General features: G+C 35.4%; 63 protein-coding genes and 2 tRNA genes (1 of these 65 running past the window's edge). 39 read left to right on the top strand and 26 right to left on the bottom strand.

Features of this window, described 5'->3' with window-relative positions; genetic code table 11:
• The 4 genes from J3U18_RS09945 to allC all read right to left on the bottom strand — a co-directional run.
• Positions 1–534, bottom strand: the 5' portion of a protein-coding gene (locus J3U18_RS09945) for a carbamate kinase (RefSeq protein WP_267353894.1). It extends 363 nt beyond the left edge of the window; the window shows 534 of its 897 coding nt (coding positions 1–534); the start codon lies at positions 532–534; the stop codon falls past the left edge of the window.
• A gap of 20 nt (positions 535–554) precedes the next feature.
• Complete coding sequence (gene allE, locus J3U18_RS09940; RefSeq protein ID WP_220225963.1) at positions 555–1,334, bottom strand: (S)-ureidoglycine aminohydrolase; 780 nt, start codon at positions 1,332–1,334, stop codon at positions 555–557.
• Between the two features lie 109 nt (positions 1,335–1,443).
• Entirely contained in the window at positions 1,444–2,664 is a 1,221-nt protein-coding gene (locus tag J3U18_RS09935) for an MFS transporter (protein ID WP_065733976.1), read from the bottom strand.
• A 12-nt stretch (positions 2,665–2,676) separates the two neighbouring features.
• Positions 2,677–3,903: an allantoate deiminase gene (gene allC, locus J3U18_RS09930; protein ID WP_267342781.1), complete on the bottom strand. Its 1,227-nt coding sequence runs from the start codon at positions 3,901–3,903 to the stop codon at positions 2,677–2,679.
• 398 nt (positions 3,904–4,301) lie between these two features.
• Between allC and fdrA the strand changes: the two genes are divergently transcribed.
• The 9 genes from fdrA (at position 4,302) to J3U18_RS09885 (ending at position 14,365) form a co-directional block, all read left to right on the top strand.
• On the top strand, positions 4,302–5,969 hold the full coding sequence (gene fdrA / locus J3U18_RS09925; RefSeq protein ID WP_065562973.1) for an acyl-CoA synthetase FdrA: 1,668 nt from the start codon (positions 4,302–4,304) through the stop codon (positions 5,967–5,969).
• Positions 5,970–5,980: 11 nt separating this feature from the next.
• Positions 5,981–7,240: a DUF1116 domain-containing protein gene (locus tag J3U18_RS09920; protein ID WP_065562974.1), complete on the top strand. Its 1,260-nt coding sequence runs from the start codon at positions 5,981–5,983 to the stop codon at positions 7,238–7,240.
• 3 nt (positions 7,241–7,243) lie between these two features.
• Positions 7,244–8,170 carry a DUF2877 domain-containing protein gene (locus tag J3U18_RS09915; protein ID WP_081299525.1) on the top strand — a complete coding sequence of 309 codons (927 nt, stop codon included), beginning with the start codon at positions 7,244–7,246 and terminating at the stop codon, positions 8,168–8,170.
• A gap of 3 nt (positions 8,171–8,173) precedes the next feature.
• Positions 8,174–9,097 carry an HTH-type transcriptional activator AllS gene (gene allS / locus J3U18_RS09910; RefSeq protein WP_065562976.1) on the top strand — a complete coding sequence of 308 codons (924 nt, stop codon included), beginning with the start codon at positions 8,174–8,176 and terminating at the stop codon, positions 9,095–9,097.
• Positions 9,098–9,147: 50 nt separating this feature from the next.
• Positions 9,148–10,380: a pyridoxal-phosphate-dependent aminotransferase family protein gene (locus tag J3U18_RS09905; protein ID WP_267353893.1), complete on the top strand. Its 1,233-nt coding sequence runs from the start codon at positions 9,148–9,150 to the stop codon at positions 10,378–10,380.
• Positions 10,381–10,572: 192 nt separating this feature from the next.
• On the top strand, positions 10,573–11,844 hold the full coding sequence (locus J3U18_RS09900) for an MFS transporter (protein ID WP_267353892.1): 1,272 nt from the start codon (positions 10,573–10,575) through the stop codon (positions 11,842–11,844).
• A 255-nt stretch (positions 11,845–12,099) separates the two neighbouring features.
• Positions 12,100–12,882: a basic amino acid ABC transporter substrate-binding protein gene (locus tag J3U18_RS09895; RefSeq protein ID WP_065733980.1), complete on the top strand. Its 783-nt coding sequence runs from the start codon at positions 12,100–12,102 to the stop codon at positions 12,880–12,882.
• A 12-nt stretch (positions 12,883–12,894) separates the two neighbouring features.
• Positions 12,895–13,656, top strand: a complete 762-nt coding sequence (locus J3U18_RS09890; RefSeq protein ID WP_065562980.1) for an amino acid ABC transporter permease — start codon at positions 12,895–12,897, stop codon at positions 13,654–13,656.
• The gene (locus J3U18_RS09885; protein ID WP_267353891.1) at positions 13,643–14,365 is read left to right on the top strand and encodes an amino acid ABC transporter ATP-binding protein; all 723 of its coding nucleotides are present in this window, start codon (positions 13,643–13,645) and stop codon (positions 14,363–14,365) included. Before J3U18_RS09890 ends, J3U18_RS09885 begins: the two co-directional genes overlap by 14 nt.
• A 71-nt stretch (positions 14,366–14,436) precedes the next feature.
• Here the strand turns inward: J3U18_RS09885 and fabB are convergent, their stop codons facing one another.
• On the bottom strand, positions 14,437–15,648 hold the full coding sequence (gene fabB, locus J3U18_RS09880; RefSeq protein ID WP_065562982.1) for a beta-ketoacyl-ACP synthase I: 1,212 nt from the start codon (positions 15,646–15,648) through the stop codon (positions 14,437–14,439).
• 310 nt (positions 15,649–15,958) lie between these two features.
• Between fabB and J3U18_RS09875 the strand changes: the two genes are divergently transcribed.
• Both J3U18_RS09875 and J3U18_RS09870 read left to right on the top strand, forming a co-directional pair.
• Positions 15,959–17,224: a putative DNA modification/repair radical SAM protein gene (locus J3U18_RS09875; RefSeq protein ID WP_416380413.1), complete on the top strand. Its 1,266-nt coding sequence runs from the start codon at positions 15,959–15,961 to the stop codon at positions 17,222–17,224.
• A 3-nt stretch (positions 17,225–17,227) separates the two neighbouring features.
• On the top strand, positions 17,228–18,007 hold the full coding sequence (locus J3U18_RS09870) for a TIGR03915 family putative DNA repair protein (RefSeq protein ID WP_065562983.1): 780 nt from the start codon (positions 17,228–17,230) through the stop codon (positions 18,005–18,007).
• A 45-nt stretch (positions 18,008–18,052) separates the two neighbouring features.
• Here J3U18_RS09870 and J3U18_RS09865 read toward each other — a convergent pair whose 3' ends face one another.
• The gene (locus J3U18_RS09865; RefSeq protein WP_220225972.1) at positions 18,053–18,811 is read right to left on the bottom strand and encodes an MlaA family lipoprotein; all 759 of its coding nucleotides are present in this window, start codon (positions 18,809–18,811) and stop codon (positions 18,053–18,055) included.
• Positions 18,812–18,930: 119 nt separating this feature from the next.
• Between J3U18_RS09865 and J3U18_RS09860 the strand changes: the two genes are divergently transcribed.
• Positions 18,931–19,002 (top strand) — tRNA-Arg (locus J3U18_RS09860).
• A 466-nt stretch (positions 19,003–19,468) separates the two neighbouring features.
• On the opposite strand, the gene J3U18_RS09855 is transcribed toward J3U18_RS09860, so the two are convergent.
• Positions 19,469–20,218, bottom strand: coding sequence for a glycosyltransferase family 25 protein (locus J3U18_RS09855; protein ID WP_267353888.1), 750 nt, complete (start codon positions 20,216–20,218; stop codon positions 19,469–19,471).
• A gap of 489 nt (positions 20,219–20,707) precedes the next feature.
• Between J3U18_RS09855 and J3U18_RS09850 the strand changes: the two genes are divergently transcribed.
• Together J3U18_RS09850 and J3U18_RS09845 are read left to right on the top strand one after the other, a co-directional pair.
• Positions 20,708–21,310 (top strand): hypothetical protein, encoded by a 603-nt coding sequence (locus tag J3U18_RS09850; protein WP_267353886.1) that lies wholly within the window; start codon positions 20,708–20,710, stop codon positions 21,308–21,310.
• A 301-nt stretch (positions 21,311–21,611) separates the two neighbouring features.
• Positions 21,612–22,439, top strand: coding sequence for a hypothetical protein (locus J3U18_RS09845; protein ID WP_267353884.1), 828 nt, complete (start codon positions 21,612–21,614; stop codon positions 22,437–22,439).
• Between the two features lie 277 nt (positions 22,440–22,716).
• On the opposite strand, the gene J3U18_RS09840 is transcribed toward J3U18_RS09845, so the two are convergent.
• Positions 22,717–22,793: transfer RNA gene (locus J3U18_RS09840), tRNA-Val, on the bottom strand.
• Positions 22,794–23,093: 300 nt separating this feature from the next.
• Between J3U18_RS09840 and recQ the strand changes: the two genes are divergently transcribed.
• From recQ to ruvB, 5 genes are all read left to right on the top strand, one after another.
• Complete coding sequence (recQ, locus tag J3U18_RS09835; protein WP_267353883.1) at positions 23,094–24,923, top strand: DNA helicase RecQ; 1,830 nt, start codon at positions 23,094–23,096, stop codon at positions 24,921–24,923.
• A 249-nt stretch (positions 24,924–25,172) separates the two neighbouring features.
• The gene (gene dnaX / locus J3U18_RS09830; protein WP_267353882.1) at positions 25,173–27,239 is read left to right on the top strand and encodes a DNA polymerase III subunit gamma/tau; all 2,067 of its coding nucleotides are present in this window, start codon (positions 25,173–25,175) and stop codon (positions 27,237–27,239) included.
• A 33-nt stretch (positions 27,240–27,272) separates the two neighbouring features.
• Complete coding sequence (locus J3U18_RS09825) at positions 27,273–27,611, top strand: YbaB/EbfC family nucleoid-associated protein (protein WP_065563043.1); 339 nt, start codon at positions 27,273–27,275, stop codon at positions 27,609–27,611.
• Positions 27,612–27,857: 246 nt separating this feature from the next.
• Positions 27,858–28,466: a Holliday junction branch migration protein RuvA gene (gene ruvA, locus J3U18_RS09820; RefSeq protein ID WP_267353880.1), complete on the top strand. Its 609-nt coding sequence runs from the start codon at positions 27,858–27,860 to the stop codon at positions 28,464–28,466.
• An 18-nt stretch (positions 28,467–28,484) separates the two neighbouring features.
• Positions 28,485–29,489 carry a Holliday junction branch migration DNA helicase RuvB gene (ruvB, locus tag J3U18_RS09815; protein WP_416380412.1) on the top strand — a complete coding sequence of 335 codons (1,005 nt, stop codon included), beginning with the start codon at positions 28,485–28,487 and terminating at the stop codon, positions 29,487–29,489.
• A 73-nt stretch (positions 29,490–29,562) separates the two neighbouring features.
• Here the strand turns inward: ruvB and cysK are convergent, their stop codons facing one another.
• The 3 genes from cysK to yfbV all read right to left on the bottom strand — a co-directional run bounded on the left by cysK (position 29,563) and on the right by yfbV (position 31,791).
• Entirely contained in the window at positions 29,563–30,528 is a 966-nt protein-coding gene (gene cysK / locus J3U18_RS09810) for a cysteine synthase A (protein ID WP_267353876.1), read from the bottom strand.
• Between the two features lie 296 nt (positions 30,529–30,824).
• Positions 30,825–31,331 (bottom strand): primosomal replication protein PriC, encoded by a 507-nt coding sequence (gene priC, locus J3U18_RS09805; protein ID WP_267353874.1) that lies wholly within the window; start codon positions 31,329–31,331, stop codon positions 30,825–30,827.
• A gap of 10 nt (positions 31,332–31,341) precedes the next feature.
• The gene (gene yfbV, locus J3U18_RS09800; RefSeq protein ID WP_065734032.1) at positions 31,342–31,791 is read right to left on the bottom strand and encodes a terminus macrodomain insulation protein YfbV; all 450 of its coding nucleotides are present in this window, start codon (positions 31,789–31,791) and stop codon (positions 31,342–31,344) included.
• A 185-nt stretch (positions 31,792–31,976) separates the two neighbouring features.
• Between yfbV and J3U18_RS09795 the strand changes: the two genes are divergently transcribed.
• The 4 genes from J3U18_RS09795 (at position 31,977) to J3U18_RS09785 (ending at position 39,472) form a co-directional block, all read left to right on the top strand.
• Entirely contained in the window at positions 31,977–33,182 is a 1,206-nt protein-coding gene (locus J3U18_RS09795) for an acetate kinase (protein ID WP_267353872.1), read from the top strand.
• Between the two features lie 67 nt (positions 33,183–33,249).
• Positions 33,250–35,394, top strand: a complete 2,145-nt coding sequence (gene pta / locus J3U18_RS09790) for a phosphate acetyltransferase (protein WP_267353870.1) — start codon at positions 33,250–33,252, stop codon at positions 35,392–35,394.
• A gap of 366 nt (positions 35,395–35,760) precedes the next feature.
• The gene (locus J3U18_RS11945) at positions 35,761–36,237 is read left to right on the top strand and encodes a toxin-activating lysine-acyltransferase (protein WP_416380407.1); all 477 of its coding nucleotides are present in this window, start codon (positions 35,761–35,763) and stop codon (positions 36,235–36,237) included.
• A 19-nt stretch (positions 36,238–36,256) separates the two neighbouring features.
• Complete coding sequence (locus tag J3U18_RS09785) at positions 36,257–39,472, top strand: autotransporter outer membrane beta-barrel domain-containing protein (protein WP_267353868.1); 3,216 nt, start codon at positions 36,257–36,259, stop codon at positions 39,470–39,472.
• Between the two features lie 315 nt (positions 39,473–39,787).
• Here the strand turns inward: J3U18_RS09785 and J3U18_RS09780 are convergent, their stop codons facing one another.
• Both J3U18_RS09780 and J3U18_RS09775 read right to left on the bottom strand, forming a co-directional pair.
• Positions 39,788–40,252, bottom strand: a complete 465-nt coding sequence (locus tag J3U18_RS09780; protein WP_267353867.1) for a MarR family winged helix-turn-helix transcriptional regulator — start codon at positions 40,250–40,252, stop codon at positions 39,788–39,790.
• Between the two features lie 3 nt (positions 40,253–40,255).
• Positions 40,256–40,687, bottom strand: coding sequence for a hypothetical protein (locus tag J3U18_RS09775; RefSeq protein ID WP_065563054.1), 432 nt, complete (start codon positions 40,685–40,687; stop codon positions 40,256–40,258).
• 327 nt (positions 40,688–41,014) lie between these two features.
• On the opposite strand from J3U18_RS09775, the gene guaA reads away from it, so the two are divergent.
• Entirely contained in the window at positions 41,015–42,598 is a 1,584-nt protein-coding gene (gene guaA / locus J3U18_RS09770) for a glutamine-hydrolyzing GMP synthase (protein ID WP_267353865.1), read from the top strand.
• Positions 42,599–42,798: 200 nt separating this feature from the next.
• The gene (locus J3U18_RS09765) at positions 42,799–44,004 is read left to right on the top strand and encodes a tyrosine-type recombinase/integrase (RefSeq protein WP_267353863.1); all 1,206 of its coding nucleotides are present in this window, start codon (positions 42,799–42,801) and stop codon (positions 44,002–44,004) included.
• Here the strand turns inward: J3U18_RS09765 and J3U18_RS09760 are convergent.
• The 6 genes from J3U18_RS09760 to J3U18_RS09745 all read right to left on the bottom strand — a co-directional run bounded on the left by J3U18_RS09760 (position 43,985) and on the right by J3U18_RS09745 (position 45,505).
• The gene (locus tag J3U18_RS09760; protein ID WP_267353861.1) at positions 43,985–44,188 is read right to left on the bottom strand and encodes a helix-turn-helix transcriptional regulator; all 204 of its coding nucleotides are present in this window, start codon (positions 44,186–44,188) and stop codon (positions 43,985–43,987) included. The two genes, J3U18_RS09765 and J3U18_RS09760, sit on opposite strands and share 20 nt — an antisense overlap.
• Positions 44,185–44,304: a hypothetical protein gene (locus J3U18_RS11940; protein WP_416380411.1), complete on the bottom strand. Its 120-nt coding sequence runs from the start codon at positions 44,302–44,304 to the stop codon at positions 44,185–44,187. Before J3U18_RS11940 ends, J3U18_RS09760 begins: the two co-directional genes overlap by 4 nt.
• Before the next feature lie 99 nt (positions 44,305–44,403).
• A complete protein-coding gene (locus J3U18_RS11935) occupies positions 44,404–44,514 on the bottom strand; it encodes a hypothetical protein (RefSeq protein WP_416380410.1) in 111 nt (36 codons plus the stop codon).
• 137 nt (positions 44,515–44,651) lie between these two features.
• Positions 44,652–44,897, bottom strand: a complete 246-nt coding sequence (locus tag J3U18_RS09755) for a hypothetical protein (RefSeq protein ID WP_267353859.1) — start codon at positions 44,895–44,897, stop codon at positions 44,652–44,654.
• Positions 44,898–44,916: 19 nt separating this feature from the next.
• Entirely contained in the window at positions 44,917–45,291 is a 375-nt protein-coding gene (locus J3U18_RS09750; RefSeq protein WP_267353857.1) for a hypothetical protein, read from the bottom strand.
• Between the two features lie 49 nt (positions 45,292–45,340).
• A complete protein-coding gene (locus J3U18_RS09745) occupies positions 45,341–45,505 on the bottom strand; it encodes a hypothetical protein (RefSeq protein ID WP_267348169.1) in 165 nt (54 codons plus the stop codon).
• Positions 45,506–45,640: 135 nt separating this feature from the next.
• Here J3U18_RS09745 and J3U18_RS09740 point away from each other — a divergent pair, with 135 nt between their 5' ends.
• Complete coding sequence (locus J3U18_RS09740) at positions 45,641–45,976, top strand: hypothetical protein (RefSeq protein ID WP_267353855.1); 336 nt, start codon at positions 45,641–45,643, stop codon at positions 45,974–45,976.
• A 48-nt stretch (positions 45,977–46,024) separates the two neighbouring features.
• On the opposite strand, the gene J3U18_RS09735 is transcribed toward J3U18_RS09740, so the two are convergent.
• The 6 genes from J3U18_RS09735 to J3U18_RS09710 all read right to left on the bottom strand — a co-directional run bounded on the left by J3U18_RS09735 (position 46,025) and on the right by J3U18_RS09710 (position 50,104).
• A complete protein-coding gene (locus tag J3U18_RS09735; RefSeq protein ID WP_267353854.1) occupies positions 46,025–46,423 on the bottom strand; it encodes a single-stranded DNA-binding protein in 399 nt (132 codons plus the stop codon).
• Positions 46,413–47,051 carry a lambda exonuclease family protein gene (locus tag J3U18_RS09730; RefSeq protein ID WP_267353852.1) on the bottom strand — a complete coding sequence of 213 codons (639 nt, stop codon included), beginning with the start codon at positions 47,049–47,051 and terminating at the stop codon, positions 46,413–46,415. The genes J3U18_RS09735 and J3U18_RS09730 overlap by 11 nt, the downstream gene beginning before the upstream one ends.
• Positions 47,032–47,778, bottom strand: a complete 747-nt coding sequence (gene bet / locus J3U18_RS11850; RefSeq protein WP_324169795.1) for a phage recombination protein Bet — start codon at positions 47,776–47,778, stop codon at positions 47,032–47,034. Before bet ends, J3U18_RS09730 begins: the two co-directional genes overlap by 20 nt.
• Position 47,779: 1 nt before the next feature.
• Positions 47,780–48,064 carry a hypothetical protein gene (locus tag J3U18_RS09720; RefSeq protein WP_267353850.1) on the bottom strand — a complete coding sequence of 95 codons (285 nt, stop codon included), beginning with the start codon at positions 48,062–48,064 and terminating at the stop codon, positions 47,780–47,782.
• A gap of 712 nt (positions 48,065–48,776) precedes the next feature.
• Positions 48,777–49,052, bottom strand: a complete 276-nt coding sequence (locus J3U18_RS09715) for a hypothetical protein (RefSeq protein ID WP_267353848.1) — start codon at positions 49,050–49,052, stop codon at positions 48,777–48,779.
• A 419-nt stretch (positions 49,053–49,471) separates the two neighbouring features.
• Positions 49,472–50,104, bottom strand: a complete 633-nt coding sequence (locus J3U18_RS09710; RefSeq protein WP_267353846.1) for an XRE family transcriptional regulator — start codon at positions 50,102–50,104, stop codon at positions 49,472–49,474.
• Between the two features lie 130 nt (positions 50,105–50,234).
• Here J3U18_RS09710 and J3U18_RS09705 point away from each other — a divergent pair, with 130 nt between their 5' ends.
• From J3U18_RS09705 to J3U18_RS09650, 12 genes are all read left to right on the top strand, one after another.
• Entirely contained in the window at positions 50,235–50,471 is a 237-nt protein-coding gene (locus J3U18_RS09705) for a transcriptional regulator (protein WP_267353845.1), read from the top strand.
• 55 nt (positions 50,472–50,526) lie between these two features.
• A complete protein-coding gene (locus tag J3U18_RS09700; RefSeq protein WP_267353843.1) occupies positions 50,527–50,985 on the top strand; it encodes a YmfL family putative regulatory protein in 459 nt (152 codons plus the stop codon).
• A 157-nt stretch (positions 50,986–51,142) separates the two neighbouring features.
• Positions 51,143–52,288: a hypothetical protein gene (locus J3U18_RS09695; protein ID WP_267353841.1), complete on the top strand. Its 1,146-nt coding sequence runs from the start codon at positions 51,143–51,145 to the stop codon at positions 52,286–52,288.
• Positions 52,288–53,634 (top strand): replicative DNA helicase, encoded by a 1,347-nt coding sequence (locus J3U18_RS09690; RefSeq protein WP_267353839.1) that lies wholly within the window; start codon positions 52,288–52,290, stop codon positions 53,632–53,634. The genes J3U18_RS09695 and J3U18_RS09690 overlap by 1 nt, the downstream gene beginning before the upstream one ends.
• A 25-nt stretch (positions 53,635–53,659) precedes the next feature.
• Entirely contained in the window at positions 53,660–53,818 is a 159-nt protein-coding gene (locus J3U18_RS09685; RefSeq protein WP_267353837.1) for a hypothetical protein, read from the top strand.
• The gene (locus J3U18_RS09680; protein WP_267338467.1) at positions 53,803–53,985 is read left to right on the top strand and encodes a hypothetical protein; all 183 of its coding nucleotides are present in this window, start codon (positions 53,803–53,805) and stop codon (positions 53,983–53,985) included. Before J3U18_RS09685 ends, J3U18_RS09680 begins: the two co-directional genes overlap by 16 nt.
• Before the next feature lie 2 nt (positions 53,986–53,987).
• A complete protein-coding gene (locus tag J3U18_RS09675; protein WP_267353836.1) occupies positions 53,988–54,431 on the top strand; it encodes a recombination protein NinB in 444 nt (147 codons plus the stop codon).
• Positions 54,431–54,565, top strand: coding sequence for a hypothetical protein (locus J3U18_RS09670; protein WP_267353835.1), 135 nt, complete (start codon positions 54,431–54,433; stop codon positions 54,563–54,565). Before J3U18_RS09675 ends, J3U18_RS09670 begins: the two co-directional genes overlap by 1 nt.
• Positions 54,549–54,836 (top strand): DUF1364 domain-containing protein, encoded by a 288-nt coding sequence (locus J3U18_RS09665; protein WP_267353833.1) that lies wholly within the window; start codon positions 54,549–54,551, stop codon positions 54,834–54,836. The genes J3U18_RS09670 and J3U18_RS09665 overlap by 17 nt, the downstream gene beginning before the upstream one ends.
• Positions 54,833–55,186: a RusA family crossover junction endodeoxyribonuclease gene (locus J3U18_RS09660; RefSeq protein WP_267353831.1), complete on the top strand. Its 354-nt coding sequence runs from the start codon at positions 54,833–54,835 to the stop codon at positions 55,184–55,186. Before J3U18_RS09665 ends, J3U18_RS09660 begins: the two co-directional genes overlap by 4 nt.
• A complete protein-coding gene (locus tag J3U18_RS09655) occupies positions 55,186–55,539 on the top strand; it encodes an antiterminator Q family protein (RefSeq protein WP_267353829.1) in 354 nt (117 codons plus the stop codon). The genes J3U18_RS09660 and J3U18_RS09655 overlap by 1 nt, the downstream gene beginning before the upstream one ends.
• Before the next feature lie 59 nt (positions 55,540–55,598).
• Positions 55,599–56,096: a hypothetical protein gene (locus tag J3U18_RS09650; protein WP_267353827.1), complete on the top strand. Its 498-nt coding sequence runs from the start codon at positions 55,599–55,601 to the stop codon at positions 56,094–56,096.
• Positions 56,097–56,330: 234 nt separating this feature from the next.
• Here J3U18_RS09650 and J3U18_RS09645 read toward each other — a convergent pair whose 3' ends face one another.
• A complete protein-coding gene (locus J3U18_RS09645; RefSeq protein WP_267348114.1) occupies positions 56,331–56,510 on the bottom strand; it encodes a ribbon-helix-helix protein, CopG family in 180 nt (59 codons plus the stop codon).
• 283 nt (positions 56,511–56,793) lie between these two features.
• Here J3U18_RS09645 and J3U18_RS09640 point away from each other — a divergent pair, with 283 nt between their 5' ends.
• Entirely contained in the window at positions 56,794–57,636 is an 843-nt protein-coding gene (locus J3U18_RS09640) for an endonuclease (RefSeq protein ID WP_267353826.1), read from the top strand.
• The last annotated feature ends 35 nt before the right edge of the window (positions 57,637–57,671 follow it).

The following is a 57,671-nucleotide window of genomic DNA, read 5'->3' as shown; positions in this document are numbered from 1 at the left end:
GATGACGATGGTATCTTGGTTAATTAGCTCTTTGATGGTATTAAGTTCGATAATTTTTTTCGGTTTTGGGGATGCAACAACGCGTCTTAGGTATTTGCCATCTTGTTTAAATTGCCAACCATATTGGGCTTGTAGTTTTAGTTGTTCTTCAGGTTGATATACCGGACCTATAAATTTGGTTGGATCTTTGAATGATGGGTCGTTGCTGTCTACTTCGACTTGTGTTAATACGCAGGTAACTTGGTTGACATATTGCTGTAAGCTTCGCTGTATCATATACCCTAACATGCCTTGTGTTTGAGCAACAAGGACATCGAGCGGGTAGGCGGGTACGCTTGGGTAGCTGGCATTTTGTAGAGCAAGTAATCCAACTTGTGGTCCATTGCCGTGAACAATAACAAGTCGATATTTATTGGCTAATTTGGCAATAAATTGGGTCGTGCTGTTGATGTTTTGGTATTGGTTGTCAATAGAGAGTAATTCATTTCGTTTTGAAATCGCATTACCACCTAATGCAATAACTATTAGTTCCATACGGTGTCCTTTATTTTTGTTTAGATGTCCACATCCCGATGACAATCTTTTGAGTAGATATAACTCAGTGGTTGTTGGCCAACAGCGTAACACGCTTGTAGCGCATAGGCTCCCATGAAGATGTAGTCGTCTTTTTTAACCGGTATCCACTGGTTGTCAAGTAGGTACATACCTTCACCACTAAGTAAGTAGGCGCCGTGTTCTTGTACATGGGTTTCGATATAGCCATGACTTGCACCCGGTAGGAAGGTAAGAATATGGAAGTTCATATCAAAACCGAGTTCTTTGGGGAGAAGGTCTTGAATAAATACGTTATCCATATTTTCATAATTCATGCGTTCTAGTTGTTGAATATGATTAGCAATCACACGTGTTTGATAACCAGAAATAGGGTTGTAGCGACGTTTGTACAGGAATAAGCGTGATGAAGCGGTCATATTTTGTAAATAGAGTTTAACCCCAGCGGGGCAGTAGATGTAGCCACCAGTTTGTAAACGGTGTGATTGGTCATTGGCTTTTGCGTTGACGTCACCTTCTATCACATAGGCAAATACTTCAATATCATCATCCCCAAATCCTTGTAAGTTTTGACCACCTTGGTGCATGGTGACAAGGTAATCGACAAAGGATGCCCCTAGTTTAGGTGTGGCTAAGATAGTGATGTCACAATTTTCAAAGCCGGGAATGATATTTTTAACTAAGCCATCAGGCGGTATTAAGGCAAAATTATGACGTTTGATTATCGCGCGGGACGCTAATAGGTCTTTTGGGTAGCCGATGTTGTTATTGATATATCCCATAATGATCTCCTTGGAACATATGCTTTAGATTTAGGCAAGGTTTGCCGTGAGTACTACTTTTTTCGACTATTTATCAAATATCGATAAATAGTCGATGCTTTTGCGTGAATCAGTTGGTTATGTGTTTACGCAAATTAATTAAAAAGAATAATGCTGTTGCAATAACTAAGATTGCAATAGCCACATAGAACCCCGTAATTTTGGTTCCTGTTATATCCGCTAATAATCCAGTTAATGGTGGTGCTATCACTGATGAGCTCATGCCAAAGAAGTTAAATACACCAAATGCTGTGCCGTAACTGCTTTTTGGGGCAATTTCAGCCACGTGAGATATTAGAATCGGTTCAACAACAAACTTGCCAAATAATCCATAGAGGATTAATCCCATCAGTAATAAGGTGATGGTGGATGATTGGACTGCCATAAATAGTGTTCCGGCTGAAAGCAGTTCTAATACGATAATAAAAAATAGTCGTTTAGCACGAAATTTATCCGAGATTTTACTGATGACAAGTGCGCCAGGAATAGCGGCGAATGCGACTAAAGATGATGCAGAGCCAATGCTTCCGCCAGTAAAGCCTCGTTCAGTTTCAAGAAAGTTGGGTAACCAGCTTACCACCATGTAATAGCCATAGCATGTTGCAAAGTACATTATGTAACAAGCCACCATTGGGCTACTAAAGAAGTTATGTTTTTCTTTCGGCGCCGTTTCCGTTTTCTGTTTTTGAGTGATGACGCTTTTAATCGATGGCTCTTTAATGATAATTGCAAATCCAGCAATTAAGCAGAGTGTTAGAGCCGCAATAATATAGAGCATATATTGCCATGGCATATCCAACGCTTTAACTAAGAAGCTGGTGGATAATAAGCAAACACCCATACCTAACGCCGCGCCAGTATTGATAATGGCAGAGGCGAAGCTACGATTTTCAGCTGGAATATTTTCGGCTGATAGTGACCAAGCCGAACCATAGTAAGAGCCACAACCAAGACCTGCCAGTAAGCTACCAATATAGATCATCATCATTGAGTGTGCATTACCAATCATGATCGCGGCAATGGTAAAGAGTATGAAGCCAGGAATCACCACGGCTTTTTTACCATATTTGTCAACTAAGATCCCAGCTGGAATTTGCATTAAGGTGTAGGAAAAAAAGTAACAGCTAGCAATTAAGCCCAGCTCAGTATTTGATTGTGGTCCTACAGTTTGTTGAATTTCAGGAAAAATCGCTGCTAATACGGGGCGATAAATCCACATCACTAACCAACCGAGGAATAATAAAGCGACGATTTTATGCCAGTACTGTATGCCACCTTTTTTTTCTGTCATTTTAATTCCTTATTATTCTTGATAAGCCAATTGGTAAAGGGCATAAGTTAATGCTTTTATTCCTTCAACTAAGTCTTCGGTTTTAGTATCTTCAGCAGGGTTGTGGCTGATGCCTTTGATGCTTGGTACAAATAACATGGCGGTCGGTACTCGTGGTGCAAAAATTTGTGAGTCGTGACCGGCACCACTATGCATTACGCGATAACTTAGTTTTTCTTGGTTGCAGATGTTTTCGAGCATTTTTATAAGTTTGTCATCCATTGGAATTGGGGCTTCATCCATCCAACGATTTATTTCGATCTCAAGGCCCAGTTCTTTGGCGATGCGGATCATGTCAGCTTCAATCTCTTCGGTAAAGCTTTTAAGTTCTTCTTGGTTAGTGTGACGACAGTCTATTGTGAACATCACTTCCCCCGGAACGACGTTAACCACATTGGGTTTTGGTTCAACATGACCGAAGGTTAATACTAATGGATCACCCACTTTAATTGCTTTGTTAATGGATTCGTTGCAAATTCGGCTAAAAGCGTAGATTGCATCTTTACGGTAACTCATTGGTGTGGTGCCTGCATGATTTGCTTCACCTATTAAGCGGATGTTGTAACGACGTTGTCCAACGATGCTGGTTACAATCCCTATGCTTTTTTCTTCCCGCTCAAGTACGCCTCCTTGTTCAATATGTAGCTCTAAAAAGGCTTTGATATCGGTTCGTGCTTTTTGGGTGTTAAATTTAAATCCGCAGTTGTTCATCGCATCGACAAATTTGATGCCATTGTTGTCTTCGATATCGGCAACATCATCATTGTTGGCGATGGCAAATACGTTTTTGCTTCCCCAAAAGACATAAGGAAAGCGACTGCCTTCTTCTTCTGCCATGGAGATAAGTTCTAAGGTGCGTAATGGTTGGCCGTAGTTCTCTTTTAGGTATTTCATGGCAAGCATAGCTGCAATGATGCCAAGTTGGCCGTCAAGTTTGCCACCATTAACAACGGTATCAACATGCGAGCCAGACATGATGACTTGTTCTTTATATTTACTGCCTTCAAATCGACCATATAAGTTACCAATATCATCAAAATAGGTATTCATGCCAATTTGTGAGAGTTTTTCTTTAATTGCATTTTGGGCAGTAAGCCATTGTTCAGTATAAAGTAATCGAGTTGTTCCGCCTTGTTCTAAACCACCAAAGCTCGATATCCATTTAACTGCATTAGCAACATCATCATATAAAATATTCATAAATATTTACCTGCTATTTAAAACTCCATCATCGTTAACATTTTGCTTTTAATGTTAACCGCACATATCGTGTCGATACTACGGATCATTTTAAATGTTTTTTTTGTTTACCATACTATTAATATCAAATAATAATGTGATCAAACTAGCTTTTTTATATTTGTGAAATTTAATTAAATTAAGTAGTTATTATTATAAAAAATTTTTTAACAATCTTTTATGGTACTGATTTTAAATAATATTATATTTTTGATATCGTTAATGTTTTGTGATGTATAACCTGCTTATTGTTTATTTTTTCCGTAATATATAAATATAATCTAACTATTAGATTTTTTTAATGAGCTTAATGAGGTTTAAAGTTAACAGTATTTATCCTATTTGAGGGGCCTATTCTCATGATTCAATCTTTTATAAAAAAGGGAAGCTTTCAAGATTCTGTTAGTTTGATGTTGATATCAAAAAAACTGAGTAATCTTGATGAGGTTGATGAAGTATCTGTCATGATGGGTACTCCTGCCAATAAATCTTTATTAACCGCAACAGGTTTTTGGAGTGATAGTTTTAATGATGCAACGCCAAATGATATTTGTGTCGCGATTAAAACCAAAGATGACTCTAATGATGTTGTCGAGTTGATTAGTCAACAACTTGAGGATGCACTAAAAAATATCGCTCAAGCTCAGCAAGGTGGTGCAAAACTACTTAAAGCAAGGCGTTTAGCTAGCGCAACGAAAAAATTACCTGATGCTAATTTAGTGTTAATTTCGATTGCTGGGGAGTACGCCGCTGAGTTAGCCGATCAAGCTTTAGATGATAATAAGAATGTGATGATTTTTTCTGATAATGTATCAATCGAAGATGAAATCCGTTTAAAAACTAAAGCGTCTAAAAAAGATTTAATTGTGATGGGCCCCGATTGTGGGACGGCCTTTATCGCGGGTGCACCCTTAGCGTTTTCTAATGTTATTCCTAAAGGGAATATTGGGGTAATTGGGGCGTCTGGTACGGGTATTCAAGAAGTGGTTTCACAAATCGCTCTATTGAATCAAGGTATTACGCAAGCTATCGGTTTGGGTGGGCGTGATTTATCGCTTGAAGTCGGGGGGATTAGTGCGCTTACTGCCTTAAATATGCTCGCTGCCGATGCTGATACACAAGTGATTACCTTTATTTCTAAACCGCCAGCAGACAGTGTGCGGGAAAAAGTGATTTCAGCCATGAAGTTAATCCCTAAACCGGTGGTGGCTTTATTTTTGGGCTCGAAAATCGATAAACCTCAAGACGATAATATCTATTTTGCACGAACATTAGATGAAGCAGCTCGATTAGCCTGTTTATTAAGTCCAGTTGAAGCGATAGCGAATAAGTTGCCTAATTTAGCCAATAAAACGATTACAGGGTTATATACTGGCGGTACCTTAGCTTCAGAAGCGGCGATGTTGCTTGCTCAGGAACTAAATCTCACTACCAGTCATCATCATGATAAAGGGATTATGTTAGATCAACAGGGGCATAAAATTATTGATTTAGGTGATGATTTTTACACTGTAGGTAAACCTCATCCTATGATTGATCCATCTATTCGCGAAGATAAAATTGCTCAGCTTGGTGAAAATCACGACGTAGGTGTATTACTTGTTGATTTGGTTATTGGCTATGGCGCAAATGCCAATCCGGCTGAGTCAGTCATTTCAGGTTATCAAAAAGCCTGTGCTAAACGAGGTGATAATCATCCATTGATAGCTATCGCAACCGTGACTGGTTCAGAGCAAGATCCGCAATGTCGTAGTAAGCAAATTGAGGCGTTAGAATCAGCGAATATTGTTGTAATGAATAATTTACCGGAAGCTATTTTGTTAGCTAAAAAACTGATTACACCGGTTAAATCAAATAATTTCATTAAACCATATCCTTTATTAAGCCATATTAGTGTGATTAATGCTGGTTTAAGAAGTTTTGCTGAAGATCTTCAATCATCGAATATTCCTGTTGTGCATTATCAATGGGCGCCAATAGCCGGCGGTAATAAAAAATTAGCGGCTATTTTGCAAAAATTAAATTAAGAGGTTTTGATATGTTACGTACTGCAATAAATGAAGCAAACCAAAAAATTATTGAACGAATTAAAGCTGCTAGACCTCATTGGGTAGGCGTTATATCCGCTAAAGAAGCTGTACCAACCTTGGCGCAAGGTAAAAAATTACTTCACGCTGGACCACCGATTGTTTGGCATGATATGACTGGGCCAATGCAAGGTGCTTGTATTGGTGCTTGCTTGTTTGAAGGCTGGGCTCAAGATGAGAAGCAAGCTTTGCATTTGTTAGAGTCAGGCCAAGTTGAATTTATCCCTTGTCATTCTGTTAATGCAGTTGGTCCAATGGGGGGGATTACGTCAGCCAATATGCCAATGATTGTGGTTGAAAACATTACCCATGGTAATCGTGCTTACTGCAATTTAAATGAAGGTATTGGTAAAGTGATGCGTTTTGGTGCTTATGGTCAGGAGGTTTTAGACCGTCATCGTTGGATGAAAGAGTCGTTAGGGCCAGCTTTGAATGATGCATTAAAACTGTTTGATAATGGTATCGATTTAACCGCTTTGATGGCACAAGCTATTACAATGGGTGATGAATTCCATCAACGTAATATTGCTGCTTCAGCATTATTATTAAGAACGCTTTCACCAAAATTAATTTTACTTGATCGTAGTAAAGCGGAAATGGAAAAAATCTTTAGCTTTTTAAGCGTGACAGATCAGTTCTTCTTAAATGTTGCTATGGCATTTTGTAAATCAATTATGGATAGCGCAGCGCAAATTAAAGAGGGATCTATTGTTACAGCAATGACGCGTAATGGTAAAGAATTTGGTATTAAAGTCAGTGGTCTTGGCGATCAGTGGTTTACCGCGCCAGTTAATACTCCACAAGGCCTATTCTTTACTGGTTATTCACAAAAAGATGCAAACCCAGATATAGGTGATAGTGCTATTACTGAAACCTTTGGTATAGGCGGGGCGGCTATGGTTGCAGCACCAGGGGTAACTCGATTTGTTGGTGCCGGTGGCACGGATGTTGCATATGAAGTATCTGAAGAGATGAGTGAAATCTATTTAGAACATAATATGTTATTCCAAATTCCTACATGGAATTTCCAAGGATGCTGTTTAGGGTTAGATCTTCGTTTAGTTGTCGAAACCGGGATCACGCCATTAATTAACACGGGTATTGCCCATAAACAAGCAGGAGTGGGCCAAATTGGTGCAGGTACAGTTAGAGCACCGTTAGCTTGTTTTGAAAAAGCACTCGAGGCATTAGCAAAAAAACTAGACGTATAGGCTATGAGTTTGATGTATGTAGATGATGAATGTTTAAATAAGTCGCTAAATAATCAGCGACTTACTATCCCCGCTGTTGATTATTTGCAAGAGCGTGGTTTGTCGCAAGCATCTCATATTATCAAACCACTTTTAGTTAGTGCGGATATTCCGATAAAAGCGGGTGAGTTGTCACTCTTTAGTACTCATCAGCAAACGATTAATTTAATCAATGATGATCAGCAATTAATTACTATACATCGTTATAACAGCGGTTTGTCGCCCATGGGCATAGTACTTAAATCGTCTGATTTTGATTATGTTTTGTCGTTAGGTAGTGATTTATCTATTTATCAATCGGCAACGGGTGATTTGCAAGTTGGGATTTTTTTAATTTCACTTGATACGCATGTTTGTCAATTAAATATAAAAAAACATTCATTAGTTAATAAATCACAAATTGCTAATCTATTGAAAGAGATAGAAAATCCTACCGGCTTATTTGGTAAATTAAGTGACAATTTATCTGGTCAATATCAACTCGAATTATTATGTAATACCATGACTAATTTGATGAATGGTAAAGCAGATGATATTACGTCGTTTATTGGCTTAGGGCCGGGTTTAACGCCAAGTTTTGATGATATTATCGTGGGGATGTTGGCGGTTATCTCAAGCGATTGCCGTTTTGACAATCAAATTCGACAGCTTAAATTCGCCTTTGAGCGTTTGTCATTACATTTGTTAACCACAACTGTTAGTGCTAGTTTTTTGACTTATGCACTTCAAGGTAAATTTTCGTTGTTGGTGCTACAAGTGATTAATTCATTTGCACAACATAAATATCACCATTCATCAATAAAAAATTTATCGAATTATGGTCACACCTCTGGATCCGATCTCTTACTTGGTATATGGTTAGGTATTGATCGTTTTGTTTTAAGGGATTAAATCGTGCTAGATACAGAAACCATGCGGACCTTTATTAAAGTAGTTGAGAGCAATAGCTTTTCAAAAGCGGCTAAGCTACTTTACAAAACACCAGCAGCGATTAGTTATCGTATTAAATCATTGGAAGCCGATCTTAATACTCAACTTTTTGAACGAACCACACGGACTGTGACACTAACGCTGGCAGGGCAACATCTTTATGAGCAATGTAGCCAATGGTTGCTTTGGTTATCAACCATGCCTGATGAGTTACAACAGATTCGTGATGGTGTTGAGCGAAAAATTAATATTACCATCAATAATCTGCTCTATGATGTTGAGGCGGTAGCCGATTTGTTGACGTTTTTAAAAGAAAAATTCCCTTTTACTACTTTCAATATAAATCGACAAGTTTATATGGGAGTGTGGGATTCGTTATTGCATGGTGAGTGCCATTTAGCGATTGGCGCAACAGGCACTGAATCGCTTGATACGATGATTAATATACTACCTCTTGGTGAAGTAAGTTGGGTGTTTGTGGCAGCCAAAAATCATCCGATCACCCAAATTGATGGGGCGTTATCTAATGATACTTTACGTAAGTATCCGGCAATTAATGTTGAAGATACCTCTGTGCATATGAATAAACGAGTGGCTTGGTTATTACCAAGTCAATCTGAGATTATTGTGCCAAATATTACCACTAAGTTGGCTTGCCATTTAAGAGGATTAGGTATTGGTTTTTTACCCAAATCAATCTGCCAATCTTATTTAGATTCAGGTGAATTGATTGCCTGTAAAGTGGTTAATGAACGTAAGCCATCGCCATTGTCATTAGCATGGAAAAAATCGCATATGGGCAAAGTGATGAATGAAATTGTTAATCTGTTTAAGTTTCATCATCCCATTGCCAATAATTTTTTGAAAAATATAGATAAGAGAAGATGAGTTAGTGTAATCTTCAAACAATTAACTCGATATTAATAAAGGAAAAAATAATGTTAGACCTAGATAAATATGACCAAATTAATCCGCCTACGCGACTATTAATGGGACCAGGTCCAATCAATGCTGATCCTCGTGTCACTAGAGCGATGGCGGCACCTTTAATTGGCCAGTTTGACCCAGTTATGACTGATTATATGAATCAGACTATGTCACTTTATCGAGATATTTTTAAAACCAAAAATGAACAAACTTTTGTTATTGATGGTACTGCAAGAGCCGGTATTGAAGCCGTTCTTGTGTCAACAATTAAACCGGGTGACAAAGTATTAGTACCCGTATTTGGTCGTTTTGGTTTATTACTTTGTGAAATTGCCCACCGTTGTCGTGCTGATGTGCATACTATTGAAGTGCCATGGGGTGAAGTTTTTGATCCTAATGTTATTGAAGATGCTATCAAAAAAGTCAAACCCAAACTATTACTTTGCGTGCAAGGTGACACTTCAACCACATTATTGCAACCATTGGATAAAATTGGTGAAATTTGTCGTCGTCATGGTGTGTTGTCTTATGTCGATGCAACTGCTTCGATTGTGGGTAACCCACTTGAAGTTGATAAATGGCAACTTGATGGCGTTTCAGTGAGTTTACAAAAATGTTTAAGTGGACCTCCAGGTGTTGCTCCTCTTACTTTAAGTCCAAAAATGGTCGAGATTATTCAAGCTCGTAAATGTGTTGAGCTGGGTATTCGTGCTGAAAATGATGCGGGTGGTCGAGATGAGATGATCTATTCTAACTATTTTGATATCGATATGATTATCCGTTACTGGAGTTCTGAACGTATCAACCACCACACTGAAGCGACCTCAATGCTTTATGCTGCACGCGAATGTGCTCGAATTGTGTTACAAGAAGGTTTAGATAACGTGATTGAGCGTCATCACGTTAATGGGGCAGCAATGGTTGCTGGTTTACAAGCTATGGAACTTGAGTTGTTTGGCGATCTCGATCATAAAATGAATAATGTCGTTGGTGTGGTTCGTCCGGAACATATTAATGACCTTGAAGTTCGCAATTTAATGTTAAATGATTTTGGTATTGAAATCGGTGCTTCATTCGGTCCGCTTAAAGGTAATGTATGGCGTATTGGTACTATGGGCTATAATGCTAGAAAATCTTGTGTCATGCAAACATTAACCGCGTTTGAAGCTGTGTTAAATCGAGTTGGTTTTAAAACAGTACAAGGGGCTGGTTTACAAGCTGCCTGGAACGTTTATAACAGCTAATAATAAAATAATAATAAAAGTTCACTGAAGTGAGCGGAATTATACCCATTGGATTTTTGAGCTTTTAATTTAGAACGAAGTAATTTGTTGGTCAAATTGTCAACAAATTACTCTAAAAATAGAGTAAATTTAAAATAGTAGCAAAAATGTTAACTTTAAGTTAATTGGGATGATATTATTTAAGGAAATTTTATGAATAAATTGAATACTAAAATTCCTACCTGTGGGTATAATCAAAAAAAATGGAAAGGGCGTTATACCATTTTATTACTATTATGGTCAGGTTGGTTACTTTCGTTTCTTGATCGTATGGTAATGAATGTCTCATTGCCGTTTATTGGCCATGATCTTGGTATCGATAAAACTGTACAAGGTTCAATTATTAGTGCATTTTTTATTGGTTATGCACTGTTCCAAATTCCCGGTGGTTATTTATCAGATAAATTTGGTCCGCGTAAAGTGATGGCTTTTGCCATTATTTGGTGGTCGATGTTTACGCTTTTTACCGGTCTAATTTATGTATTACCATTAATGTTGCTGACTCGCTTTATGTTTGGTGCCGGTGAAGGTTGTTTCCCAGCTTCGTCTTGGAAAACTATCTCTACTTATTTCCCTGCCAAAGAACGAGGACGAGCAACGGCAATTCAATCTTCCGTCAACACATTAGGACCAGCAATATCTGTAATTGTGGCAGTTGCCATTATTGAATGGTTAGGTTGGCGTGATGTATTTATCATCTTAAGTATTCCTGGTTTTATATTAGGCTTTTTTATCTACAAGTTTATTCACAATAATCCATCTGAAAATAGTCTGATTGGTGCCGATGAACTGCAAGAATTAGAAATAATCAACGATAATGTCTCAGTCGAAGAGAGCTCGTCTTCGTTAATAGATGTATTGAAAATGCCAATACTCTGGAAGTTATCGCTAATTTGGTTCTTATTTGATATCACATTCTGGGGATTCACCACTTGGTTACCAAGTTATTTACTTGAAGCAAGAGGATTATCGCTCTCCAAAACCGGTATCTTAGCTGCAATCCCATTCTTATTTGGTGCGTTAGGAACTTTAGTTGGTGGTTATTTTGCTGATAAGTTCGAACAAAAATTAAAATATGTATATGGTTTAACCGCTTTTATCTCTGGGATATTTCTTTTCTTAATGTTCCAAGTCGATAATCTTGAGGCTGCTATAGTCTTCCAATGCGTATCAGCACTCTTTATGTTTATCGCATTTGCTATCTTTTGGGGAATGCTAATGCATATGATTCCGCCGGTAATCATGGGCAAAGCCTCAAGTATCGTCAACTTTGGTGGACAAGTCGCAGGCGTATTATCACCATTCATCATCGGCTTCCTTATAGACAACGCCAACGGAGGCTACAACCACGCCTTCTTATTTATGGTGATCGCGTTAATAAGCTCAGCGGTATTGACCTTTTTCATTAAAAAAATGAATATTTAGTTAATCTACATGATGAGAAATGTTGAGAAAATACTCAAACTTGGTTTGAGTATTTTTTTCTTTGATGAATGGTTTATTCTAAGAGTAATTTAATTATTAATCAGTGCATTTTTTAAATGCAAAAAAAGTTGAGGAGCGGGGTTTTTAGCCTCTATAAAAGCATTAATTAATCACCAATTAAGTTAAATATTCTGTTGAAATATTTTGCTTAAAAGTTATTATGTTTCGAATATTTATTTATAGATAGGAATCTGTATGCGTAATTCTTTTTTTTCTGTAATTTTGTCTTCTCTTTTATTATTCACATCTTCATTTAGTTTTGCCAGTGAGCAGACTTATGTGGTTGGAGCAGGGGGAACATATCGTCCTTTTGAGTATGAAAATAGTGATAAGCAGTTAGAAGGCTTTGATATTGATCTTATTAAAGCGATTGCTGAAGCTCAAAATTTTAAAATCAAATTAATTAATACGCCATGGGAAGGCATTTTTGCTACTTTAGATAATGGTGAGCGCGATATTATCATTTCAGGTATTACTATAACTGAAAAGCGTAAAAACTCTGTTGATTTTTCATTACCGTATTTTCCTGCTGAACAAGTTATTGTTTCTCAAAAAACAACTGAAATTAAGTCAATTGCTGATTTAAGTAATCATACTGTTGGAGTGGTTAATGGTAGTACGGCTGATGTGGTTGTTTCTAAAGTACTCGGTAAAAATAGCACTGCAATTAAACGTTTTGATAATACGCCATTATTGCTACAAGAGCTTTATGAAGAGGGTATAAGTGCAGCCGTTGCTGATGTTGGTGTGGTTAAATTTTATATTAAAATGCATCCCGGTAAAGATTTCAATTTAGTCTATGATAATAGTTTTGAATCGCAATATTTTGGTATTGCCGTTGCTAAAGGTAATACTGAATTACGCAATAGCATCAATGAAGGCCTGAAAAAAATTGTTGCAGACGGTACTTATGCTTCAATTTATAAAAAATGGTTCGATAATAATGTCCCATCTTTACCATTAGATTCTAAAGAGTAAAGTGGAATAGTCATGGCATTTAATTGGCAAATTATTGAAGAATATACGCCCCTCTTTATCGAGGGGGCAAAATTAACCGTTCAATGTACTATTATTTGTGTCATTTTAGGGACATTATGGGGATTGACGTTAGGTATTGGGCGAACCGCATCAGCTAAATTTGGTTTTTGGAAATGGGTGCTTCACTATGGTGTACAATGGCCTGTTAAAATTTATGTTAGTGCTTTTCGTGGTACACCACTATTTGTTCAAATCATGGTAGTGCATTATGTGTTAATGCCATATTTTCTAAACCCTCGTGATGGATTATTGGTTTCCGATAATCTTATTTCAATGTCCACCGCTCGTTATTGGCGTACTGAGTATGGGGCGTTTATTTCCTGTGTTACGGCAATTACGTTAAATGCCGGTGCCTATATTTCCGAAATCTTTAGAGCAGGGATTGAATCAATCGATAAAGGACAAATGGAAGCTGCAAGGTCACTTGGAATGAGCTATGGTAGTACCATGCGTAAAGTAATTTTACCACAGGCTTTTAAACGTATGCTTCCACCTTTGGGTAATAATGCAATAGCTATTTTGAAAGATTCGTCACTCGGTGCAGCGATCGGTTTGGCTGATTTAGCTTTTGCTGCAAGAACATCTGGAGCTGCATATGGGTCTTATACTGAACCTTATATTGTGATTTCTATTGTGTATTGGGTAATGACATTCTTGCTTTCATTATTAGTAAAATATTTAGAAAAAAGGTTAGGCAAAAGTGATTCACATTAAAAATCTACAAAAACAATTTGGCGATATTCATGTGCTACGAGGTATTTCTTGTGATATTCAGGAAAAAGAGGTGATTTCTATTATTGGCCCTTCGGGCTCAGGTAAAAGCACCTTTTTACGTTGCATTAATGGATTAGAAGATATTACTTCAGGCGAGATTGAAGTTAATGGGTTTAAATTGCCAGATGCTAAAACCAATATCAATCAACTCCGTGAATCAGTTGGCATGGTTTTTCAACGTTTTAATCTTTTTCCACATATGACGGTATTGGAAAATTTAATTTTGGCACCAATGGATGTCAAGAAGATGCCAAAAAATGAGGCAATTAATAAGGCGGAAGGTTTATTAGTTAAGGTTGGTTTGATTGATAAGATTGATGCGTATCCAAATCAATTATCCGGTGGTCAACAACAACGTGTCGCGATTGCTAGATCATTGATGATGGACCCGAAAGTTATGCTTTTTGATGAACCTACTTCGGCGTTAGATCCTGAGTTAGTCGGTGAAGTTTTAGCCGTGATGAAGGCTCTTGCTCAAGAAGGGATGACCATGGTGGTTGTCACGCATGAGATGGGTTTTGCTAGAGAGATGTCAACTCGTGTTATTTTTATCGATCAGGGCATCATTCAAGAACAAGGCTCACCTGAGCAAATCTTTAATCATCCTCAAAATGAAAGAACACAGCTGTTTTTAAGTAAAGTATTATAATTAGTCTTTGATTTAGCTATAAAAAACCGCACTAATGAGTGCGGTTTTTTATTAAACATTAACTATCAGACTTAAGCTTTATATTTTTTCATGACAATTGAAGCGTTAGTGCCACCAAAACCAAAGCTATTTGACATTACTGTTGTTAATTCACGTTCAGTTGGCTCGGTAATAATGTTCATTCCAACTGCTTCATCAGCAAGTTCGTCGATGTTGATACTTGGTGTGATAAAGCCATGTTCAAGCATAAGTAATGAATAGATTAATTCTTGAGCACCGGTTGCACTCAATGAGTGACCTGTCATTGATTTAGTCGAAGAGATAGCTGGAATGTTATCTCCAAATACTTGTTTGATTGCCCATAATTCTTTAACGTCACCAACTGGTGTTGAAGTTCCGTGAGTGTTGATATAATCAACTGGTGCGTCAAGATCTTGAATAGCGAGTTGCATACAACGCATAGCACCTTCACCAGATGGTGCAACCATGTCATAACCATCAGATGTTGCACCGTAACCAACTAGTTCACCATAGATATGTGCACCACGAGCAAGCGCGTGTTCAAGTTCTTCAACAACTACCATTCCAGCACCGCCAGCGATAACGAAACCGTCACGGTTTTTATCATAAGCGCGTGATGCTTTTTCTGGGGTGTCGTTGTATTTGGTTGATAATGCGCCCATTGCGTCAAATTCACATGACATTTCCCAGCAAAGTTCTTCCCCACCACCAGCAAATACAATGTCTTGTTTGCCAAGTTGGATAAGTTCTGCTGCATGACCAATACAGTGAACTGATGTTGCACAAGCAGATGTCATTGAGTAGCTAATACCTTTAATTTTAAATGGTGTGGCTAAACATGCAGATATTGCAGATGACATTGATTTAGTTACTGCGTAAGGACCAACACCTCTTAAACCTTTTTCTTTCATGCCGGCAACGACATTATATTGAGTTTTGGTTGAGCCACCATAACCAGCGATTAGACCTGTACGAGGATTAGATACTTGTTCTGGGGTTAATTTTGCATCTTCGATTGCTTGTTGAAGAGCCAGATAACCATAAATAGATGCATCATTCATAAAACGGACAACTTTGCGATCAATAAGCCCAGTTGTATCTAATTTAACATTACCACATACATGACTGCGCATTCCGCTATCTTTCATTTCTTGAGAGAAAGTAATACCACTTCGGCCCACTTTCAATGATTCTAAAACTTCTTTGGTATTATTCCCAATACTTGAAAGAATACCTAATCCTGTGATTACTACACGTTTCATCTAATGCTTTACTCCTAAGTTAACCAGCTTCGTATGAAAAATTGGTGTGATTATAGCGTACACTTGTAAGCTGAACAATACCCTATGATTGATTTTATTTCACAATTTTTAAATAAGATAGGGTTAGTGGAATAAGTAATCAATGATACTCCCGCTTTTTACATTTTATTTATAGTCTCTTAATAAAGTAGAGTTTATATGCAGTTTTATTGAGCAAATATTTCCTATTTTTGATCTGATAATTTACTTGCAGATGCAAGTAAAATAGTTATAATGCTGTAAATATATACAGTCATTGGTGGTAATTATGATTCAAGACAAAATGATGTCAAAGCTTGAGATATTGGCAGAATCTGCAAAATATGATATTTCGTGCGCATCAAGCGGTACCTCACGCAATAATAAAAATAAAGGTATTGGTAGTGCCTCTCGTTGTGGTATCTGTCATTCTTTTACCGCCGATGGTCGATGTGTCTCGTTATTAAAGATTATGCTAACCAATTACTGCATATTTGATTGTGCTTACTGTATTAATCGCCAAAGTAATGATATCCCACGAGCTGGATTTACTCCAAAAGAGTTAGCCGATTTAACCATTGAATTTTACCGTCGCAATTATATCGAAGGACTTTTTTTAAGCTCTGGCATTATGCGTAGTGCTGATCACACAATGGAAAAAATGATTCGGGTAGTCAAAATTCTACGTCAAGAATACCATTTTAATGGTTATATCCATATGAAAGCTATTCCTGGCGCAAGTAATGAGCTTATCAAAGAAGCCGGTTTATTAGTTGATAGAATGAGTGTCAATCTAGAGATTCCTACTGAACGTAATTTAAAATTACTTGCACCGGATAAAGATCATCAAACGATCTATCAACCAATGCGTCATATCCAACAAAATTTGATGGAAAATATTGAAGATCGCAAAAAAATTAAGTCTACTCCAAAATTTGTACCATCAGGGCAGAGCACCCAGGTAATTATTGGGGCGACAGATGAAACCGATAATCAAATATTACAACTTACTGCCAAACTTTATAAACGGCCAAGTATGAAGCGGGTTTACTATTCGGGGTTTATTCCGGTCAATAGTTATGACAAGCGATTGCCGGTGTTGCAAGAAGTTCCACGAGTTCGCGAAAATCGTTTGTACCAAGCTGATTGGTTACTTCGTTTTTATGATTTTAGCGTTGATGAGATTGTTAATGATGAACATCCTGATCTTGATTTAACTGTCGATCCAAAATTGTCTTGGGCGATTCGTAATCCGCAGTTTTTTCCGGTAGATATCAATCGTGATAGTTATCGAAAAATTTTGCGAGTTCCTGGCATTGGTGTTAAATCAGCTAAATTAATAGTGATGGCAAGGCGACATCGAAAACTTAATATTGAAGCGTTAAAACGCATAGGCGTTGTGCTTAAACGTGCGCAATTTTTTATTGTTTGCCATGAAATGAGTACCTATAAATTGCTCGAGTCATCTGATGAATATATTCGACTGAACCTGCAAGATCCGCCATTACTTGAAGCTAAAAAAGATCCTATTCCTCAGCAGCTTGTGATGGGATGGTAAGTTATGCTAGCTTTTTATTATGACAAATCTTTCGAAGGATTGTTATGCGCGGTTTTTGATGCGTTTAAACTTAAAAAAATGCCGGAATGCTTGTTGTCGGATGATGATGTTGTACCGCTTTTGGTATCTGATTCTCACCATGTTGAATTTCGTAATAGCAAGTATGAAAGGGTATATTCGGCGCTACAAAAAAAGTTATCTAAGATTGCACTAAATCAGATCTTATTTACTTGGTTATCAGAGCTGCCTGAAAGTGATTTAATCATTTTTCGTTATATTTGCAAAGTATTTAAATCTAACTATTCAATTGAAACTGATTTTGGCGATCCAGATGTATTAGCCATTCATGATATCGCTAAAAAAGTGAATAAAGAAAAACACCATATCCAACAATTTGTTCGATTTAATGCTATCAAAAATCCAACAAGTGATGAAAAGATCTATTTTGCGGTTATTGGTCCCATTTATAATGCTTTACCATTAACGACACGATTCTTTAAAGATCGTTATGCCGACCAAAAATGGGCTATTTATGATGAAAAACGCCAGTATGGTTATTTTTATGATTTAGAAAAATTGGAGAAAATATCGTTAAACGATGATCTAATTATTAATAACAAAATTAACCAAGATTATTTAACTGATGATGAAAAACTTTTTCAGACCATGTGGTACCGTTATTGTAATGCACTAACGATAAAAGAAAGAATTAACCCAAAATTACAACGACAAAATATGCCAAGACGATTTTGGCAACACTTACCTGAAATGCAGCAAAAATAAAAAACGCCGAACAAGCCGGCGTTTTTTATTAATGTAGGGAAAATTCTATTGGGCGTCGATATCGCCAATAATACCGTTGATACTTTCTTGACGTTGTTGCTCTTTTTTCTCATCAACTTTACCGCCTGACGCATTAAAGTCATTACGTTGGAAGTAAGCATTACGCATAAAGTTATAAGGGTCATCACTATTTTTAAGCAGATCTTCATACTCAATAGCTACGGCACGAGCTTCAACGCCATCAACAACACCACGAACTAACGCCCATTCCCAATCTAACCAAACAAGTGGTGGGTATAAAGTGTCAACGATGTCACCACCTTCCTGACGAAGTGTCGCAGAACCATAGAAAGGTAATACAACATAAGGACCATAAGGTACATCATAGTGACCTAATGTCTGACCAAAGCTACGTTTTGAGCCTTTTTGTAATTGAGGATCCGCCATTCCAGCAACATCAAATATACCCGCCACACCAAAAACGGTATTGATAAAGAATCGAGCTAAATGTTTACCAGATTCACGGCCTTCGCCTTGTAGTGCACTATTGACTACTGATGCTGGTTCAGAAAGGTTAGATGAAAAATTAACAACGCCTTTACGTACAGGTGTTGGTACATAATCTTTCCATACCACAGCTGCCGGGCGTAAAATATAAGGATCAAGGGCATAATAGTTAACATCAAACATGGTTTTGTTAAAACCTGATAATGGGTCACTATAACTGTTGGTTTCAGCTTGATAAGTGGCACAACTTGTCAGTGCTAAAACCGAGAACATCATACCTATTATTCTTTTTTTCATAATGTTATAAATCATAATTGACGAATGTTAAGATTGTATCATGTTTGTTCAAAATAGAAAATTTTTCATTATTTAAATAGTAATATCTTGATAAATTTATTAGAATAACCGCCCGAGATGACCTCATAGTTAAATGGATATAACGAGCCCCTCCTAAGGGCTAGTTGCAGGTTCGATTCCTGCTGGGGTCAAATTCCCTTAAACTCATTATGACGCCTTTATACGCTAAAAGCCTTTATAAAACTGGATTTGTCGTATTTATATTACTCCGCTACACTCTCTTTTACGTTTGACAACGCAAACCGTTCTACGGTATATTTTAATACCGTAAATCATGCTAACAATTAAAGCAATCGAAGCCTCAACATAAAAAACGAAACCCAATAAATTGCCTCATTATGAAAGCTTGCATTTATACATTATGATCTCAAAATTAGTTTTAACAGCTGAGTGAATTATTACTAAAAATAATTTGGAAAAACAAAAACTGATTAATATTATTAATAAAAAATTTCAACTTTACAGAATATAATCAAACTTAAAATGTTTGAGAGCGATGAGATTAACCATTAGAATTATGGAAAATACTGAATACTATTTACGCGTGTTGACGTTAATAGTGTTGATATTGATTTCCCTACACTGACTGATAAGCAGTCAGTAATCTAGATAATTTCTATATTTAGGTTTTTTTGATAGTTTTTGCAGTATTGAAAAAACAAAGTTGATTTTAGGTCGCTTTTCTAGGCTGTATAATTTTTGTCGGTAATTTTCTCGATCCGCAACAACCAATTTGCGCTCTGCTTCTATCGAGGAGTCATGTTTATCACGATCGTTGGTTTCAATTAGATGCGGCAGAGTGGCGTATATTTTTACATTTCCGCACGTTCTGAAAATTTCAAACATATCCGCCTCATATCTAATTGGAAACAAAAAGTCAACCATTTTTTTTGCTGTTTTTAGCGTGATAATATAACCAGTAGTTCGAACAGCTTTGGTAACGGGAAAAACCTTAAAATTGCCGAGTTTAATTTTTTTATTTTTTGCGTATTCGAAATCGCCAGTTAGCAAAAAAATCCCGTTTTTTGTTTTTTTTTCGAAATCCCTCATAAAATCTAAAGTTCTATTATCGAGGACAGCATCGTCCTCGATAATTAGCGCGTACGGTAAATCTCGGCTTATAATTTCCCTATATACGCCAATATGACTGAGCGCACACCCAATTTCTCCTTTTGTCAAAAAACAATTTTGATAATCGTGAACGTTGCCACGTATAAAACTTTCATCTAGTTTACTCCCGTCAATAGCTGTGAAAATCTCAAAATCCATTTTCAATTTCTCACATAAATTAGAAATTCTATTTCGTTTATCAACCGCGCTGTCCAGATTTATTACAAATGTTTTCATTATTAACTTTTTATTAACATAATTTACAATATTGCTGAGTTATAAATATATATTTGATTCAACTAATTAGCAACAATTTATTTAAAAATAACAGCAATTGGTTAACCAGATATAGCAAAATTTACTATATTATCTAGTGATTTTGTATTTGATATAAGACATACTTTGTATCATGAAGGATGTTGTTATAAATTAACTAATTAATATTTTAAATTAATTCCTGCTGAGTCGAATTCCCTTAAACTTTTTATAACGCCTTTTTACTTTAACTCTCCTTATTAATCTTGTAATTTATTCAATTAAAAAAGTTGAGGAGCGGTTTTTTTTGAACATCTTCTGCATCTCTTTTATTAATCTTTCTCCGATAAAAGATTGTTGATATATAGATAATATTTATCTAAAAACTTAAACCTTTGCTGTTAACGTATTGTCCTAAATCAGAATATTAATATAAAATCTATTTTACATGAATTATTTAGGAAATAATTAATGGCTAAATTAATAAGAATTTTTATTTTAACGCTGATGGTTATTAGCGTGAACTCCTGTTCAAGTAGAGGGGATTTCTGTTTGTTTGGCTATACTGATAGTGAATTTCCAGATTATGATAAAGAATATTGGCGATCAGTTGTAAAGAATAAATCAAAAGCTTCAAAAAGTGATCTTGAAAAATGTAATCAAGAAACAGAAAATACAAGAGTAATTATGGTTAATATCTTTACCGAGTTGTGTTCAAGTGGGCATATATCTCAGGAAAATTTACCTAATGCAATTGCGATTCAGCACAATTATCTTGAAAACCGTTTTAGATCAAGACCTAAAAATTTGATAGGAACAACGGACCAAATTTTTCTCCGGCTCTTAGGCGAAAATATCGAAAATAAACCGCTTAATGCAGATATACTTCATAAAGCATGTGCTCGTTTTATACCCCAAAATAACACATTTTATCATTATCAAGGAATAGGTCCCGATACTCTTTTCTTCGAATTTTTTAATAAGTATCATTTTGAACAATGTATGCGCAGAAATAACTTTGAGTTAATTACTCCTATAAAAACGGAGAGGTACTGTAAGGGTGTTATGTGGTAAATTTAGTATGCTGATATTTGGCTTTAGTTAATTTGGCCTGTTGTTTTAATTGGACTTAACTGCATTAATGACAATTTTAGACTTTGCGATATATAAGTCTGGGACTTGCTTACTCAATCAATTCTATATCGACAGCATGAAGCTTTATGCATCTAACTTTATTCTCCGTAAATACTTTATTGAGAGATATCGATTGCAATAAATTGAAAATGAACAAAAGTACTCAAAAATTAAATTTTTTGGGTATTTTTCCTCATTATTTTTGTTAATATTTGGATTAATTATTCTAAGGGAAATAGATATGAAAAAAATACTGTTAATTCTTTTAATTATTCCGTTTTTTGTTTTTGCTAATGATAAACAGAGTTTATCAAATCAAGAAATTAAACAAAAAATTATTGGAAAGTGGAATATGTATCAAATTGGTCAACGAGCACAAATTGTTACATTTCATGATGATGGAAAAGTTAGTTATAAAACTTATATTTGTAATGATAATTCCCAAAAAGCATTATATGATGGCGAAATTTTTAAGCAATATAAAGTAGAGGATGGGATTATATACTTAGGTGAATTATTAGTTGAGGATGGATATATCGAAAAACTAAAAGTAAAAAATATAGAAGACACCAGACTAAAACTTGTCTATGACATGCCAGATTACTTTTACAATAAATTAGAAATCAATTTCTTAAACACTACCGGTAAGGATACTCTGCCTTTTTGTGAATTTAACACAGTAAACCCTTTTAGTCATAAAGTTGATAGAAAAAAATTTCAAGATAAATTGTATATATTGCAGGATAAAATTATAGAAGGCTTTAAAAAACAGACTCCTAAAGATTTAGATGAATACACAGTATTGCAAGATGTTTATAAGAATAATAATGAATTGTTCTTTAAATTAACCATAAAAAATACTTCAATAAAAGACTCTAATGATGAAACATTAGAAGCTTTTTTAACCGTATTTGCGGTAGATAAATACTGTAATATTGATAAGTCTGACAATAAAGTACTGCAACGTATAAAATTTATATTCCCAAATGGAGCATCTTACGTATATTCTTTTGATAATGGAGAGCCTTTAATCATTCATGTGGATAATAGTAATTGCCAAAAACAATGAAATAAATTGAGAAGCATATTTAATTAAAATAAAAATGAGCCTGAACTAAATTTGGGCTTTTTATTGTTTTACTAAGAATCAAGGCGCCTAAAGTCGTTTTGTATTTTATTCATAATAAATTAATCTTCTAAAGAGTGAAGCTATGATGTGAAATTATGAGAAAGTGGATCGCAAAAATTTGATAAAAATGGTATGAGTTTTACCCCAGTTTTACCCCAGCAAAAAAAATGATGTGAAACAGAACCTTTATGAAGCCTTTTAGCATAAGGCTTTAGGATGGTACGCCCGGGTGGACTCGAACCACTGACCCCCACCATGTCAAGGTGATGCTCTAACCAACTGAGCTACGGGCGTATATTTAGAAAACACGCAAATATTAGCGGGCAAATAGTTTTGTTTCAAGTAAAATAATTAAAAATAGCTGTTTTTTTAATCTTTTGAACTGGATTGGTGATAAAATAGGCAAAACCAATATTAAAAATTCAGATATTTGTCACATTTTTGTACTTTTTATTCTCACTAATTCATATAACAATTCGATATGGATTCTGTTTTTTATATTGTTTATAGGTAAATGCATGTTCTCGGTGGTTTGTTGATGCTAAATTAGCTATACTCCACAGCGTCGTTAAGTTATTACTGGTTCAGGTTGTTATGTCGTTTAAAGATCAGATTGAAGATGTTCTACATAATATTTTTGGCTATAAGTCGTTTAGGAATCAACAAAAAGACATTATTGAATCAGTGATTGACGGGCGTGATGTTTTGGCCGTTATCCCTACCGGTGGCGGTAAGTCGCTTTGTTATCAAATTCCAGCTGTCGTATTACCAGGCACAGCTATAGTTATTTCGCCACTTATTTCATTAATGAAAGATCAGGTTGATCAATTGTTGGTGAATGGTATTCCTGCTGCATTTTTAAATGCAACTCAATCAGGTATCGAACAACAAAATGTTATCAACCAGTATCTAAACCATTCAGTTAAATTGTTGTATATTTCCCCCGAGCGCTTGACAGTATCATCTTTTGGCGCGTTACTGGATCAGCATCCTCCTTCTTTAATTGCGATCGATGAGGCGCATTGTATTTCACAATGGGGACATGACTTTAGACCTGATTATCGCCAATTAAACCAGTTATCAAAACGTTTTCCTGATGTACCAATTATCGCGCTAACAGCCACTGCTGATGAGATGACACAGAGGGATATTCTTAATCAGCTCAATTTAGTTGATCCGTTGTTTGTGGTTCGTAGTTTTGATAGGCCGAATATTCGCTATACCGTGGTAGAAAAGTTTAATCTTACTGAACAAGTTGTGTCGTTTATTGAAACGCAAAAAGGGAATAGCGGGATTATTTATTGTTCTAGCCGTTCTAAAGTTGAGGACATGACAACAAGGCTTGTGGCAAGAGGGTTTTCGGCTATCGCTTATCATGCTGGATTGTCTACAAGCGAACGGCAAAGCGCTCAGGAGAGTTTTTTAAAGGATAATACACAAATTATTGTGGCAACAGTTGCTTTTGGAATGGGGATTAATAAGCCAAATGTTCGGTTTGTTGTTCATGCAGATTGTCCGCGTTCAATTGAGGCTTATTATCAAGAAACAGGTCGTGCTGGGCGCGATGGTGTTCCTGCAGAAGCGATGCTATTGTTTAAAAGTAATGATTTAAGTTGGTATAAGCAGCAAATCATTGAAAAGTATGATAACGATCAGAAGCAAGTGGAGCTTCATAAGATTCAGGCGATGGAGTCATTTGCGCAATGTATGACGTGTCGTCGTATTGTACTGTTAAATTATTTTGGTGAACATAGAACTGAGCCTTGCAATAACTGTGATATTTGCCTTTATCCACCTAAGCAATATGATGCGTTGATTGATGCGCAAAAAGTTTTGTCTTGTGTTTATCGGGTTGAACAGCGCTATGGTGCCCAATACATAGTGGATATTTTACGTGGTTCGGGGCGTTCACAAATTAAAGATAATCGACATGATAAGCTTTCAGTTTATGGAATTGGTAAAGAGCATAACGTTGATTATTGGCTTAGTGTAATAAGGCAGTTAATTTTTTTAGGTTATTTGCGGCAAAATATTTCCAATTTTAATACTTTGCAATTGACTGAAAACGCACGGGCAATATTGAAAGGTGAGGTGCAATTAAAGTTAGCAAAACCACGATTAGAAATTGTTAAGAAGAGTCGTTTAAATCGTTATGCTCGATCAATTAATTTAACGACTATTCTATCTTATGAAGAGCGAATTTTATTTAATAATCTTAGACGATTACGTAAAGAGATTGCCGATATGGAAGATATCGCTCCTTATATTGTATTTAGTGATGCAACCTTACTTGAAATGGTGCAAACGATGCCTGAAAGTAAGACACAACTTATTAATGTGTCAGGTGTTGGTAAAATTAAATTGGAGAAATACGGCAATCTGTTTTTGGATGAGATTAATGACTTTGTAATTAAAAATATATAACGCTGTAAGTTAAAATTTAAATCAATTTATTCGTTGAAAAAAAAGTTGAGGAACGGGGTTTTTGAGCAAAAAAATCCTGTAATATAACGCTAATTATTATATGTTTTACTTAAAATTGCATTTTTATAATCTAATTTGTTTATAAATTAATTAAGGTCTATTATTAATTCGAAAAGTGGCATATTAAAGACTAATTTGGCTCTTTATGATATGATTAGCAAAATTTAATCGTAATAAGTAATGGTGATTATGAGTTATCAAGTTTTAGCACGTAAGTGGCGACCAAAGTCGTTTTCTGAGGTAGTAGGGCAACAACATGTGTTGAAAATTTTATCTAATGCCCTCTCTCTTGGTCGGGTGCATCATGCTTATCTGTTTTCTGGTACACGAGGTGTAGGAAAGACGTCGATTGCTCGTTTGTTAGCTAAAGGCTTGAATTGTGAAAGTGGTATCACTGCAACACCTTGTGGTGTTTGTGATAATTGTCGTGAGATTGAGCAAGGTCGTTTTGTTGATTTGTTAGAAATTGATGCTGCCTCACGAACTAAAGTCGAAGATACGCGTGAAATTCTGGATAATATCCAATACTTGCCAACTAAAGGGCGTTTTAAAGTTTACTTGATCGATGAAGTGCATATGTTGTCTCGCAACAGTTTTAATGCATTATTAAAAACTTTGGAAGAACCACCAGAGCATGTTAAATTTTTGTTAGCGACAACCGATCCTCAAAAATTACCTATTACTATTTTGTCTCGCTGTTTGCATTTGCATTTAAATGTGCTTAATACATCTTTAATTGGTGATCAGTTAAATCACATTTTACAATTAGAGCATATTGAAAGTGAGCCAAAAGCTATTCATTTATTAGCCAAAGCAGCCAATGGAAGTATGCGAGATGCGTTAAGTTTAACCGATCAGGCTATTGCGCTAGGTAATGGTAAAGTCGATGCCGTATCAGTTGCATCAATGCTTGGAACATTAGATAAGGCTATTCCTTTTGCGTTAGTTAATGCACTTTACCAAGGCGATGGTAATACGTTAATGCAACAAATTGAATTGGCGGCAATGCAAGGAGCTGATTGGGATAATTTATTAGCTGAAAGCATTTCTTTGTTGCATCAAATTGCTTTATTACAAGTAGTACCTACAGCCTTAGGTGATTATGCAGATAGTGAGGAGCAATTGCGTTTTTTAGCTCAATACATTTCGCCAAATGATGTGCAATTGTTTTATCAAATTTTATTGATGGGTCGAAAAGAACTCACGCTTGTACCTGATAAGAAAATGGGCGTGGAGATGAGCTTTTTACGCGCGTTAGCCTTTATGCCAAAAGATGTTGATTCGATTTCTCAACCGGTTTCAACCACTAATCCTTCAGCTGTAGGACACGCACCTGTCCCAAAGTCTAATCCGCCAAAAGTTGAATCAGCAACATCAGCTTCTGTGCCACCGATTCCAGTAAAGAAGGATGCAGCTAAGTCATCAGTTCAATCAACGGCACATTCACAATCATCATTAGCTGATAATAATGTTTCTCCTGTGCATCAAGCTAATAATTCGATGCCAGCCCATTCTATATCGCTTCCAGATGATGCTTCGTCTATCACTAAAAATATTTTAGAGATGCGAATGCAGTTAATGGAGGAACAAAGTTCAAAAAAGTCTGAACCGGTTGGTGCCAATCAACCATCAAGCGATTTAGTTAACTCGAGCCGTGTTAAACAGGCTACTAAGACTGAAGTTAATAGTGCAGTGGTGGATGAGGTTGTAGAGGACGACGAAGAGGAAATTACAGCAGAAAATTATCAATGGCAATCGACTGGACTGTTTGAGTCTAAGAATGAGCCGGTGATAGATGCGAAGTCAGTTAGGGAGTCACTTAAGGTTGATAAAACCCCAGAGATGACAAAAAAATTGATTGAAGAGATGGTCGAAAAAGATGCTTGGAGTGCGGAAATTGAAAAATTGGAGATTGCACCGTTAATTAAACAGATTGCAGTTAATTCGTATCCTGAAATAGTCGATGATAATAGTGTAATTTTGCATACGCGTTCGGCTGTTGAGCATTTAACTAAGTCGTCGGCAAATTGTATTAAGCTACGAACTGCGATGTCAGCTTATCGTCAAAAAACACTTAATGTAGAGGTTGTGATTGATGATAGTAAGGATATAAAAACGCCATTAGAATTACGTGAAGATTTATATCAGCAGAAGCTTGAACAAGCTAAACAAACGATACATCAAGATCCTAAAGTTGAGACGATTTGTCAATATTTTGATGCCAAGATTGATGAATCGAGTATTCGTCCTGTATAATTACAGACTAAATGTTTTTAATGAGGAATAATTATGTTTCCAGGTGGAAAAGGTGGTTTGGGCAATTTGATGAAACAAGCCCAACAAATGCAAGCAAAAATGCAGCAAGCTCAGGAAGAGATTGCTAAATTAGAGGTTACTGGAGAGTCTGGCGCGGGTATCGTTAAAGTTACTGTAAATGGTGCACATAGTTGTAAACGCGTTGATATCGATCCGTCTTTATTAACCGAAGATGATAAGGAGATGTTAGAAGATCTTATCGCTGCAGCCTATAATGATGCTACTCGCCGTTTGGAAGAAGCTCAAAAAGAGCGTATGGCTCAAGTTACTGGTGGAATGCAATTACCACCTGGTTTTAAAATGCCATTCTAATTTGAATCTTTAAATCTATTTTTCTGATATTGCTGACTTTTGTCGGCAATATTTTTGTCTACTGACTGTTTATTTATACAGTTTGTCTTTATTAATTTTCTCCTATCAGGTAAACTAACTCACAATTGTTTTTTTAATTCACATTCAATTTTGATCATAATAATTAGGCTGATGTTGAACGAGAGTTTTCGTTTAATACTGGTTGATCAACGTTGTTTAATTGACATTATTTATTAAGGATATATTGTGATAGGTCGTTTACGTGGAATCATTATTGAAAAGCAACCACCCAAAGTGTTAATTGAAGTTGGTGGTGTTGGCTATGAAGTGTTTATGCCAATGACCTGTTTTTATGAATTACCTGATAATGGTAAAGAAGTGATTGTGTTAACTCATTTTGCCGTTCGGGAAGATGCTCAAGTGCTTTATGGCTTTAATCATGAACAAGAGCGTGAATTGTTTCGTGAGTTGATTAAAGTGAATGGTGTTGGTCCCAAATTAGCGTTAGCAATTTTATCAGGAATGTCAGCAGGGCAATTTATTAGTGCAGTTGAGCAAGGTGAAATCAAGACGTTAGTTAAATTACCAGGCGTGGGCACTAAAACGGCTGAACGATTGATTGTCGAAATGAAGGATCGAGTTAAACGGTTTGGTGACGAGTTAGCTAATGTAAACGTAACTGTTGAGACTGGAATTCTTAAAAAATCCTCAAGTCAGATTGAAGGTGAAGCCGTTTCGGCACTTATCGCTTTGGGTTATAAACCACAAGAAGCAAGTCGTATTATTAGTAAAGTCATTAAGCCAGACATGGATTGTGAAATGCTAATACGTGAAGCATTAAAGTCAGCATTATAAAGAAAATAGGGAACGATGATGATTGAAGCGGATCGTTTAATTGCGCCACAGGCTCAAAAAGAAGAAGAGTCGTTAGATCGGGCTATTCGTCCTAAATATTTGGATGAGTATATTGGTCAACCTCAAGTGCGAGAGCAGATGAAAATCTTTATTCAGGCTGCCAAGCAACGTAGTGATGCGCTTGATCATGTTTTAATTTTTGGTCCTCCAGGTCTTGGTAAAACCACTTTAGCTAATATTGTTGCTAATGAAATGAATGTTAATTTGCGTACTACCTCTGGCCCAGTGTTGGAAAAAGCAGGTGATCTTGCTGCAATGTTAACCAATCTCGAGCCTAATGATGTGCTGTTTATTGATGAAATCCATCGATTATCTCCTGTCGTTGAAGAAATATTATATCCTGCTATGGAAGATTATCAGCTCGATATTATGATTGGTGAAGGTCCTGCAGCGCGTTCAATTAAAATCGATCTTCCGCCCTTTACGCTTATTGGCGCCACTACTCGAGCGGGTTCGTTAACATCGCCATTACGTGATCGTTTTGGGATTGTGCAACGCCTTGAGTTTTACCGCGTAGAGGATTTGGAGTATATCGTTAGTCGTAGTGCTAAGTTTTTAGGTTTAGATCTTTCCAAAGAGGGTGCATTTTTAATAGCTAAACGATCACGCGGAACGCCTCGTATTGCTAATCGTTTATTGCGACGTGTGAGAGATTATGCGGATGTTAAATCCAAAGGTGTTATTGATGAGCGTATTGCGACTCAAGCTTTAGATATGTTAGATGTGGATAATGAAGGCTTTGACTATATGGATCGTAAGTTACTTCTTGCCATCATCGAAAAATTCATGGGTGGTCCAGTAGGATTAGATAATATTGCTGCAGCAATTGGTGAGGAACGTGAAACGATTGAAGATGTGTTGGAGCCATTTTTGATTCAGCAAGGTTATATCCAAAGGACACCAAGAGGACGAATTGCAACACCTCATGCTTATCGACATTTTGGTATTGTTCAAGAGGATTAATTTATTCTAATTTGAATTATCCGATTTTTAATCAAACACCGCCAAATGGCGGTGTTTTGCGTATATAGGATAATTAACCAAGCTCTTTTTCAGTGAAAATACCACTAAATAAATCTGTACTAAGGTAACGTTCACCTGAAGAAGGTAATATAACCACGATGGTTTTATTCGCATTTTCTGGTAATCGAGCCAAACGATCAGCTGCAAATACTGCTGCACCTGATGAAATTCCTGCTAAAATCCCTTCTTTTTCCATTATAATGCGAGCTGTTTCGATGGCTTCTTCGTTAGATACTTTTTCGACCAAATCAATCAAACTTAAATCTAAGTTACCAGGAATAAATCCAGCTCCGATACCTTGTATTTTATGTGGGCCAGGTTTGATTGGTTCGCCAGCAAGTGCTTGCGTAATTACAGGTGAGGTACTTGGCTCAACTGCGACAGCAGTAATGTTTTTACCTTGAACTTTTTTGATGTATTTTGTTACGCCAGTAAAGGTTCCACCTGTTCCCACACCAGCAACGAAAATGTCGATTTTTCCATCTGTATCAAGCCAGATTTCAGGTCCTGTGGTTTTTTCATGAATTTCTGGATTGGCGGGATTGCTAAATTGTTGGAGCATAATATTGTGTTTTGGATTACTAGCAACGATTTCTTCCGCTTTTTCAATAGCGCCTTTCATTCCTTTGGCTGCCTCAGTTAATACCAGGTTTGCACCTAACGCTTTTAAAAGTTTGCGGCGTTCGATACTCATGCTTTCTGGCATGGTTAAGGTTAATTTATAACCACGAGCAGCGGCAACAGCGGCTAATGCAATACCAGTATTACCACTAGTTGGCTCTATAAGTTCAACGTCAGGATTAAGTAAACCACGTTTTTCGGCATCCCAAATCATATTTGATGCAATACGACATTTGACGCTGAAACTTGGATTACGAGATTCGACTTTAGCTAATATATTACCATTCCCAAAATGTTTTAATCGAACTAGGGGAGTATGGCCGATGGTTTGTGAGTTATCATCAAATATCTTACTCATGGAAAAAGTCCTTATTAGTTTATTCTTAGATTCAAAGATGGTAGCAAGTAATTAATGTTGATGACTATATTATAGGTTGAACTGAAAAGATGATACTAATTATTAATTATATTCATATGCATTTTTGATATAAGGGCCTTTATTTTGACTAGTTAGTATGCTTTTTAGTGCTAGGATCTTACTATAGTATTGAAATGTGAATTTACATGTACGCTATATTTAGGCGTGTTTGGTTAAGACATTATTTTAAACTAGGTAATCGTTTATCATCAAATATTCAGTAATTTATGATACTATTATTCAATGAAACTATTTTCCATGTCTAATTCAATCCTTTTAATAGCTTGTTCGCAGCGGTATATTCGATTATCAAGGGCAGCGATTTTGCTGTGTTCTATTGACTCTAATGAGAGTTCGAGCTCATATTTCATCTCTTGTAATCGTCGTAAATAATCTAAATGTCTTGAATGTTTTTCAGCTAATGTTTCTGTAATAATATGGCCAGTAGTTTGTTTACGTAAATGTACTGTGGCAAGCTCACGTGTTAGGGCGGTAATTTGGTTTATAAGTCTTTCTGATAAAAATTCGATTTGTGTGCGTTTTTCTGAAAGTACTGCATCACAAAGTGCTAGATAGGTTTGCTTTACTTTATCTAAATAGAATTGATTGTCGGTTTCAATTTTACTGGTGTTAAACAGATGCTCATCAAAATAATGCTCTTGATAGCTTTGTTGTTCGGATAAGTTCAACTGCTGTTCAAGCTCGTTTATTTGATTTTTCAATTTTTCCAAAAAATTTTGCATGAATATATCTTTATGGTTGGTTATCGTCATTTTGCCCAAAATAATTCCCTAAATGAATTTTAGATAAGTTTATTAGTTTCATTAACGATTCAAAAGTCAATTTTTCATTTGGATTTTTATTCGGACTTAATATCTTTTTTTCAATTAATTGCAATTTGATTCGGTTGTAGCTGTCAATTAAGTTGAGCGGTAATGGCGATTGAGAACGATATCCTAACCATAAGATCCCTTGAATAGGTAAACTTAAGGCAAATAGAATTGTGATTGCTGTTACCGCTAATTGCGCGGGTAAATAATATTGCCAAAGAATTAAGCCGATGATGATCGGCGGTAAAATTTTTTTTGCAACTTTGATGTAGTTAATAATTTTTAATTCAGGAAATGAATAGGATAGGGCTTTATCTTTTGGGCAAATATCCATATATATTTGACCTGCCTTAAAAATTTTAACTAAGTTCATCTGGTTTGGATTCCTCGACATTCACATTTTATTGTCTTAAAATAGTGCCATTCAAATTGGGGGCTCTCTTTATTTTATCTCAAATTTCAAGATATCAGAAGTCGCCTTATATAACACATTGATTAATGTGTAGAGTTGCCAATATTGATTGGTAAAAATCTTTTATTCAATTTATAGGAATTACTATGTCATCAAGTAATAACGCTCTCGTTCTGAATTGTGGAAGTTCATCTTTAAAATTTGCTATTATTAACCCTGAAAATGGTGATGAGTTTTTATCTGGTTTAGCTGAATGTTTTCACCTTCCTGATGCTCGTATCAAATGGAAATTAGATGGTGAAAAGCAAGAAGCTTCTTTAGGCGCTGGTGCAGCACATAGCGAAGCAATTAAATTCATCGTTAATAACATTTTTCCACAAAAACCAGAATTATTAGATAGCATAAAATCAATTGGGCACCGTATTGTTCATGGTGGTGAGAAGTATACCCAATCCGTTGTGATTGATGATTCCGTTTTAAAAGGTATTGAAGAAGCTTCTGCTTTTGCGCCTTTACATAATCCAGCTCATTTAATTGGTATTCGTGAAGCTTTTGTTGCATTTCCTCATTTAAAAAATAAAAATGTTGCAGTATTTGATACAGCTTTCCATACTACTATGCCTAAAGAAGCGTATTTATATGCAATTCCTAATGAATTATATACTAAGTACGGTGTTCGCCGTTATGGTGCTCATGGTACTAGTCATTATTATGTTAGTCGAGAAGCAGCAAAATTATTAAATAAACCAGTTGATCAAACGAATGTGATTACATGCCACTTAGGTAATGGTGCTTCAATCACTGCTGTGAAAAACGGTAAAAGTATTGAAACTTCTATGGGGCTAACACCACTTGAAGGTTTAGTGATGGGTACACGAAGTGGTGATATCGATCCTGCTATTATGTTCTTTTTACATGACAATTTAAATATGTCAGTTGCTGATGTTAATAATTTATTAAATAAAAAATCAGGCTTATTAGGTTTAACTGGCGTAAGTAGCGATTGCCGTTATGTAACGGATAATGCAGATAAAGATGAAAATGCTAAAAATGCTTTAGAAGTATTTGTTCACCGTTTAGTCAAATACATTGGTGGCTATGCGATGTTGTTAGACGGACGTTTAGATGCAATTGTGTTTACTGGTGGTATTGGTGAAAATGCTGAATGTATTCGTCGTAAAACTCTGGAAAAATTAAGTATACTTGGTTTTGAGATAGATCAAGAACGCAATTCAGCTGCACGTTTTGGTAACGGTGGTGTGATCACTAAAGATGGTTCTGCTATTGCAATGGTTATTCCTACCAATGAAGAACTTGTCATCGCACAAGATGCAGCACGCTTAACAGCTTAAGCACTTTAAAACCGCCGTTAAGGCGGTTTGTTTTTGGATTTAATAAAGAATTAAGAGGAAACTTATTATGTCTCGTACCATTATGCTGATTCCAACTGGTACCAATGTTGGATTAACGGGTGTAAGTCTTGGTGTTATTCGAGCAATGGAACGTCAAGGTATTAACTTAAATGTATTTAAACCAGTTGCCCAACCAAGAGCAGGTGGTGATGCGCCTGATAATACAACGACTTTAGTTAGTCATAATACATCGATTCCAACTTTGAAACCTTTAAAAATGAGTTATGTTGAAAACTTATTAGGTTTGAATCAACAAGATGTTTTGATGGAAGAAATCGTTGCACTATATGCAGAAAATACTAAAGGTGCTGATGTTGTTTTAGTTGAAGGTATTGTACCAACTATTGATTATCCATTTGCTAATGAGCTAAATAATAACATCGCGAAGACTTTAGGCGCTGAGATTATTTTTGTGGTTAATATGGGTAAAGATGATCCAGAGCAGTTAAAAGAACGCATTGAGATTGCTCGTTCTAATTTTGGTGGCATCAAAAATGATAAGATTATTGGTGTGATTGTTAACAAAGTCAATGCACCAGTAGAAGAACAAAATCTCGCTCGTCCAGATGTTGTTGAAATTTATCATACACCTAAATTTGATGGTAAGAAAATTACAATTAATGATTTAAGCGAGCATAGCCCATTACCTGTACTTGGCTGTATTCCTTGGAACATCGATTTAAGTTCTTGTCGTACATATGACATTGCTAATCATTTACAAGCTAAAATCATTAATGAAGGCGGTATTAAAAATCGTCGAATTAAACATGTTTCTTTCTGTTCTCGTAGCGTTCCAAATATCATTAATCACCTTCAACCGAACGCGTTATTAGTAACTTCAGCTGATCGTGCTGATGTTTTAGTAACAATCTGTTTAGCTGCAATGAATGGTGTTGCTATTGGTGGTGTATTATTGACTGGTGGCTATGATATTGATGAAAAAATCTATAAATTGTGTCAACCTGCTTTTGATACAGGATTACCAGTATTTACTGTTAAAACCAATACATTCCAAACTTCAATCAATTTACAACAATTCAATTTAGAAATCCCGGTCGATGATAAAGAACGTATGGATAATACTCAGAATTTTGTTGCCGATCACATTGATCCAAGTTGGATTAAATCATTGAATGAAGTGGTTAGTTCTGCTCGTCGATTATCTCCTCCAGCATTCCGTTATCAATTAACTGAGCTTGCACGTAATGCGAAAAAAGTGGTGGTGTTACCAGAAGGGGATGAGCCGAGAACAATTAAAGCAGCTGCAATTTGTGCAGAGCGTCATATTGCTAAGTGTGTGTTAATTGGTAATCCTGATGAAGTCCGTAAAGTGGCAGCGTCGCAAGGTGTTACTTTAGGTGCTGGTGTTGAAATTGTTGACCCAGAACGCATTCGTGATAAATACGTACCTCGTTTAGTCGAATTACGTAAAAACAAAGGTATGACTGAAGTTATTGCGCGTGAGCAATTAGCTGATAATGTTGTGCTTGGTACAATGATGCTTGAAGCAAATGAGGTTGATGGTTTAGTCTCTGGTGCTGTTCATACTACGGCCAATACTATTCGCCCTCCGCTACAATTAATCAAAACTGCTCCAGGTAGTTCGCTTGTTTCATCGGTGTTCTTTATGTTAATGCCTGATCAAGTTTATATCTATGGGGATTGCGCTATTAATCCAGATCCAAATGCGCAAGAACTTGCTGAAATCGCTATTCAATCTGCTGATACTGCTATTGCTTTTGGTATTGAACCACGTGTGGCGATGATCTCTTACTCAACCGGTAGTTCTGGTCAAGGTGCTGATGTTGAAAAAGTGAAAGAAGCAACACGTATTGCTCAAGAAAAACGTCCAGATTTAATGATTGATGGCCCTTTACAATATGATGCTGCGGTTATGCCTGATGTTGCGAAATCAAAAGCGCCAAATTCTAAAGTTGCAGGTAAAGCGACGGTGTTTATATTCCCTGATTTAAATACTGGTAATACAACTTACAAAGCTGTACAACGTTCAGCTGATCTTGTTTCAATTGGACCTATGTTACAAGGTATGCGTAAGCCTGTTAATGATTTGTCTCGTGGTGCGTTAGTTGATGATATTGTTTATACTATTGCATTAACTGCTATTCAATCCGCGCAAGAAAAAAATAGCTAGTAAATTATTAATATTTATGTTTAAATTTATGAGGGGTTTTTCACAGACCTCTCATTTTTTATCTATCCGATAAGTCCAATCACATAAAGTGACGAAATTAGTTAAGGATGATGTAAGTTATACATTATTTAGCGCTGTTTTTTGTTCCAATTCTATACATTATAAAGTTTTTTTTGATTAATTTATTCAAGCTATATGACTATACATGGTCTATATCTCCCTAATTTAATCAATTTGTTAATTATTTGTCTATTTCATTACCTGTTTAAAGATTAAGCAAAGCTGTTTTTATATTCCTAAGTTTTAAGAAAGATAAGTTTTATTTTCAATATTATTTTTAATTAAAAATACTAAAGGTATAACGGAATGAATTGTCTTAATCAGGACTCCATTAGAGTCATTGCACCCAGCATTTATCATGATACTTCATGGAATGAAGCCGAAGTATTAGGCGCCATGGTTTGGTTATGGAACAGGAATTCCAATTATAGAAATGTTGCCATAAGTTCAGCATTGGAAACTTTACTGCCTACTATTCAGTCTAGGAATTTTATTTTACTCATTAAAAATAATCGACCACTCGGTTTTCTCAATTGGGCATATTTAAATAAAGATGAGGAACGGGAATATCTAAACAAAACGAAAAGTTATGTGAATTTTGTTCAATGTAATAAGAGAGATGAAAGTAAACAGTTATGGCTTTTATCTTTCTTTTGCCCATTTGGACGGAATGAATCTTTCTTATTGAAATCTATTTGTAAAAAAGTTCTAAAAAATAATCTCTGCTTTTATGGTTACCACAAATCAAAAACAAACACCGTTGTAAAAAAAGTTCAATGTTAGAGTCTATAAGGATAGAATTATGAATCAAATATACCAAACAAAATTTAATTTTCTAACTGGTACTAGCATAGTTTGTTCTGAATTGGCACGACGTGTTAGTAAAGTAGTGATAACTGTTTCAATTTTATCAGCTTCAACTTCTTCGTTAGCATTGGATTGTATAGCAAATTCTGATGGATCTTATTTAGTAGGCCAAAATGATCCTAGTTGTAATAACATTAATGCTGCTACTGCAACGCAAAGTGGCAATGCCAGTTTTTATATTTTAACTAGGAGTAAATTACATGAACAACTTAATGTTGGTGATACGACCCTTACTGCAAATGTCAGTGCCGATTATACTGGATTAGGTAACCAATATACTTATGGTGTTTCTGGTGGCTCAATTAAAGCGGGCAATTTAAATTTTACTATAAAGAATGATGGTAATGTGATGGGGCTTGCGACTTATCACAATGTCGATATTACTGCTAAAGATGTTGTATTAAATATAACTGATAACTATACACGTGGTCGTAACTCTAGTGGTGGTGTGGCTGCTTATGGGATATTAACGGGTTCAGCTGCAAATGCCGGTGAGAGAAACGCCTATAATGGTAAATATAGCACAGTTACAGTTGATAAACTGACGATCAACCAAACAACGTCAGGTGGTAAAACCTCTCCAATATTAAATAATGGTATTCGTGCTATTCAAGGAGCATATGACAATAATGGTCAAGGTTCTGCAGGGCGAGTTATTGTTAATGATGATTTGGATATGACTTTGACTGGTAATCGTGCCATCGGTATTTATGTATCGGGTAATGCAACCAATCATGGTGGAGCGAATGATACTGGTGCTGATGGTCAATTAACACCAATAGTGATTTTAAAAGGTGCTAAAAATAGCATAGTGTTGAATAAAGGTAGCGATAGTTCATCATTGAACTGGGACAGTGTGGGTGTCAAATTAGGAAAGACGCGTAATACAGGTGAAGGTGCTGGTATTTTAGAATCTCATGGTGAACTTAATATTGATACAACAAATGCTTTAAATGGTTCTGGTATTAAGATGGTTCGCAATTCTTTATTAAAAGCAGATTATGACGATAGTTCAACAATCATCAAAACAAATGGTTATGCACTTGAAATCGGGACTCATGATGATGCTAATTCAAGTGGTGTATTTGAACAGGCTGCATCACATGGTGTAAGTGCAAGCTTTAAAAATGCAATATTTACTACGAATGGTACAAGTGCTGACCCGGTTATCAGTGGTTCTGTTGGTCGCAAAGATTTAATTTTTGTCGATCAAGGTCAAGTCGATACTGTATTATCTTTTACCGGTGATAAAACTGATCTAACAGCAAATGATGCGGGTTATATTCTTAACGTGAGTGGAAATTATACCGCATCTGGTTATCAGTTCTTTTCAAATACCTATGATCAAACTGGAACAGAACAAAGTCATGATGATTATCAAGCGTCATCAGTTAACTTTAATGCTTCTGACAAGGGAAGTATGACTGGGCTGGTTTATAAAGGTTTGGTTAAAACTGAAGAGGGTGAAGTTTTAGATACCAATAAAACTCCTACACTCAACTTAAACTTAAATAATGGTTTTACTTGGAATTTGAAAGCAAATGATACCAGTAAAACTGCTTTATTTGATAATTTAACTTTATCAAATGGTGCATTACTTAATGCTGCATTTGATGATGCGGGCGCAAATGAGTTTATTTTACAAGGTAATGTTATTAGTGATGGTGGTATTATCAGTTTAGATAATTATTCCCATGGAAAATATAATGATAGTTTAACTATTCAAGGTAATTACTCGGCATCAAATAATGCAATAGTTAAGATGAATACGTTATGGAATAATAATACTTCACAATCAGACTTACTAAAAATTACTGGAGCTGCAAGTGGTGTCACTAAAGTTATTCCTGTTAATGCAAATGGAACTGAAAATTTCATTGATGGTAACATAAAGCAAGTTGCTGCAATATTGAATAGTATTCCTGTTATTAATGTCGGAACTTCAAGCTCAGAAAGCAATTTTACTGGTGAGGCTCAAACGACAGGTGCAACAGAAGTTCAATTGGCAAAACGTCAAACAACTAATGGTGATGAATACTATTGGACTATGAAGGCAAGTAATCCAGATGAACCGGTTGGCCCAGTCAAACCCGTTGACCCAGACAAACCCGTCAAACCTGTTGACCCAGTAAAACCACCTAAAAAGGTGATCTATTCAAATGCCGTTTCTGGTTATGTATCAATGCCACGAGTAAACCAAGAACAAGGATTATTAAGTATTGGTACTTTGCATGAACGTAGAGGCGAATATGCTAACTTTAACTTAGCTAATTGTAGTACTTGCGATGAACATTTAAGTGAAACTTGGGGAAGAATATTAGGCAAACATCTTAAATCAGACGGAAAAAAACGGTTGAATTTAGAAACTGACGTTTATGGATTACAACTTGGCCATGATCTGGTGAACAATTTATTCGAAGATGGAAGCCACAATTATACAGGTGCTTATCTTTCATATACTAAAGCTAATACTGATTTTTCCGATAAATATCGAGCGGTTAATGGTTTAATTTCTCATAACAAAAAAACCGGAAAAGGTACTTCGGAAGCATTTAGCCTTGGGTTAACTAATACCTATTTTTCTGCTAATAACAGTTATTTAGATTTAGTTGGACAGTTCTCTTCAATCCGCAATAAATATGATGCACGAAAAGAAGCCCGTTCTATCCATCAAAATGGTTTTGGTGTAGCTGTTTCAGCAGAAGCCGGACATGCCTTCAACTTTAGTCAAAATAGCCTTGATTCAAGCCAATGGCTAATCGAACCTCAAGCTCAACTTGTTTATCAATATCTTAATTTGGATAGTTTTAAAGATAAATATCGTCAAGTCGATCAGAATAATCAGGATCAATTGCGTGGTAGAATAGGTGTACGAGTAGACCATAATAATCAAGCAGCAGATCGACAAATTATGTCGATTTATGCAATTGGTAATGTTTGGCATGACTTTATTAAGCCAACTCATGTCACAATAGGTAAAGATAGTTTACGTGAAAATTATGCAACTACTTGGGGAGAATTGGGGGTTGGTATAAAAACGGAATTAGGCAAAGATAATTTTCTTTATGGTGATGCTCGTTATGAACATGATTTTGGAAGTACCAAGCATCAAGGCTATAAAGGAAATATTGGAATAGAACATAAATGGTAATTTAGAATTATAAGTTTATTTCTTTGTTCTATACGTAATGGCTAGTCATGCATTACGTATAGACTTTTTTATAAAAAAGTAACTAATAATCAAGTTAAATAAAATAATATGGCTTAATGTTCATCGCGTAAAACTTATTGCAAATGGCAAAAGTGATATTTTTAAGATTGGAATAAATTTAACCCAACAAATCATTTTATTATGAAATTTTTGTTAAATAGAACTCATTTATTACTACTTAACAAATTGATTTTTAGATGAATTAAAGCCATTTGATGTTTTAAACTTGAATAAATATGATAAAGGATAATTACTTTATTCACCTTGACTTTCTAATAGTGTTAATAACATTGACATAAATAGTTTTTTATCATCCTTTAATGTTGAAAAAAACTCTTTATCAATTTGTTCAACTAAAGGTACAGTTTCATTTGCTTTATCAAACCCTTTTTGTGTTAGTTGAATGGATTTTGCTCGACTATCTTTGCTTGAACAGTGGCGCTCAATATAATATTTTTTCTCTAAATTCTCTAAAATTTGTGAGATTGTCATCACATCGATATTTGTTCGATTGGATAGAGTGACTTGTGTTATTTCATCGTTGTATTGTGATAAATAAGCAAGTGTTGCAAGTACGATAAATTGAGGATGAGTGATAGACTGTTTTTTCAAACAACTTTTGATATTTGTATGCCAGGACGAATAAGTTTTCATAAAAATAAAACCAATGGATTGAGAATCATTTTGAAATTGTGTCAAAAACTTATCGCCCTTTGCCATAATTTATCCTTCAACTAAGCCATTTAATTTGTAAGTTTTATCAATAATATCATCAGAAATCTGTTTTATAAAATCATAGGATGCTTTAGTGTCCATTTTTGTATCTGGTTTTAATGAAATCTCTGATTTCAAAGCATATTGATTTTCTGAAATTTCAACAATTTGATGGGAGAAAAATAATAAACCTATTTCAGGCATATCAAATTGTTCAGTAAATTCTTGCTCATCAATGATTTTTGATAAAGTCACTTCCATTTCTGGTATATTTTGTAATTTAAAAATACCTTTAGTGCCTGTTTTCAAGTCACCAAAGATACGAAAGTCTTCAAGATCAGTTTCCCATAATTTTCTTAAATTAAGATCGGTATAGTATTGCCAAATTTTAGATGGTTTTGCCTTTGTTGGTAATACGAAAGAGATTGAAATTGTGTTCATTATTTTTCCTCTATTTAATAAGTAAACTTATTGTAAGTATACTTATTAAATAAGTAAAGAAAATTTTTTGCATAGATTAAAATTGTGGGATTATTCAAAATTCCTCAACTAACGTAATGAATAAATAAGTATTATATAGTCAGGTATTTGATTCTTTAATATAATTAATTATCTAATAAAATTAACAAGATTAAATGTTTAACCGATTTAAAATATATTAATGTAAAATATTTACAATTGTTTTTCATTTAATCCGTTCAATTTAATCGGTAAATGATACAATAGCGCCTTGATTTTGTATTAGTCCATAGTTTAGGAATAAATTTGATGAAAAATGACATCCACCAGCAACGTATTTTAATTCTTGATTTTGGTTCGCAAGTTACCCAATTAATTGCTCGACGGGTTCGTGAAATAGGTGTTTATTGTGAACTTTGGCCGTGGGATGTGTCGGAAGAAAAAATCAAACAATTTAACCCTAAAGGTATCATTCTATCTGGTGGTCCTGAAAGTACTACTGACCCAAATAGCCCTCGAGCACCAGAATATGTGTTTAATGCTGGCGTGCCCGTGTTAGGTATCTGCTATGGTATGCAAACTATGGCAATTCAAGTAGGTAAGGGGGGACAAGTTACAGCTTCTAATCAACGAGAGTTTGGTTATGCTAAAGTTGATATTGTTGCAAAATCAAAATTAACAGACGGTATTTTAGATAGCACCAATGATGCTGGTATAGAGCAACTTGATGTATGGATGAGTCATGGTGATAAAGTTACTTCATTACCTGACACATTTACCTTAATTGGGCAAACAGAAACTTGTCCATTCGCCATTATGGCCAACGATGAAAAACAGTTTTATGGCGTACAGTTTCATCCAGAGGTCACGCATACGGTTAAAGGATTAGAGTTATTAACGCGTTTTGTTATTGATATTTGTCAGTGTGAAAAGCTATGGACACCGTCTTCTATTATTACTGATGCAATTGCTCGTATAAAAGAAAAAGTCGGTAAAGATAAAGTATTATTAGGTTTATCAGGTGGTGTTGATTCTTCGGTTACTGCATTATTATTACATCAAGCCATTGGTGACCAGTTAACTTGCGTATTTGTTGATCATGGCTTATTACGTTTAAATGAAGCAAAGCAAGTCATGGATATGTTTGGTGATAAATTTGGGTTAAATATTATCGCAATTAATGCCGAAGATCGCTTTATGGCTGCACTGAAGGGAGAGGCAGATCCTGAAGCTAAACGTAAAATTATTGGTCGTGAATTTGTCGCTGTTTTTGATGAAGAGGCGGCAAAATTAAAAGATGTCAAATGGCTTGCTCAAGGTACTATCTATCCAGATGTCATTGAATCTGCTGCTGCTGATACAGGTAAAGCCCACGTGATTAAATCACATCATAATGTTGGTGGTTTACCTGAAGATATGAAAATGGGGCTAGTAGAACCATTAAGAGAATTATTCAAAGATGAAGTACGTAAAGTTGGTTTAGAACTCGGTTTACCTTACGATATGCTTTACCGTCATCCATTCCCAGGTCCAGGTTTAGGAGTGCGTGTTCTCGGTGAAGTGAAAAAAGAGTATTGTGATTTACTGCGTCAAGCCGATGCTATTTTTATCGAAGAACTTTATAAAGCTGACCTATACCACAAAGTCAGTCAAGCATTTACCGTATTCTTACCAGTACGTTCAGTTGGAGTAATGGGAGACGGACGTAAGTATGATTGGGTTGTCTCATTACGTGCTGTTGAAACTATCGACTTCATGACCGCTCACTGGGCACATTTACCTTACGAATTCTTAGGGCGAGTATCAAATCGTATTATCAACGAAGTCAATGGAATATCACGAGTTGTATATGATATAAGTGGAAAACCGCCTGCCACTATTGAGTGGGAATAATTGCAATTGATATCATACGATCTTATATAGTCTTTTCTTATTATTTTAAGCCTTGTTTATCAAGGCTTTTTAGTCTCACATAGTCTCATTTAGTCTCATATAAGCTTGCTTTTTTTGACGGTAGCTTTGACGGTATCAAAAATTTAACATAGAATATTTTACTAAAATTACCGACACGAATGACGGTATCGGAGATTACTATGTTAACAGAAACCAAGCTTAAATCAATAAAACCTAAAGACAAACAATACAAACTCCCCGATCGAGATGGTTTGTATGTAGCGGTATCAAAAACAGGTACATTGTCTTTTCGTTATGATTACCGTATTAATGGGCGACGAGAAACGATTACATTTGGTAAGTACGGTGAATTATCTCTATCTGAAGCAAGAGACAAACTACTTGAAGCAAAAAAAAAGCTTGCAAATGGGCTTTCGCCTGCTAAAGAAAAACAACGTGAAAAGCAAACAAAAAATAATGATGTTTTCGGATACTGGTTGGATAAGTGGTTTATTGATGCTGATTATGCTGCTAGTACTAGGGATATTGTTGGTGGAATAGTAAAAAGAGATGTAGCTCCAAAATTTGGTAAGTTGCTATTATCAGAAATAACGCCAACAATGTTGAGGCAATATTGTGAAAAATTAAAAGAGCGAGCGCCTGTCACCGCTGTTAAAACACGCGATATCGTTGGAATGGTTTTCACTTACGCTAAAGCAAGAGGCGCAAATTATGACAACCCAGCAGAGTATGTAAAAGGGGCTTCAATAGCGACATTTGCACCAAGAGATAGAGCACTGACAAAGCAAGAGGTGGGCATATTTTTTAATACATTAAAAATTAGCAAAACATCTTTGCAATTAAAAATTGCATTAAAATTAATAATGTTGACCATGACAAGGAAAAGTGGAATAGTTGATGCGACGTGGGATGAAATAGATTTTAAAAATGCTGAATGGACAATCCCTGCGGAAAGAATGAAAGCGAGTAGGCAGGGGGCAGGTAGACCGCATGTTGTTTATTTATCTAAGCAAGCAGTTGATTTATTTATGCAGTTAAAGATATTATCAAGTGAATCGCCTTTTGTTCTACCGAGTTTTGGACAATCCAAATACGGCAATATATCTAAATCCTCAATTAATAGAGCCTGCACGCATACCATACAATTAGCTCAAAGAAACGGTTTGAAGCTAGGTGATTTTACCGTTCACGATATGAGAAGAACTGCATCAACTCATCTTCATGAAGCTGGTTACAATTCTGATTGGATAGAGAAAGCATTAGCTCACGAACAAAGAGGGGTTAGAGCAGTTTATAATAAAGCTGAATATTCTGAACAAAGGCGAAAATTATTGCAAGATTGGGCTGATATGATAGATAAATGGACTATTGAATATAAGTGTTAGCTTGTTCATTGAGCCATTTTTTTACCTGTTCTTCATCCCACACAACCCTCTTGTCTGATATTTTTATCGGCTTGGGGAAACCTGCTATTTTAATTTTTCTATAGATTGTAGAGCGGCTAAAACTGGTTATTGCTTTTACGTCTCGTAAAGATGCTGCTTTTGTTAAATTAATTTTTTCAATCATTTTTCATTTCCTAACTCAATATCATTTATACATTCATTACCCCACGCATCCCAACCGTTTACGTTCTGACGGGCAAACAATTCAACCTTCGGTACATTTCCGTATAATTGAACTATTCGGTCTCGTGCTTCCTGAGGTTTTGCGCTATGCGCCTTTTTAGTTGTTTAGTTATGTTTTGATGATAGTTTTTATTTAATTTCACCCATGTGAATAGTTCATGTTTTTAACTCGAAACCCCATGCCTTCGCTATTTCAATAGCACCTAAGGCAAACGCTGATGTATACCACATTGCCAATACTGAGTTATCGTTGGCTATTTTTGGTATCGGTAGTTTTTTTATTGATTGAGTTTTAAGGGTAGGATAGTGTTTTTTGTGGCGGCTCGTGTTGATTGATTCGAATATTGCCACGGCGGATCGGCGTAAATTAGATTATATTTTTTCATATACCATCCCTATATTGATCAATTATCGTTAAATTCCTTTTCAGTCATATAACCAAGATAATTAACTGAAGTTATAATCATACTTTCAACATCATCAACATCTTTCTTTAATAATTCCCAAATACAATTAAAGGTTGTTTGTGTTACATTTATATTATTTTTTGATATGGTTTTACACCCATACCCATCTTTACCATTTGTGCATTGAAATTTATATGCAAATAAGAAATAGTGTTGCTTGCGTTGTTTAAATTTCTTTTTCATTTAAACCGTACCCCTACTTTCACCTGTCCCCGACATTATTTGACGAGGTTTCATTGATCACCTCTACGAGCGTATCATCGCTGATAGCATTTACACTAAATGCTAATGATTTGTTGATGTTGATTATGATGTTTTCATTTGTCGTTTGATTGTGTGCTATAATATATTTATCATCATAGAATTGTCGCAAAAACCTTGTTCCTACCTGATTTTTAATTTCAGCAAACCTTATGAATTTAAGATTTTTTAGTTTTTCATTAATGTCCTTGACGTTAACCCATTCGTCCTGTTTTGAAAACACTAACGACTGATTAACCATGCTCCTCATTGGCAAAATTTCTTTTTCAATAAATTCAGCAATCATTTCTCGCTGTTCTTTAGTGTAGTTAGTCATGTTTGGTCCTTAATTTGCTGTATCTCTTAATCTCTTTCACTTAATCACCTCATGCATACCATTTATCGATAGAGTCAAATATTGTTCTTATTTCAGGGTCTAGTTGTGCTAGAAAGTTAATTATTAAATCATCAGCTTCACCGTGGCATATTTCCTCGTCAGCATTAGAGTTTGCTATACGGATTAATTCTGCTTTTAGTTCATCAATAGTCATAATCATTTCCTTTAGATAATAGTAATCGCACACTAAATAATCAGCGTAAGAATATTTTTTGTGTATCACAAATCTTGAAATATATAATTTTGTTTATATATAAATGTTATATTGCATATAGGAGAGGTGAAGTTCATGTCATTTAAAATTGAAAGTGCCTTTAATGATGAAGCTATTTCAGAACATGGTAATTATGATGAAAATGAATATTGGTTTTCATTGAAAGATATACCAACAAAAATTACAATTACTTTATCAAAGAGTAAACAGTCTGGTTACGATTTTAAATTAAGCCACTATATTAAAACACCAGTACAAATAGGCGCATATCGTCCATCAAATCCATGGGGTGATGATAAGGCTTATGCTTTACATAGAGCAATTCAAACTATTGCGCTAGATTATAATATAGCGGTTAAAAATGGGCATAAACCGTCAATAGAATGGTTAGTTCTGAACCCTAATAGATAAAGAATAGTTATTAAAGAAGATAATATAGAGTTTATTTTATTCCTTATCTCAGAAAGGAATATCGTCCTCTATAAAATCTTCAGACTGAGTTTGTGTCGGCTGTTTAACTGGATTAGGTCGTTGCTGTTGTTGATTGTTACCTTTTCGTTGCAATTGAACTTGATTTACTATAATTGTGGGGCTTAACCGTTTAACTCCGTCTTTTTCCCACTCTTCAGTAACATATTCACCGCTAACAGTTATTAGATCGCCTTTTTTTATATAAGGTTGTAACCCTTCGGCCGTCTTCCCAAATATGCGACAAGTAAGCCAACTTGTTTTCTCGTGTTCACCGTATCCTTGTGTTACGGCTATACTGAAACTCGCTATATATTTGCCGTTCTGCGTTACACGCAACTCACAATCTTTCCCTACATTGCCAGATACGTTAATACTATTAATTGCCATTTTCTTGCTCCAGTTGTTTAATTTGGTCATCAAGTTCTTGCAGAAATTTAATAACTTCTATTTCGATTTCTTGAGCTAAATTTTTGTCATAATAAATTCGAACACATTTGTAACTTAAATTGTCGGGTAATCTATCGTCATAACTCACAAAATCACACCATTTTCGACCCGTACACATCATTTGCCATTGCATTTGTAATATGTATTCTCGTTTTGGTTTTAGTGATTGCATGAATTCTATGTGTGTCCATGTATTAGGGCATTTGATTTCAATTAAGCCATCATCATTTGCCAATCCATCAGGACTTGCACCAGCATTTTTGATTGTAGGGTGGGGGATAAACCCCACTTCTTTTACAGTTACATCAAATTGATTAAGGATATACATTTCTCTTGCAACTGGTTCTAATTCTGTACCTCGTTGCATGGCTGCATTAGTGTATGATGTGGTAGGCGTTTCAGTTAATCGTTCGCAAATTAGTTGAGCCATATAATTTTGACGAGAAGCTGAATAACCGCTTTTAGTTTTCGCCATTACGTCATTAATACGACTAGCAGTAACTTTTCCTTGTCTCGCCTTAAACCATTCATCACTGCGTTGTTCGATTTCATTTAAAAGAGTTGTCATCTTGATTCACCTCTTTAAATTCTGCTTCAATTGGACATAATGCTTTGATTCGCTCTTTTTCATCATTACCAATAATTTTTCTATCTTCTTGGCTAAGCGACATCCAATAAGTACCAAATGATTCTAGCCCTTTTTTAGCTTCATCTTCACATGACTTAATTAATTCAGGACGTCTATCATCCGACTGTTTTCCCATATTTACTTCAGTGGCTGAACCTTCAATAATTCGTTCTGCTTCATCCTGGTCGTAAATTCCTGCAAAACCAAAAGCAAGCCTTGCACATTGAATCATTGCTTTATGCCTTAGCATACGCTTTGGATGAGATTTCCATGGTTGAGCGCTATCTCTTTTACATTCGCTCATCCATTCGGTCACTGAGATAGGGTGGCTCCTGTCTTTTCGATAAATTTTGCATGTACATTTTTCATCATCTTGGTCAAAGTCCATGCCGTCAAATTGTGGGTTTTGATTAATAATTCTTGCCCATCCATCAACACCAACAATTGGCACTATACCGTTACGTGAATCAGGGAATGCATAAATTTCTTTAGTCCAAGGATTTAATGAATATTGATTAGCTACAATTAAAAGGGCGGTTAATTGGTCGTCGTTAGCATTGCTTTTAAATGCGGTATTTTTTAGTACATCAAGAAGCCCTTCGGGGCTTCCTAGCTCTAATTTTTTGGATAATGTTAAAGTTAATTCTGTTAGTTTATTTCCGCTCATTCTAAAATCTCCATTTATTGAATTTTTCTTTATATTCGGTTTTTGCCTGCGAATAACAGATATCAACGATAAATTGGTTATAAATATCATCATCAATACTTTTACTTTCCAGTTTGATTTTGAGTAGTTCGATGATTTGCCAGTCATTGTCGTTACTAAAGTTTTTAATTAGTTCTTCGGCTCGGCTTTCAATCCATTCTTCCTTGGCATCTTGCATTTCAATATTGTTTAACATATTGCAGTAAGCGCTTTCGTAACCATTTTCGACCAATTTATGTAACTGCATAACTCACCTCGTAGCAATCTGTAGCATCCAGTAGAACAAGCAAAATAATCCACCTAAAATCACAAAGTATGTGCAAAAGAGGGCAAACTTTATTTCGCTGTCTGTTAACTCATAATCCTTGTGAAATCTATCTTTGATTTTCACATTAACAAAATCTTTATTAGTCATAATCACCTCAAAAAAAGCCCTCACGTAGAGGGCAATAGGATGTAGCATTGCGCCGTCTTTCCGAGCTGTCAGTATTCGTAAGAATTCTCGTAAAAGTGCTTAGGAATATGCCTGAGTAATACTGCAACACGCTCAAGCTCCATCAATTCTTTTCAAACTATATATCTCTCACAGAAAGGCATTTAGTTTGATTGTTTACCGCCTGTATTGAGTTACCGCCACAGTCCCGACGCATGGTTTAAAGTCGCGCCGTTCGACTATCTAATCAAAACCGCTGTACTTTCATATGCCTCAGCTAGCTACTTGAATCTCGTTAACCAGTTAAATAACTCGTAGTCTTGTTTAACATTGTTGTTAAGTTGATTTGTTTTGATGCATCTAAGTATAGTATATTTATACTTAATGTAAACAAATAATATACAAAAGTATAAAATAAATATACCGATTGCTTATTTTTTGCACAGATAGAGTGGGGAAAGATTTGTTCCTGCGGGTTTTAGGCATGAAAAAAGCCCCGTTTGGGGCTTTGTTTTATCTTAAAGAATTAAGCTGCCTTAGCTAGACTCATTGCAAATTTGTACCCATCATTATATGCAGTAAATGCATCCTTATGTCGGACACTACCTGCTTGACTGTATGGGATGCTATCTAAAACAGAATCATCCATTGCTTTAGGTATTCCATTTACTGCATGAAAATAGCCTAATTCAAATGCACAACCTGCACATTTATGTCTGCTAAAAGTTCCTTGATAATCTGGTAAAGATGAAAAATGAACATCATAACGGTGCGCCTTTCGGCATATAGGTGAATAACCCATAATAATACTCCTATAAAGGATAAGCATTAAATAGGGCTTTACTTAAAAAGAAAACGAATATAGAATAGTAATCGAGATCTCACAATAAAGCCCTAAATGCTTTATTTTTTTATATTTGCCCGATACGCCAATATCGGGCTTCCCTATATATAGTAGTAAAAAAAACTGCTTACCACTAAATATTGATCGAATTATACTCAGTAAATTAATTTATTTCAATAAAATGATCCACTTAGAGTGCATTTAATTAAAATTAAACCCCATATTCTCATTTTGAGTGAATTAATATTAAATGAAATAGAACCTCTTAAAATTTGGTTGGTGAATGATTAGAGGTATGTAAAAAAACACAGCTATTATTTATAAGCTGTTTTTAAGTGCAAAAAAACCGCCGAAGCGGTTGAGTGGTTGATTAGATGTTATAGTCCTGCATTACCGCCAGTCCAAACAACTCGACCAATTATTTTATCATTTTCAAGAGCAAACATATTCGGATATCTATTTTTATCTGCATTATCGCTAATATAAATCCAGTCGCCATTTTTATCTCTAGAAATCCGTTTCATAATAAGCCCATTAAGATCTCTCATTATTAGATAGACTTTATTTTCAACTGGTATTTTTTGGCTTGTATCTATTAAAACGGCTTGCCCATCTTGTAAAGTAGGGTACATACTTAATCCTTTTGCATATATTACATAACAATACATAGGATCAATCCCCATTTCTTTTAACCATTCTTTACTAAAAGACAGACCACCTTTTAATTCAAAATAGTCACTAAAATCACCTTTTCCGCATTCTGCTGTTACTGTTAATTCATTTATTATCACTGCCGTATCTTCCGTGGGGCTTTTAGGTTCATTGGTAGGTAGTGTTACATCACAAATATGACATATTTTCACCATAACATTAAAGCTAGGTGAGGTTCTGCCATTTTCAAAAGCGGATATGTTCCCTTTTGTCATTGATAACTTTTCAGCTAATTGCTCTTGTGTTAATCCGGCTCGTAGCCTTGAGGATTTAACCCAGTCAGAAATATTAATATCCATAATTGGCTCCTTAATTTACAGTTAATTGTAAAGTAAATTTATACTTCATGGGTATAAAATTGCTTTACAATAATGTATACTGTATTTATACTTTATAGGTGTAAGTTTAGTAAACGTATACGAGGTGCTCATGAAAAATGAATCAATACAGAAAGCTATTGATTTTTTTGGGGGTTCACAAGTAGAACTCGCAAAAGCTTTAAATGTTTCAAAATCTCAAGTTTGGCAATGGTTAAACAACATAAATTCAGTCTCATTAGAAAAAATAATCATGTTAGAGGAAAAAACTAATGGATTTATTCGATGTGAAGATTTGCGTCCAGATATTAATTGGTGTGTTTTACGCAGCAAAAAACGCATCGCTTAATATCAACTATAAAGAATTAAGTTAAACAAAGTAACCCAACGGAAAAGGTAAAAAGATGGGAAGCCAAAGAGAACTTGTAATTGAAGTGATTAAGTATATTAAGGGTGGTCAAGCTGTTGCTGCTTCTTACTTGGGAATTTCTCTTTCTGTTTTTAAAGATCGTCTTTATGAAAACAAAGGAACTCGATTTTTTACTTGTGATGAACTTTTAGCATTACAAGAGTTAAGTGAAACAACATTAGTTGCAGATTATTTTGCAAGAAATGCAAATTGCGTTGTTGTTCCAAAAGTTGATATTGAAGCAGGTAAGTATGATCTATTCACAATGAGCATGAATATAAGCTCAGAACGAGGAAAGTTAGAAGAATTTATTCAGAAAGCAACTGATGATGGCGAGATCGACGAAAAAGAAGAAAAAACAATTAATGAGTTACTAGACAACTTAGTGAAGGCAAGAATTGCGTTTGTGCAACAAGTTATTGCTACACATAAAAAAGCCACTAACGGCAATTAGTGGCGTGTGATCACTGAATAGGAGTAAATCACATGGAAAGCATATCAAGATATGAATTTTTAAGCAAGACAGAACTTAACGAAATCGTCAAATACGGTTTTACAAAAAAAGGATTTATTAAATTTAAAAAGGCGTATTTGAAAGCTAAGGAGGGTTTATGTCCACAGCAAAAGTAATTAGTTTCTATCACGCTAAACAAGGCGTAAACATGGATAATTTAAAAAAGGGCTATATTGCATTAACTCGAAGCATAAAGCGTGCAGAATGGGCTAAGGACGCAGTAAAACGGACTCTGTGGGAAAATCTATTAATTGATGCTAGCTACAAAAGCAGAGTTGTAAATTTTAAAGGTGTTGACTGGAATTTATCTCGCGGACAACTAGTTACAACTAGGGAAATTTTAGCTAGTCAAATCGAAATTGGAGGGAAACCAGTTAGCGCGTTAATCATACGCAGAGCCTTAGAGTTTTTTGAAAAACAAGGCATGATTTCCAAGTATGGCAACCGTTTAGGCACTATTATAACTATCACAAATTATGATGCTTATCAGTCGTGTTTTTTTGACCAATCAAATGACCAAAAGAATGACCAACCAAATGACCAATGCAAAGTTAATAATAGTAAAGCTTTAAACGATGTTAATGACCAACCTTATGACCAATCAAATGACCAAAAGAATGACCAACAGAACAATAAAGTATTAGAACAAGAAAGTAATAATAAAAATAATACCCCTATATCCCCTAAAGGGGAAAAATCGAGTGCTGAAAATTTAGCGAAAGAACTTTTGGCATATTACAACCAATCACGTAATGCACGTTGTCAAGATTACAGTCCGTTCTTGAAAGTTTTGGATAAATACAATCTGGATGAAATCAAGCTTGTTATTGATTGGTTTGATGCTATGGGTAAAGCAAAAGCTAAGCCACAAAACATCTGCCGTATAACTTACTTTGATGGTTATTTATCAGATGCAATTAAGCGACAGGAATCGTTACAAACTTATCAAAATGTTATTGATACATTCAATGAAATTTGCGGTGAAAAATTGGGATGCGTTGATGAAATAACACCTAAGCGTATTGAAAAAATCGATTCTATCGTCAAAGTGGTTTCTAAACGCAATAGTGATTTCTTGCAAGCGATCCGATCCTACTTTGAAATTTTGATGGAAACTTCGTCTGACCTTGATATTTGCAATCCTAAAACCAATTGGGCTATGAATTTTGACAATGTTATGACAGTTGAAAAATTAGATAACACGCGTTCGAAATATATGAAATTACAAGGGGGTTGCCAGTAATGAATAATCAGCAATTAGAAGGTGCGGTTATTGGAGGGCTTTTACTAAATGGAGCTAATCAGAATTCCTTTGATGTTTTAAATATGCTTTGTGATGAGGTTTTTTCTATTGGATTGTATCGAACACTTTACCAGGAAATAAAACAGCACGCTTTATCTAAAAACTTAATAGATCCGTTGATTATCAGTGAAAAATTATCTGGTAACGATTCGGCTAACATGTTTGAAACCATGAAGATGTGCCATAGTGCCGCTAATGTTAAAGGCTATGCTCGGATGTTGGTAGAAAAGTATCAAACCAACAGAATAAGCTATCTTGTTAAGCAAGCCAGTAACGATATAGCTCAAGCAAATAACTTTGAAAACACTAAAGTGATTATAAGAGATCTGATTAAACAAGTTAATGATTTGTCTACAGAGGTTGATGATGTAGAGCCAATTCACATTAACGATGTGCTGTTAAATATGTTTGATACGCTTGAAAACAGAATGAATGGCAAAGAAAAAATAATCAATCTTGGCTTACCTGATTTAGATAAAAAAATAGGCGGGCTGGAGCCTAGCGATTTTGTCATTATTGCAGGTAGACCTTCAATGGGGAAAACTGAGTTTGCATTAGAAGCGATTAAGCAAATGGCTATGAAAGGACAGGGGGTTTTAGTTTTCTCTCTTGAAATGTCTGCCAATCAGTTAGCACAACGGCAAGTTGCATCATCAACAAATTTAGCTACAAGTAAATTCAGAAGCCCCGAAGAACTAGACGATAGCGAATGGGGTAAAATCAGTATGGGTATTAGTCAATTAACTAATTTACCAATTTGGATGGTTGATATTTCAGATTTAACAATTGAAAAAATTCGCAATATTGCAAGACGACACAAGAGAAAACATCCAGAACTAACTGCTATTTTTATTGATTACTTAGGGTTAATTAAACCTCCTAAAGCTGAAAGATTTGATATTTCCATTGGCATTATTTCTCGTGAACTTAAATCAATGGCAAAAGAGCTTAGAACCCCTGTTTTTGCATTGAGTCAATTGTCACGAAAAGTTGAAGAAAGACCAAATAAACGACCAATGAATAGCGATTTACGCAATTCGGGTGAAATTGAACAAGATGCAGATATTACATTGTTTCTTTATCGTGACGAATATTACAACAAAGAAAATTCTAATCAAAAAGGGATAGCTGAAATCATTATTGGTAAGGCTCGAAATGGTGAAGTAGGCACTGTATATATGAGTTTTATTAATGGGCATTTTCATAATACGGATCAAGCGATAGCTCATCAATTAGCGACGGCAAAGACAGATACAAAAAATGCAAGACATAAAGTGCCGTTCTAATTTATGCCCACAAGGACGTTATCACATGCTAGACAAAATAGCATATGACTATGTTACAGCGCTGAGGAAACGAGGGGCAAACGTAGCAAAAATTAAATATGAACTAGCCGAACAAGTTAAAAAATATTCGGAAGAAGAGAAGGCAAAATTAAGGGAGTTGATACAAAAATGGCTTATAAAATAACAGCAGAAATTAAAAAAGGGTGGCAAAGTTGGGGATCAATTGTGTTAAAACGTGATTCTAAGATAACTGAAAAATCATTAATTAAAACGCTATCTACGGTTCAAACACCATTCGGTAAGTCTAAAGTTGATGTGCAGGTGCGTAATTTTGCGTGTGAGAGGGTTTAGAGATGATTAAAGAAATTCGATTAACTCATGAAGTCGCACGTAACACAGCTATAAATTTTATTAATCAATTACCAGTTGATAGCGAACATCCGTTAAGAATAGTGATTGATGAAGAAAAGCGAACATTAGCACAAAATCGAATGATGTGGGCTGTTTTAAACGATATTGCAAAACAAATTGAATGGAACGGAGAAAAACTGACAGCAGAAGAATGGAAACATTTAATCACAGCCAATTTACATGGTCAGAAATGTGTAAAAGGGATTCAAGGAGGATTGGTCTTTATGGGGCTATCAACTCGTAAAATGAACAAAAAAGAATTTGCTGATGTGGTTATCTGTGCTGAGCAATTTGGAGCCGAAAATGGTGTTAGATTTAGTGCAGATGCGCTGGAGGCAATACGACTAGCTGAGCAATACAAAGACCAGTTATCAAAGGTGGCATGATGAACAACACATTAAAAACAATTGATGAATGTATAGAAGAAGCCGAGCAACTATTGGCATGGCTATATGAACAACGTAGAGAATACATAAATCAGCATAATTTAAATAAGGCTAACGATGAGCAAACTAACTAAGGAAGCAAAAGGGCGAGAATGCCAAGTGCGCTTACCGTGCTGTAATCATAATCCTGAAACTACCGTATTAGCGCATTATCGTTTAGCTGGTACGTGCGGTGTAGGTATGAAACCTAACGATTTACAAGGCGCATGGGCGTGTTCAAGTTGCCATGATGAAATAGACCGTAGAACACGAATATTTGAAAATGAATTTGTCAGATTAGCACATGCAGAGGGAGTTATGAAAACACAAAACATTTTAATAAAAGATGGAAAAATAAGGCTGTGATTCATTTGATTTTACCATATCCGCCAACCGTAAATCATTATTGGGGAACGGTGGGAAAACGAAGATATATTAAAGCCGACGGCATTAAATTTCGAAACGCAGTTATAGCTATTGTTTTACAGAATAAAGCTAATAAAAAGTTAGCTGATAGGGTAATGATAAATATTAAGGCATACATGCCAGATAAAAGAAAACGAGACCTAGACAATATAAATAAAGCCATTTTTGATGCGTTAATTCATAGCAATGTCATCTTAGATGATGAACAAATCGATGTACTGCATAGCGAAAGAAAAGAAGTTGTCAAAGGCGGAAGGATTGAGTTGTCTATAAGTAAATTGGGGGTGTAATGAGAGAAACCAAAGACATTTTAACTGCATGGAAAAATACCCGTGTTCTTAAGCGAATGGGTACAGAATATCCGTCAAAATCCGCAGGTATTGAAGGTGCGCCCCGTGATTTTGATTATCGTCAATACTTAACGGAAGATGAGGCCCTGATAGTTGATAATGCGGTACTTAGACTTAAAGCTGATAATGTTGAGCATTGGTCTATTTTAACTGCTTTTTATCTTCGAGGAATCTCTTGTAGTAAACAAGCGCGAATACTGGGTAAGCAAACAACAGAAATAACTAAAACATTACTTGCCGCAGAATGCTTTATTAGAGGTCATATTATTGAATTGTTTCCAAAAGTGGCATAGTTGATTTAGTAGATGAAATTTCATACCATTTACCAAAATTCAATTATTAAGGATATGGTATGAAAAAAATATTGTTTTGTTTATTGTATTTCCCTTTTCTAGTGAGCGCAAATTCCAATTTAACTGAAAGTGATATATCTACATATTTAACTGACATATGCAAGTCAACCCCTTATTATTTCACAAAAAAAATGAATGGATTAATTATGAAGGATAATAGTGAAAGTTCTATCGGGAAAGTTTCACGTGCGGATATAGACAGATACAAATTAATAGAAAAATATAAAAACCTCAGCGATGACTCATTTAAGAGTTACTCAACACTGATTGATATGACTGGTGAAATTAATTTCAATAATACTCGCTCTGAAACCAGAATTGCGGGGATTTGTTCAGTTTTAATAGCTCAAGATGATATAATGGACGTAGATGCTAGCTATATAATGGTGCATGGTGATGGTGGTTCAAAATTACCTGATGTAATCATGAAAACCGTATTAAATAAAAATGTAAATGAACTCAAACCGTTATTAGAGAAAATAAAAAATCTTGACTAGTATATTTATGCAGAGGAGGTGCTCAATAAATTAATATTAGTTGACTTTATTTGTTAACTTGTTCATCGCTGCATAAGTGGTTTAGAAAATAAAACACTTGACTGTTTAAACGTTTAAACGGATAATATGCCTAAGATGCGGTTCAGAACGCATAAAATATAAGCTCAATAAATAGTTGGGCTTTTTTTATTATTAATAATTAAATTTAAAAGCCTCAATGAAGAGGCTTTTTTACTAAAGTGATTTTTTGTACATTAAGATCGCTTCTTCAATGATCTTACTTTGTGATTTTTCAGTCTTGGCACTTAATTCTATTATTAAGTCGATAATCTCAATAGGCAATTTGTATCCTTTTGATTTTACGCCGCGTTTTTCATCACTTTTCTTTTGAATTACAGCTCTTGATAATGCCATATAATCACCTTGATTTCTAATACTATAGTTGTTATATTTAAGGTCATCGGCGAGGCTTTCGCCCCGCCTTTGATTGGTTAATAAACTGAGAAGCTCAAGCTTATTAAAACCAAGAGAAGTAAGATCTGGTACATCTTGTTTCTCCCTTAAGCCCCCATCGAAAGCTGGGGGTTTGCTTTATCAACTCCCTGTTGATGTTTATAATTATAGTCGCACCTACTTTTAAAGTCAACATTATTTATTAAAAAAGTTAGGTATTTTTTACTGTTATTTGGTGTTTGAAATGGATTTCATAAAAAAAGTAGTTCTGGTTTCTCTGTTTATTTTATTTGCATCATCAACCGCATATGCAAAAAATTGCAAAAAAGGCATCCCCTGTGGTAATTCATGTATTTCAGCCACTAAGACTTGTCGAATAGGTACATACTCAGCAGCTCCAACATCGAAACCAAAAACAACCCCAATAACACCAACAGCTACACAAGTTGCGATTAGTAAGCAAAACTTTAATACGGCAAAAACAAAACTGGTTCAGTTATATAAATCAAATCCCGAGCAAACAACTTTTTATTGTGGTTGTGAGTTTACATATACAGGTAAAAAGGGGGTAGTTGATTTCAGTCAATGCGGATATGAGCCAAGAAAAAATGAAAACAGAGCATCTCGCGTCGAATGGGAGCATGTAATGCCTGCTGAAAATTTTGGGCGACATCTGCAATGCTGGCGAAACGGTGGGCGAAAAGAGTGTAAAAAGGATATTGTCTTTAACGAGATGGAGGGCGACTTACATAATCTGCAGCCATCTATAGGTGAAGTTAACGGCGATAGGTCAAATTTCAGATATTCACAGTTTACCAATACATTTACTCAATACGGACAATGCAAAAGCGCTGTAGATTTTCAAACTCGTAAATTTCAGCCGAGAGAAGAAATTCGTGGTGTTATAGCTCGCACATATTTCTACATGTCAGATAGATACAATATTAATTTATCTGATTCAGAACATAAACTAATGACAGCGTGGAATAAAGAATATCCGCCTGAAAGTTGGGAATGCGAACGTAACCGACAAATCAAACAAATTCAGGGTAATGATAATAAATTCGTTACTCAACAATGTAATTAAGCCGACTTTCGTCGGTTTTTTTATGCCTATTTTAC

Source organism: Gilliamella sp. B3482 (assembly GCF_026536805.1).
GTDB classification, from domain to species: Bacteria; Pseudomonadota; Gammaproteobacteria; order Enterobacterales; family Orbaceae; genus Gilliamella; species Gilliamella apicola_E.
This window is presented reverse-complemented; position numbering and strand designations above follow the sequence as displayed.

Bases quoted from the DNA above. Each gene is read 5' to 3' on its own strand.
- J3U18_RS09695 (WP_267353841.1), top strand. From the start codon at position 51,143: ATGTCCACAGCAAAAGTAATTAGTTTCTATCACGCTAAACAAGGCGTA.
- J3U18_RS09935 (WP_065733976.1), bottom strand. From the start codon at position 2,664: ATGACAGAAAAAAAAGGTGGCATACAGTACTGGCATAAAATCGTCGCT.
- J3U18_RS09750 (WP_267353857.1), bottom strand. From the start codon at position 45,291: ATGACTAACTACACTAAAGAACAGCGAGAAATGATTGCTGAATTTATT.
- J3U18_RS09685 (WP_267353837.1), top strand. From the start codon at position 53,660: ATGCTAGACAAAATAGCATATGACTATGTTACAGCGCTGAGGAAACGA.
- J3U18_RS09655 (WP_267353829.1), top strand. From the start codon at position 55,186: ATGAGAGAAACCAAAGACATTTTAACTGCATGGAAAAATACCCGTGTT.
- J3U18_RS09865 (WP_220225972.1), bottom strand. From the start codon at position 18,811: ATGAAAAAAAGAATAATAGGTATGATGTTCTCGGTTTTAGCACTGACA.
- J3U18_RS09900 (WP_267353892.1), top strand. From the start codon at position 10,573: ATGAATAAATTGAATACTAAAATTCCTACCTGTGGGTATAATCAAAAA.
- yfbV (WP_065734032.1), bottom strand. From the start codon at position 31,791: ATGAACTTAGTTAAAATTTTTAAGGCAGGTCAAATATATATGGATATT.
- J3U18_RS09680 (WP_267338467.1), top strand. From the start codon at position 53,803: ATGGCTTATAAAATAACAGCAGAAATTAAAAAAGGGTGGCAAAGTTGG.
- fabB (WP_065562982.1), bottom strand. From the start codon at position 15,648: ATGAAACGTGTAGTAATCACAGGATTAGGTATTCTTTCAAGTATTGGG.
- J3U18_RS09735 (WP_267353854.1), bottom strand. From the start codon at position 46,423: ATGGCAATTAATAGTATTAACGTATCTGGCAATGTAGGGAAAGATTGT.
- J3U18_RS09920 (WP_065562974.1), top strand. From the start codon at position 5,981: ATGTTACGTACTGCAATAAATGAAGCAAACCAAAAAATTATTGAACGA.
- fdrA (WP_065562973.1), top strand. From the start codon at position 4,302: ATGATTCAATCTTTTATAAAAAAGGGAAGCTTTCAAGATTCTGTTAGT.
- J3U18_RS09745 (WP_267348169.1), bottom strand. From the start codon at position 45,505: ATGACTATTGATGAACTAAAAGCAGAATTAATCCGTATAGCAAACTCT.
- J3U18_RS09710 (WP_267353846.1), bottom strand. From the start codon at position 50,104: ATGGATATTAATATTTCTGACTGGGTTAAATCCTCAAGGCTACGAGCC.
- J3U18_RS09855 (WP_267353888.1), bottom strand. From the start codon at position 20,218: ATGAAAACATTTGTAATAAATCTGGACAGCGCGGTTGATAAACGAAAT.
- J3U18_RS09765 (WP_267353863.1), top strand. From the start codon at position 42,799: ATGTTAACAGAAACCAAGCTTAAATCAATAAAACCTAAAGACAAACAA.
- J3U18_RS09915 (WP_081299525.1), top strand. From the start codon at position 7,244: ATGAGTTTGATGTATGTAGATGATGAATGTTTAAATAAGTCGCTAAAT.
- J3U18_RS09870 (WP_065562983.1), top strand. From the start codon at position 17,228: ATGCTAGCTTTTTATTATGACAAATCTTTCGAAGGATTGTTATGCGCG.
- ruvB (WP_416380412.1), top strand. From the start codon at position 28,485: ATGATTGAAGCGGATCGTTTAATTGCGCCACAGGCTCAAAAAGAAGAA.
- J3U18_RS09740 (WP_267353855.1), top strand. From the start codon at position 45,641: ATGTCATTTAAAATTGAAAGTGCCTTTAATGATGAAGCTATTTCAGAA.
- J3U18_RS09895 (WP_065733980.1), top strand. From the start codon at position 12,100: ATGCGTAATTCTTTTTTTTCTGTAATTTTGTCTTCTCTTTTATTATTC.
- J3U18_RS09690 (WP_267353839.1), top strand. From the start codon at position 52,288: ATGAATAATCAGCAATTAGAAGGTGCGGTTATTGGAGGGCTTTTACTA.
- J3U18_RS09760 (WP_267353861.1), bottom strand. From the start codon at position 44,188: ATGATTGAAAAAATTAATTTAACAAAAGCAGCATCTTTACGAGACGTA.
- J3U18_RS09775 (WP_065563054.1), bottom strand. From the start codon at position 40,687: ATGAACACAATTTCAATCTCTTTCGTATTACCAACAAAGGCAAAACCA.
- J3U18_RS09705 (WP_267353845.1), top strand. From the start codon at position 50,235: ATGAAAAATGAATCAATACAGAAAGCTATTGATTTTTTTGGGGGTTCA.
- J3U18_RS09905 (WP_267353893.1), top strand. From the start codon at position 9,148: ATGTTAGACCTAGATAAATATGACCAAATTAATCCGCCTACGCGACTA.
- pta (WP_267353870.1), top strand. From the start codon at position 33,250: ATGTCTCGTACCATTATGCTGATTCCAACTGGTACCAATGTTGGATTA.
- J3U18_RS09890 (WP_065562980.1), top strand. From the start codon at position 12,895: ATGGCATTTAATTGGCAAATTATTGAAGAATATACGCCCCTCTTTATC.
- J3U18_RS09850 (WP_267353886.1), top strand. From the start codon at position 20,708: ATGGCTAAATTAATAAGAATTTTTATTTTAACGCTGATGGTTATTAGC.
- J3U18_RS09675 (WP_267353836.1), top strand. From the start codon at position 53,988: ATGATTAAAGAAATTCGATTAACTCATGAAGTCGCACGTAACACAGCT.
- J3U18_RS09720 (WP_267353850.1), bottom strand. From the start codon at position 48,064: ATGCAGTTACATAAATTGGTCGAAAATGGTTACGAAAGCGCTTACTGC.
- priC (WP_267353874.1), bottom strand. From the start codon at position 31,331: ATGCAAAATTTTTTGGAAAAATTGAAAAATCAAATAAACGAGCTTGAA.
- bet (WP_324169795.1), bottom strand. From the start codon at position 47,778: ATGAGCGGAAATAAACTAACAGAATTAACTTTAACATTATCCAAAAAA.
- J3U18_RS09755 (WP_267353859.1), bottom strand. From the start codon at position 44,897: ATGAAAAAGAAATTTAAACAACGCAAGCAACACTATTTCTTATTTGCA.
- J3U18_RS09730 (WP_267353852.1), bottom strand. From the start codon at position 47,051: ATGACAACTCTTTTAAATGAAATCGAACAACGCAGTGATGAATGGTTT.
- J3U18_RS09665 (WP_267353833.1), top strand. From the start codon at position 54,549: ATGAGCAAACTAACTAAGGAAGCAAAAGGGCGAGAATGCCAAGTGCGC.
- dnaX (WP_267353882.1), top strand. From the start codon at position 25,173: ATGAGTTATCAAGTTTTAGCACGTAAGTGGCGACCAAAGTCGTTTTCT.
- J3U18_RS09785 (WP_267353868.1), top strand. From the start codon at position 36,257: ATGAATCAAATATACCAAACAAAATTTAATTTTCTAACTGGTACTAGC.
- J3U18_RS11945 (WP_416380407.1), top strand. From the start codon at position 35,761: ATGAATTGTCTTAATCAGGACTCCATTAGAGTCATTGCACCCAGCATT.
- J3U18_RS09780 (WP_267353867.1), bottom strand. From the start codon at position 40,252: ATGGCAAAGGGCGATAAGTTTTTGACACAATTTCAAAATGATTCTCAA.
- J3U18_RS09650 (WP_267353827.1), top strand. From the start codon at position 55,599: ATGAAAAAAATATTGTTTTGTTTATTGTATTTCCCTTTTCTAGTGAGC.
- cysK (WP_267353876.1), bottom strand. From the start codon at position 30,528: ATGAGTAAGATATTTGATGATAACTCACAAACCATCGGCCATACTCCC.
- J3U18_RS09845 (WP_267353884.1), top strand. From the start codon at position 21,612: ATGAAAAAAATACTGTTAATTCTTTTAATTATTCCGTTTTTTGTTTTT.
- J3U18_RS09640 (WP_267353826.1), top strand. From the start codon at position 56,794: ATGGATTTCATAAAAAAAGTAGTTCTGGTTTCTCTGTTTATTTTATTT.
- J3U18_RS09795 (WP_267353872.1), top strand. From the start codon at position 31,977: ATGTCATCAAGTAATAACGCTCTCGTTCTGAATTGTGGAAGTTCATCT.
- J3U18_RS09670 (WP_267353835.1), top strand. From the start codon at position 54,431: ATGAACAACACATTAAAAACAATTGATGAATGTATAGAAGAAGCCGAG.
- J3U18_RS09715 (WP_267353848.1), bottom strand. From the start codon at position 49,052: ATGGGTTATTCACCTATATGCCGAAAGGCGCACCGTTATGATGTTCAT.
- allE (WP_220225963.1), bottom strand. From the start codon at position 1,334: ATGGGATATATCAATAACAACATCGGCTACCCAAAAGACCTATTAGCG.
- J3U18_RS09825 (WP_065563043.1), top strand. From the start codon at position 27,273: ATGTTTCCAGGTGGAAAAGGTGGTTTGGGCAATTTGATGAAACAAGCC.
- guaA (WP_267353865.1), top strand. From the start codon at position 41,015: ATGAAAAATGACATCCACCAGCAACGTATTTTAATTCTTGATTTTGGT.
- allC (WP_267342781.1), bottom strand. From the start codon at position 3,903: ATGAATATTTTATATGATGATGTTGCTAATGCAGTTAAATGGATATCG.
- recQ (WP_267353883.1), top strand. From the start codon at position 23,094: ATGTCGTTTAAAGATCAGATTGAAGATGTTCTACATAATATTTTTGGC.
- J3U18_RS09645 (WP_267348114.1), bottom strand. From the start codon at position 56,510: ATGGCATTATCAAGAGCTGTAATTCAAAAGAAAAGTGATGAAAAACGC.
- J3U18_RS09700 (WP_267353843.1), top strand. From the start codon at position 50,527: ATGGGAAGCCAAAGAGAACTTGTAATTGAAGTGATTAAGTATATTAAG.